Here is a 57,204-nt window from a genome sequence, read left to right on the forward strand (position 1 = left end):
GCCGCGGAGTCCGCGGGACTGCCCGACACGACGGCCGTCATACAGCCCGGTCGGATCGAGACTCCGGACTGCGAGTCGTGCAATTCGCTTGGTGTGACGGGCAATTCGCGCGTGCCACGGTCTGCGGAGTCCGGTTGCACCTCGAGCACGGCGATGACCTTGCGGGCCGCCACGAGCGCACGTGTGAACTTGTCGGTCATCTCGGTGGCGGTTCGCAAGGGCATGACCAGGAACGCGGCATACCCGTAGAACGCGACGAGTTCGCCGGCCGAGATCGAGCCGGCGAAGACCGCGCGAGCGCCCAGCCACGTCACGATCACCATGAAGATCCCTGGCAGCAGCACCTGTGCAGCGTCGAGGGTCGACTGCAGACCGGCCACGTCATAGCCGGACTGCCGCACCCGGCCGGACTGCGCGACATACCTGCGCAGGAAGGTCTGCTCGCCGCCGATGCCCCGCAGCACGCGAAGGCCGCCGACGGTGTCGGCTCCGAGTTCGGTGAGCTTGCCGCCTTCCTCGCGCTGCGCGGCCTGTCGACGTTGCAGCGGCCGCAGCACAAAACCGAGCACGGCGAGCAGCACCGGAACGCCGATGAGCACGACCAGACCCAGTTGCACCGAAGCAAGCAGCAGGATGACCGCGACCACGGCATACGAGACGATCGCAGCGGCGAACCGGCCGAAGGTGTCGTATGCCGCCCCGACCTGCATCGCGTCAGAGGCCACCGTCGCGACGACTTTGCCGGTCGGCATCGCGCGGGGGAGCGCGGCGCCGGTGTCGGCGGCTTTGTGACCGATCAACTGGATCACCCGGTATGCCGAGCGCAGCCAGTTCTCGACGGCGTAGCGATGGCGCATCATCCCGGCGAGGGCCGCGATCGCGGCGAGCGCGAGGATCACCCCCGACCACAGCACGAGACTCCCGGTGTCGTGCCGGCGGATGCCCTGGTCGATGGCGGCCGCGAGCGCAGCGGGGACCAGTGCCTGGGACAGCATCCAGATGACGCCGTAGACCACGCCGCCGCACTGCGAGCGCCACTGGCCACGGGCGATCCACAGCAGGAATCGCCACGGCCCTCGCAGGTCCGGCGTGCCGGGGTCGGCGTAGGGCAATGGTTGCATGACCTGACCACGGTAGGGGGAGCGTGTGCCGCGGCGGAAATGGTTTTCGGGACGGAGGGGAGGCCACCGGAACACTCCTGGATCAGCGGCCACCGAGGCGGCGTGCGGCTGCCCCGCAGGGCGCGCACAACCTTGCGACGTATCCTCGCCGGGTGCTCCGGACAGCCCTCAAACCCCGCATGCTGGGGTTGCTCGCACTTGCGATAGTGCTGGCGGCAGGGTGCGTCTACGCCGGCCTGTGGCAGTTGGACGTCGCGCAGCGTGACGGCTCGAAATCGATGTCAGATCAGGCTGCTCGCCCCGCGGTGCAACTGGAGAAGTTCATCACGCCGCAGCAGACGTTTCCTTCGGATGGGTCGCTGCGCAAGGTGAGTGTCACGGGCACGTATGACGCTTCCGGCCAGGTTTATGTGTCCGGTCGGGTGCTGCACGGCGTCAACGGATACTGGGTCGTGACACCGCTGTTGGTGCAGTCGACGGGCGCGCAGATCCCCGTCGTCCGGGGTTTCGTCCCGACACCGACGGCCCCAGCGCCGGCCAGTGGCCGTCAGGAGGTCACCGTCGAAGGCGCGCTCGCGCCTGGCGAGGCCCCGTCGGACGGAATCGCGCCCGGCGACGTACTGACGACGGTCGACCTGGCGACCTTGCTCGACCACTGGGGCGGCAATGTCTACAACGGCTTCATCTTCATGACCTCGGAGTCGCCGGTCGCGACGGTTGCGCCGATCCAGACCTTCCCGCCACCGACCCCGGCCGACAGTGGACTCAACCTGCTGAACGCCGGTTATGCCCTGCAATGGTGGGCGTTCGCAATCTTTGCGTTCTTCATGTGGGGACGCGTCGTGCGGGACGAGAGCCGCGCGGAGGTCGAGGCTGCCCAGCAAGCGTCAAGCGCGGAGCGCGACAATGGCACGGCCGACCGCGCGACGGTCGGCTCGAGCACGACCGACGAGACCCGTCATACCCCTACCAAGGATGTTCATGTCTGACACTGCCTCCACCCGCGACCTGGCGCCCATCGACCCGGAGCGGGTGCGTACGCCGCTGCGGGTGTTCCGCGTGCTGGCGATCGTCGTGGCGATCGGCCTGCTGCTGGTCGTCGTCGAGGTGATCATGCACTACGGCTACCACAACGAGTCGTTGTACTGGTGGCTCCCGGTGCATGGCTACCTTTACATCGCCTATTGCGTGGCGACCTTCTGGCTCGGCACCCGGATGAAGTGGGGCCTGGGCCGGATGGCGATCATCATGCTCGCCGGCTGGGTGCCCTTCCTGTCCTTCTACGCCGAATACCGCACGACGCAGCTGGTGCGCGCGGAGTTCGGTGGCCACCTGCCGACCGACCGCGTCGCGTATGACGATGCCCCGGGCCAGGAGATCGCGGACCGCGATGTGACCGGTCAGGGCGCCCCGGCGGAGCACGACGTCGCCGACCACGACGGCGCCGACGTGCAGGACAGCCCGGCCGTCGGCCTCGACAAGAACTGATCGCGGCAGGGCCGTTAGCCTTACCCGCGTGACCGCCCCTTTGCAGCAGCACCCGGTCGTGGTGCTGGATTTCGGTGCCCAGTATGCCCAGCTCATCGCCCGGCGGGTGCGTGAGGCGGCATTGTTCAGCGAGGTGATGCCGCACACCGCGTCGACCCAGGAGATCCTGAACCGGCAGCCGGCGGCAATAATCCTCTCCGGTGGCCCGTCTTCGGTGTATGACGAGGGCGCGCCTTCCCTCGACCCGGCCCTGCTGGATGCCGGGGTCCCGGTCTTCGGCATCTGCTACGGATTCCAGGCCATGGTGCGGGCGCTCGGCGGCACCGTCGAGCACACCGGGCTGCGCGAGTACGGCGCGACCCAGGCGCAGATCGACGACACCTCCTCGACACTGTTCAACGGCCAGCCTGGCGAGCAGTCGGTGTGGATGAGCCACGGCGACTCCGCCTCACTGGCCCCCGAGGGCATCCGGGTGACCGCGACGACGCCAGGGGCTGCCGTTGCGGCGATCGAGGACGACGAGCGCCAGCTGTATGGCGTGCAGTGGCACCCCGAAGTGTTGCACTCCACGTTCGGCCAGCGGGTGCTGGAGAACTTCCTGCTGCGCGGCGCACGTCTCGAACCCGACTGGACCCCGGCCGCAATGGCCGACGAACTCATCGACCAGGTGCGCGATCAGGTCGGTGACGGACGCGCTCTGTGCGCGTTGTCCGGTGGCGTCGACTCCTCCGTCGCGGCCGCTCTTGTGCAGCGCGCGATCGGCGACCAACTCACCTGCGTGTTCGTCGATCACGGCCTGCTGCGCGACGGTGAGGCCGAGCAGGTCAAGAAGGATTTCGTCGCCGCGACCGGCGTCGATCTGGTCGTCATCGACGCCACCGAGCAGTTCCTGACCGCGCTCGCCGGTGTCAGTGACCCGGAGCAGAAGCGCAAGATCATCGGTGCTCAGTTCATCCGCTGCTTCGAGCAGGCGGCGCGCGACATCGTGCACGACCGCGGCGACGACCAGCACCCGGTGAAATTCCTGGTGCAGGGCACGCTCTACCCCGACGTCGTCGAGTCCGGCGGTGGCACCGGCGCTGCCAACATCAAGTCGCACCACAACGTCGGCGGACTGCCCGACGATCTGCAGTTCGCGTTGATCGAGCCGCTGCGGCTGTTGTTCAAGGACGAAGTGCGCCAGGTCGGGCTCGAACTCGGTGTGCCCGAGGAGATCGTGCACCGGCAGCCCTTCCCTGGCCCGGGCCTCGGCATACGTATCGTCGGCGAGGTCACCGCCGAGCGGCTGGAGATCCTGCGCGCAGCCGACAAGATCGCGCGCGCCGAACTCACCGCTGCCGGTCTCGACCGTGACATCTGGCAGTGCCCCGTGGTGTTGCTGGCCGATGTGCGATCGGTGGGCGTGCAGGGCGACGGCCGCACCTACGGGCACCCCATCGTGCTGCGGCCGGTGTCCTCGGAGGACGCGATGACGGCCGACTGGACCCGGCTGCCGTATGACGTGCTGGCGCGTATCTCGAACCGCATCACCAACGAGGTGGCTGACGTCAACCGCGTCGTACTCGATGTGACGAGCAAGCCGCCAGGCACGATCGAATGGGAGTAGCGCCACCCGGTGCGCACGCTGCGGATACAGCGGGTGCATAGAGTGCGGCGTCATACTGAACCTGTGAGCGCTTCACCGATCTCGGAGTACCGGACCCAGACCCAGGTCCGCCCCGTCGTCGCGCCGCGACGCACAGTACCTGCCTGGCTGCACATCGTGGCGATGATCGCCGTCGCGGTCACTGTGATGTCGCTGCTCGTGCGTTTTGCGATCCACTCGATGCGCGGGTTCCGCTTCGACCAGCGACTGATGGACTCGGTGACCACGTCCGCGGGCGCTTGGAGCAGTTTCATGGATGTGCTGTCGCGGGTGACCGATTTCTCGGTCGCGGCGTGCCTCATCGGCTGCGTGGCGATCGCGGTGGTGCAGCGCAGGCTCGCCGTCGCCATGGGAGCGATCGTGCTGGTCGCGGGGGCGAATGTCACCACGCAGGTGCTGAAGTATCGCGTCTTCGAGGCGGTGGTCGGCAACAACAGCCTGCCCAGCGGGCACACAACGGTAGGGCTGTCGCTGGCGCTCGCATTCGTGCTCGTGGCGCCCCCGTCGTGGCGCCAGGTCGTCGTGCCGTTTGCGGCGCTGTCGGCAACCTTCGTTGGGGCCGGCACAGTCGCCGGGCATTGGCACCGTCCGGCGGACGTCGCTGCGGGCGGAATGGTGTGTCTCGGCTGGGCAGCCGTTGCCCTCGCCGTGGTGGCGCTGTTCCAGAGCCGGGTCGTGGTGACGCAGGCGCGGCGCGGGCTGCTTCTCGGGGCGCTGCTCGGTGTCGTTGTGGCTGGTGTTGCGTTCGTGGCGATGGGCGTCCGCCCGTCACTGGGCATCTCGGACGTGCCGGTCGCGACGTTCACGCTGACGGCGCTCGGGGTGATGTTCGCGATCGTGGTCGGCTGGGTCTCGATCGCGATGGACCGCATCGTCGCCTGACCGGGCTGACCGGCCTGACCGGCCTGACCGGCGAAGGTTGATCAGCGCCCGACTGGCGTGAACTGGGCTGGCCAAGGTTCACCTGGCGGCTCGGAGTCTGCGCCTGCACGCGTGTGGCACTCGTGACGCCGCACGAGATATCAGGATGTGCCGGTTTGTTGGTCGAGTTCCGACAAGAAGTGACATCTCGTGGCTGGCGGTTCAGCGGGTTCCGGCAAGAAGTGCCATCTCGTGGCTGGCGGGCCGGAGTCGTCTCACGAGATATCAGGATGTGCCGGCATTCGTGCGGCGCTTGGGCAAATGGCGACATCTCGTGGCTGGCCGGTCAGCGCGATCCGACGAAGAGCGACATCTCGTGGCTGGCGAGGTGGCGGGATCCGGCAATTGGCGACATCTGGTGGCTGATGTACCAGGTTCTTCGGCGGAGACGATGCTGCTCGGAGACCGTCGCCGGACGATTCGCCGGATCGGCGAGTTGTTTGTGACGGGTGGGGCTACATGGGCTGGTGTGGCGGGTGATGCAGCCGGAAGTGCCGAATCGGCGACTTGTGGTGGGGGAGGGGTGCGTGATGCGCCAGAAGTCGCCGGATCGGCGAGTTGTGTGTGACGCCTGGGGCTATATAGGCCGGTGTGGCGGGTGATGCAGCCGGAAGTGCCGAATCGGCGACTTATGGTGGGGGAGGTGATGCGGCTGCAAGTGCCGAATCGGCGACTATGACGGCAGTCGCGCGCTGGTGACGTGGTTCTACGAAGGTAGAGGCTTGCTGGTCAGACTGACCTTGGGCGACGTCAGCCAGGCGAGCCACCCGACGGCTCCGAGCGGAATCTCGGCCACATGCGTGAACAGCGCGAAGATGAGCGCTCCTGCGAGTGCGGCGGCGGAATTCGCACCCCACGCGACCAGCACGCCGACGACTGCGAGTTCGGTGAAGCCGAGACCGCCGGGCGTGATCGGGATCGCCGTCATCAAACGTCCGATGGCGTATGCCGCAAACAGTTCCGCGATCGGCAGGTCGACGTGCACCGCCGCCATCGCTCGCCAAAACAGGATGAACCAGATGCCCAGCTGGCCGGCGACACCGAACGTCATACCGAACCAGCCGTGCTTGGTGACGGTCGAGATACGAGCACGCTGGTCGAGCATGAGGTGCTTGATGCCGATCGGTTGGCCCTTGGCCTCGCCACGGCGTAGCCGCGCGAGCAGATGACCGAAGCGTGAGTCGACCTGATCGCCGAGCCAGGCAGTCCACCGCGGACTGGTGAGAATGAACGCGAACGCGATGAGCAGCAGCAGACCGGTCACCCCGCCCCACCAGACGGCGCGCCGGACGATGGTCGGCATCGCCTCGGTCTGTGACGAAACTGCCGCAATCCCTATCAGTGGCAAGGCGATTCGGGCCAGGACGTTCCAGAGACCACTCACGATCAGGCCGGTCGAGATGTTGCGCCGCTTGAACCCCCACGAGCGCAGCATGAGATAGGTCGACGCCATACCGACGGCTCCACCACCGGGCAGGATGTTGCTCACGGCGGACCCGGACACGTTGATGATCGATGCCTTGACGTGGCTCAGGCCGGGGATCGCCGCGGTCAACGTGAACGTGTATGCCGCGAGCCCGAGCAGCATGATGCCGAACATCTCGAACGACGCGCGCGGGCCGACCAGGTTGAGGTGGTGGCCGATGGCCTTCCAGGTGGTGTTGGTCATGAACGGAAGGCCGACGGCGATCAGCAGGATCGCGAGGGCGAAGCCGAAGAACGCCTGAAGCCCCATCCGCCAGGTCAGCATCGGCATCGACGGCGTGGTCATCTCGTCGTCGTCATCGCCGATGTCGGCGCCCTCGCCGTCCTCGGCCACGCCGGTGGGTCGTTCTGTCATGCCAACCCCGCGAAGATGTCATCGCTGACCGGGCCGGAGTGTGCCGGGTCGCGGAACCACTCGCGGCCGAACACCCAGTCATAGACCGGCCGCGGGATTCGCACGAAGACCCCGAGCGTGCGGTCGGCGCCGTCGGCTGCCGCCTGTGAGGCGTGCGCGCGCATCGCGGCCTTCTTGGCGCTGATCTGGTGCCGTACGTCGATGCGGTGCGTGATCTGCGCCCGCGGCGTGAACGACCGCTCGTAGACGCCCATGTCGAAGTCGCTGGGGAAGGTGTAGAAGCGCGCCACGAAGCGGATCGCTCGCACCAGCAGCTCACGGGGAACCGTCGCCTCGATCACCCGCGGCGTCCCGGCAATGCGCGCTGCCTCGGCGCCCACCTCGTGAACCTTCACATGATCGCGGTGGCCGTAGCCGCCGGCTACGTCATACGACATGAGCACGTCGGCATTCTCCTCGCGCAGAATCTGCGCCAGCCGCTGGGCTGCCTCCCCGGTACCGGCGCGCACGAAGCGCACGCTGCCCGGTGGATCCGCCGCGATCTCGCCGACCATGCCGGAGTCGGCATACCCGAGATGTATGACGCGCGCGACACCCAGCGCTGCGGCACTGCGCTGCAATTCCGCGAGCCGGCGCTCGCCCAGATCGCTGCGGTATTCCTCGGATGTCAGGCCAAGAGCGCCGTCGGTCGCCACCACGATGACGACACGGTGGCCTGCTGCCGCGGCCTTCGCCAGGGTGCCGGCCGTCAGCAGCGCTTCGTCGTCGGGATGAGCGTGAAAGCTCACCAGTGTGTGGGACATCGGCCCCATCCTCGCGCATGGCACCCTGAAACCTGTGAAGGTGGCCCTGCTTTCGGATTGTTACCTGCCGCGCCTGGGCGGGATCGAGGTGCAGGTGCACGATCTCGCACGCCGGCTGACCACCGCTGGGCATGAGGTGGAGGTGTGCACGATCACCCCGGGGCCGGCCGATCCGGTCGATGGGGTGCGGGTGCATCGGCTGGGGCTGCGGCGCGAGTTGCCCGGTGATCTGCTGGTAGATCCGCTGGCGGTGCGACCGTTGCGAAAACTGTTGCGGGACAGCGGTTTCGATGTCGCGCACGCGCACATGGGTGTGCTGAGCCCGTTCGCGATGGATGCCGTCCGGGTCAGTCTCGGGCTGGGTGTGCCGACGGCCGTGACGTGGCACTGCGTGACTGCTCGCGCAGAACCGGTGGTGGGGCTGGCGGGGTACGTCCGGCGGTGGGCGCGTCGCGGTGCGGCCCTGTCGGCCGTGTCTGCCGTCGCCGCCGAGCCGATCCGGCGACTGTCGGCTGCACCAGTGGCGATTCTGCCGAACGGTATCGACGTGGACTACTGGTCGCCGCGCTCGGTGCGGAACGGTGGAGCCGCCCAGGGCGAGAACGCGCAGCCTGGGAATGGCGTGCGAGTGGCGTCGGCGATGCGCCTGGCCGCGCGCAAGAGGCCGCTTGAGTTGGTGCAGGCGGTACGCGAGGCGCGCGAGATCGTGGCGGGAGCGGTCGACATACAGCTCGAGATCTTGGGGGAGGGGCCGTTGCGGGGGCGGTTGGAGGCGACGGGTGCGGGCGACTGGTGCTCGTTGCCGGGCCGGTTGAGCCGGGAGCAGTTGCGCGAGCGCTATCGAAGCGCCGATGTCTATGTGGCGCCGGCACGATTGGAGGCCTTCGGGATTGCGGCCCTGGAGGCTCGCTCGGTCGGGCTGCCGGTGGTCGCTCCGCGCCGCAGCGGCGTCGCGTCGTTCGTCGTCGACGGTCAGAACGGCCTCCTCGCGGATGACGATGCGGGTCTGGCCGCCGCGATCGCCCGAGTGGCGCTGGACCAGGACCTACGAGCACGTATGGCGGATCTCAATCGCACCGAACGCCCCGTCCAGTCGTGGCCGGCGGTGGTCGAACTCGCAGAGGCGGAGTATCGCCGCGCGATCACCCTACGTCGCGCGGGAGGGGTGGGGGCTGACGGTCACGAGGGCTGAAGTGGCGCGGTTCGGTGCCACGAGATGTCGTCATTTGTCAGCGCTCGGCACTGGTTCCGACCGCTCTTGACATCTCGCGGAACGGGTGGCGACGCGAGCGGCGGCGCAGAACGGCAGTGGCACCGGCTACCGCGACAAGGGTGAGGCCGAGCCCGGCGGCCAGCACCGGCGCCAGAATGGCCCAGTCGGGGTGGGGCGCGAGGAATCCGACGAGGATCGCGACCGCGATGACCAGCAGGATCAGGCCGTGGACCACAGTCGCGACGCTCGGGCCGGCAGGTGCTGCGGGAGCGGTGACCGGTTGCGGTCGCCCGTCCGTGCCCGAGGTCGGAGACTGGTCCCAGCCGGTGGAGTGGCTCATCGCGGGTCTCCGATGCTGATCTGGCCGATGCCCACCCGCGCATCGACGGTGATGGTGTCGGTGCCGCTGCCGATCGTCGTGGTCTGATTCAGCCGGAGGCCGGACTGGTCGTTGTCGACGCTGTTGCGGTTGCCGTTGACCCCGCGGGAATCGGTGGCACCGGTGGGGTCGATCGAGCCGGCGTCGACCGTGCTGTGCACGACCAGGCGAGCTCCGATCGGCGGGATGATCACCAGCTGACCGATGTTGACCCGGGCGGTGATCGTCGAATCAGATTCAAGTGCAGCGGTTTTCAGATCACGCAGGTCAAGTGTCCCCTGGCCGACACGCATGGCGAACAGTCGCTGCTGTCCGGCTGCCACGGACGTCGGTTGCCAGTGCTGGTCACCGATCGGGCCGGTCCAGGGCAAGTTCGTCGGCAGCGCGAGGCTCGCGACCGCGAGCACTGCCGCGACTCTCGTCGCCGACGCCAGCCCACCCCCGCGGCGGCCGGCCAATCCCCCGAGGATCAGCCCGACCGCCGCGACGGCGATTCCCGCTCCCAGCCCCACCTGCAAAGCACTGCCGCTGCGTCCGGCTGTGGTGAGAATCAAGGCGCTGCAGGCGCCGGTCACCATCGCCACGCCGGCGATCGCCAGTGACAGCAACGGGTTCAGCGTCGCGCGACGCGGGCGCGGTGGCAGCCACACGCGTTCGACGGGAGGTGCGGACGCATCGGGGGAGCCGGGGACGGGAGCGCCTGCGGCATACCTGCCCGTGTGCTGAGGGCCGGCGTGCAGTGTGTCCGGTGCGGTGTTGTTCCGGTCGCTCTTGCGCAGGTCGACGGTGAGATCGACAGGGCCGTCACCGCCGGGCTCTGCGTGCATGGCGGTCGCGCTGCCTGCACCGAAGGCGTGCTGGACCTGGCGAGTCAGGCGTGACAGCCATTGCTCCGGGGACTCCCCGGAGTGGCGCGCACCGGGGCCGCTTCCGCTCCACGCCACGATGATCCAGGCGAGGAGAACGATGCCGATCACCGGTCCGCCGAAGCTCCAGCCCCAGCCGCCGCTCCAGAAGAATCCGAAGCCGCTGAAGACCACGATCGCACTGATCACCGTCAACAGGACGGCGCCGGCATCGCCGCGACGGACGGCGCGTTCGGCGACGATGCTGCCGCTCTCGTCCGGCAACAGGCACCAGGCGAGCAGATAGACCGGAATTCCCAACCCGAACATGAATGTCGCCAGCACGAAGCCTGCCCGCACAATGAGCGGATCGACGTCCCACCGTCTGGCGGCACCGGCACAGACACCGGCGCACCAGCGGCCATCATGCTGCCGGACGACCGGTGCGTTGCGGCAGGCGGCGAACAACCGTCCCAGCGCGTCGCGGGCCTGCGGCCCGGCCGCGGGTGCTCCCTGATGAGTCTGCTGCGTCATACAACTCAGCCTGCGGCAGGCGGGCCACGTCTGCCATGCGGGTCGACCCTGAACCGGCCCTGAGCGGCCCCGGGTCGTCGGCCGGATGTGGTGTCGAAGGGCCTGCGGTGGGTCAGACTGACATCGTGAACCAGCCGTATGACGCAGCACAGTCGCCGCGATCCCCGTCGCCGTCGTCGGTGCAGTCGCGCGCGCCACACACGACACCTGGCACGCAGTCAGCGCAGCGACTGCGGCCTCCGCTGGTGCGGCCCGCGGAGGGGCGGGTCGTCGCGGGGGTCTGTGCCGGGGTCAGTGCGCATCTGGGGATACCGCTCGGGGCCTTGCGGGTACTCAGCGCGGTGAGTGCGTTGCTCGGTTTCGGGCTGCCGGTCTATGCCTTCTTGTGGTTGACGATGCCGAAAGCGGCGGACGGGTGCACCGATCCCGCGCAGCGACCGCCGATGCCGGCACGCCGCTTTGTGCCGATCGGGTTGGTGGTGCTCGTGATCGGCGGGGTGTCTGCCGGCAAAGTGTTGACCGCCACCGGCCATTTGTCGATCGCGTTGCCGTTGCTGGTGATTGCGGCCGGTGTGCTGCTGGTCTGGTCGCGACTGGATCGTGCCGAGCGCAGACAGTGGATCGGCGCGGAGGCGGAAGGCCGGCAGAGCCTGTTGCGGATCGGTTTCGGAGTGCTGCTCGCGGTGGTGGGGCTGGTGCTGCTGATCACGCAGGGACGCAGCCTGTCGAGCCTGCGCGACACCGCGATCTCGGTCGTGGTCGTGCTCGTCGGCGCGGGATTCGTCGCAGCGCCGTTCATCACCAGGTTGTTCGACTCGCTCCGGCAGGAGCAGACCGAGCGCATCCGCGCGACCGAAAAGGCCGACATCGCAGCGCATCTGCACGATTCGGTGCTGCAGACGCTGGCCTTGATCCAGCGGCGCGCGAGCGACCCGCACGCCGTGCAACTGCTCGCCCGGGCGCAGGAGCGAGAGCTGCGCACCTGGCTCTACACCGACAGCACACCTGCGGCGGCGACCCTCGCCACAGCGGTCGCCGAGGTGACGCACGAGATCGAGGACCTGCACGGCATACCGGTCGATCTGGTGGTCAGTGGTGACCGGCCGATCGACGACGCCGGAATGGCGTTGGTGCGGGCGTTGCGCGAGGCGCTCGCGAATGCGGTGCGGCACGGCGCACCGCCGGTGTCGGTCTATCTGGAGGTCGGGTCGCGAACGGTCGAGGCGTTCGTACGTGATCATGGCGAAGGTTTCGATCTGGACGCCGTTGCCGAGGACCGACTCGGGGTCAGAGAGTCGATCGTCGGACGAATGCGACGGCATGGGGGCGCGGCGCAGGTGCGCCGCCGTGAGGACGGCACAGAGGTCTGCCTACGGTTGGACGATGAGATCGTGACACCGACATCTCCCGATGAGCCGGGCACGGCTAAACACATTGACGAAGACCCGGATGCTCCTGCAAACACGAAGGATTCAGTATGACGGCGCGTGTGGTGCTGGTCGACGACCACCGGATGTTCCGATCGGGTGTGAAGGCAGAACTCGACGACAGCGTCTGCGTGGTGGGCGAGGCTGCTGACGTCGACACGGCGATTGCGGTGATCCGCGCCGAACGACCTGACGTGGTGCTGCTGGATGTGCATCTGCCTGGCGGGAACGGCAACGGTGGTTCGGATGTCGTGACCGGTTGTGCCGGTGTGACCAACCAGGGCGACGCACCGGTGCGTTTCCTGGCGTTGTCGGTCTCGGACGCGGCCGACGACGTGATCTCGGTGATCCGGGCAGGCGCTCGCGGCTATGTCACCAAGACCATCTCTCCGACCGACCTGGTGACCGCGATCCACCGGGTGGCCGAGGGGGACGCCGTCTTCAGCCCGCGGCTCGCCGGCTTTGTTCTTGATGCGTTCGGCGCGACGGCCGGCGAGATCGCCGAGATCGATGAGGAACTCGACCGGCTCTCCGCGCGAGAGCGTGAGGTCATGCGGTTGATCGCGCGCGGGTATCAGTACAAGGAAGTCGCCAAGGAGCTGTTCATCTCGATCAAAACTGTTGAGACACATGTGTCTTCGGTGTTGCGGAAGCTGCAGTTGTCCTCCCGTCACGAGCTGACCTCATGGGCGATGCAGCGCCGGCTCTTGTGAGTCGGTGATGTCGATGCGGATGCTGTTGCCGACGTCGTTCGCGGTCTGTGAGACCTCCGGCGACATCCCGGCTGCTCTGCCGGAGTTCGAGTCCGTGGTGACGACGAGTGCGCAGGCGGCGCGGCGAGCGGAGTTTGCGACGGGGCGATGGTGCGCACGTCGTGCACTTGGCGATCTCGATCCAGCGGCGGCGCATCAGGCCGTGCCGGTCGGGGATGACCGCGCTCCCGTGTGGCCGCCAGACGTCGTTGGTTCGATCACTCACTGCACCGGTCTGCGCAGTGCGGTCGTCGCGCGAAGACGCGACGTCGTGGCGGTGGGTGTCGATGCCGAGCCGGCCCGCCCGTTGCCGTTGGATGCGGTCGAGGTGATCCTGCGGACAAACGAGCGGCAGTATGCCGAAAGTGCTCTCAGCACAGTGGTTTTCACCGTGAAAGAAGCGTTGTTCAAGGCGTGGTGGCCGCTGACACGCACGTGGCTGGACTTCCAGCAGGCTCGCGTGACTCTCGGTGACGGCACCGCGGACGTCGACGTTCTGACGGCACACCCGGACTGGCCGACCGGTCGGGCGCAGGTGCGGTGGTCGATGCACGACGGCCTGATCCGGACCGCAGTGTGGATCCCTGCTGAGCCGTGAGAGGCACCCGAACCGCGCCGGTGTTCGTGCACGGGGGTCGCGCCGGCGGTCGGGCACGGGGGTGACGCCGACGGATCGGCATCTGGATCGCACATGTGCGGCATAGCGCTTGAGATGCCGCGGTCAGTCCTGCGGTTCGGATGCCTCGTAGGCGCGTCGTTGATCGGCGTAGCGCTGCACGTTCTGCTCCATGCGGCGGCGCAGCATCGTGGAGGCCACCAACCCCGCTACGACGGCCACTGCGAGGGCGACATACGAGAACCGGCTCAGGTAGGTCTCGGCAGCGCGGCCGAGGTAATACACGAGGTAGGTCGTGCCGCCGGCCCAGCAGATGGCGCCCGCGAGATTGGCGGCCAGAAATCGCGGGTAGTGCATCTTCAACGATCCCGACAAGGGTCCGGCGAAGATGCGCAGCAGCGCCACGAAGCGACCGAAGAAGACCGCGAAGATGCCGTAGCGCGCGAACACGTGCTCGGCATACGCGATGACATCGTCGTTGACATGTTTGGGGAAGCGCCGCCCGAGGAACTCGAAAAGCTTTTCGCCATAACGGCGTCCGACGGTGTAGCCGATCGTGTCGCCGATGACGGCTCCGAGGACAGCGGCGATCGCGATGCCGTGCGGGCTGATCGACAGCTCGTGCTTGGCGGACATCACAGCCGCAGCGACCAGCACGATCTCGCCGGGCACCGGTATACCGAGGCTCTCGACTCCGACCACGAGCCCGGCCAGCAGATAGACCGCGAACGGTGGGATCGTCGTCAGCCAGTGGTCCACGGGTGGTGCCTCATCCTCGGGTTCGCGCGTCGGCCGACGGAGTCCAACCGCGCCCGACCCCGCCTGGTATGTCTGCCTCCGGATCGTACGGCGTGCGTGTCAGTCGGAAACTCGCCAGGTCCAGGTATGGAGCGCCGTCTGCAGCGCGTCGAACGGCCAGGATCTCGCCGGCGAAGTAGTCGTCCAGGCCACGCCACTCCTCAGGACCGGTTGGCTCGAACCGAGATCCTCGCCCGTCGTGCACCGGCTCGAGGCGCAGGGTGTCGCCCGGACCGACCGTGAGCAGATGGGCGCGCGTGCCCCAGTACCACGTGCCGGTCAGGGGTAGCAGGTCGTGCGCGTGCGAGCCGCTGTCGAGCTCTGAGGAAACCTGCCACGGCTGGGCAACCTTCGGCTCCAGCGCGAGGGATGCCTCCAGTAAGCCGATCGCATCGAGGTCGATCCCGGCTGTGTCGTTGACGAGCAGTATGACGCCGTCACCGGTCGACGGGTCGATCCGGAGGACGGACTGGAAACCCGGCATCGAACCACCGTGGCCGACATACCTGGTGCCACCGCGGTTGACGACGTCGAGGCCGAGTCCGTAGGCGCGCGACCAGGATTCACCTGGCACGTCGCAGATCAGCGACGGTATGTGCATCGCGGTGCGCAGGTCGTCGGGCAGCACAGCCGGATCGCCATACGTGAGGAATCGCGCGAAGACCGACAGGTCGCCGATCGTCGACCACAGCTGGCCGGCGGGTGCCATGGCGCCGGTGTCGGTCGCGGGCTCGTCGTGCAGCAGATCGGCGTGCGGGTGGATCGCGAGCCCGGGCGCTGCGTTCGCCGTCGGGCTGTATGTCGTGGCACGCATTCCGAGCGGCGTCAGGATCCTGTCCTGTATGACGCCCCACCAGCCGCGGCTGCGCCCGGTGCCGAGCACCTCGGTGACAAGGCGGCCGGCCACCGCGAATCCCACGTTGCTGTAATGAAATCGCGCTCCCGGGCGGTGCGCACGGCGGATGCTCGGCAGAAGTTCCTCCCAGGACCGTCCGGCGCTGCGTTCCCACCAGTCGCCGAGGGTTTCGGCATACAGGCCCGAGCCGTGGTTGAGCAGTTCACCCACCCGCGCCGGCGCCAGTGCCGGGCCGAGCTCGGGCAGATGCCGGTCAACCGGGTCGTCGAGGTCGACCAGGCCATCGGCGACCAGTTGCATGACCAGCACTGCGGTGAACGACTTGGAGATCGACCCGATGCGGTACTGCGTTGCGGTTGTTGCCTTTTCGCCGTCCGGATGGCCGTCGATGTGCCCAGCTGCTGCGGACCAGACGAGTTCGCCACCGCGCAACACCCCTGCCGTCGTCGACGCGACCCGGCTCGTGCGCTGAGCCTCGGTCAGATGAGCGGTCAGGTGCGCGGCGGTCGTTTCGGTGAGCTTCACCCTGGGATCATCCCAGGGACATCCGGCGTTCTCGATGAGTCGGTGAACTGTGCGCGCGAAGTTGGCGGCTCAGCAGACGGACGTGAGCGGATGGGCACTCAGGAGATCAACACGCGCATGCCGGGTGATCACGCGATGGGCGCGAAGCGCGGGCGCCGCGGCGGCCGCGGCTTCTTCGGGTCCGGCGTGAGCGTCCCGTCGACGGCGATGTGACTGAAGATGCGTCGCAGGATCGACTGCACGTGCGGGTCGTCGACTTGGTACAGCTGCCGTCGCCCATGGCGTCGAGAGCTGACCACGCCTGCGGCGCGCAGTTTCGACAAGTGTTGGCTCGTCGCCGGAACAGAGGCATCGGTGAGTTCCGCGAGAGTGCTGACGTCATACTCGCCGCCAGCGAGAATCCACACCAGATGCAGTCGACTCGGCACCGACAGAAGGTCGAATGTCGCTGCAGCAGCTTGTAATTGGGCATCAGTGACGGATGCTGGGCGCGGGTTGCGAGCGAGTGGCATGATCAATCCAGTGTGCACAGCGCTATCTCATTTGCGCAAGTGCTTAAACGTCCGCTACGGTGTGTTGCGGCACCGATCAGGTGCTGGTCAGCCGATCCGAAAGGGGGCGTCGCCATGAGTAGCGACGGTCATAGTCCCCGCTTCCGGTTCATCTTCCCCATCGGCTGACCTCCGCACCGACCTCCTCGTCACGCGGCAGGGCAGAACCGTCCCACGCGTGCCTTGAAGGAGGCCCCCGCGATGTCCATGCTCCTGCGCCCGTTCGCGGGCAACTCCACTGCGCCGACCCGCTCGCGCACCACCATGATCGCCGACGTGATCGTGCTCGCCGCGGTGGCCGTCATCTTCTGGTTGCTGATCAAGATCTCGCAGGGTGTGACCGAGCCGATCCACGGCCACCAGATCACCTCGACGATCTCGACTGCTCCCTCCGAACTGCCGTATTACGCACTGCGGTCGTTGTTCCGGATGTTCGTGGCGTTGTTCTTCTCGGTGGTCTTCACCTTCGGTTTCGCCACCCTGGCGGCCCGCAACCGGCGTGCCGAGAAGGTCATGCTGCCGTTGCTGGACATCCTGCAGTCGGTGCCGGTCCTGAGCTTCCTGTCGGTCACGATCACCATCTGGCTGACACTGTTTCCGCACAGCATGCTGGGCGTGGAGTGCGCCGCGATCTTCGCGGTCTTCACCTCCCAGGCCTGGAACATGACCTTCGCGTTCTACCAGTCGCTGGTGACGCAGCCACGCGAACTCGATGAGGCCGCAAGGCTTTTGCGGCTCACCAAGTGGCAGCGCTTCTGGCAGCTGGATGTTCCCAGCGGCATGATCCCGCTCGTCTGGAACGGCATGATGAGCTTCGGCGGCGGCTGGTTCTTCCTCACCGCGTCCGAGGCGATCAGCGTCAACAACAAGACGTATGTCGTGCCCGGCATCGGCAGTTACGTGGGCGTCGCGGCCGAGCGTCAGCAGCTCGGGCGGGTCTTCCTCGCGATCGGTGTGATGATCGTGATGATCATCGGGGTCAACGTCGTGTTCTGGCGTCCGCTGACGGCCTGGGCCGAGCGCTTCCGCATCGAGGACTCCGAGTCGGCGCAGGCGCCGCGCAGTCTGACGCTGGATCTGCTGCGCCGGTCGCGGGTGCCCCAGTTGGCGCTGTCGGCGGTGCGTCCGGTGACGCGGGCGCTGGAGGCGGGCACCCGGGTCTTCGGGCTGGCCGAGCACCCGCTGCAGGTGAAGGCGGGTCGTCGCCGGGCGATCGACGTCGTGTATGCCGTCGTCGTGATCGGGCTGATCTGCTGGGGCCTGACCGAGATGCTGCTCTACATCAACCGCACCGCCGGTCTTGGTCAGTTCCCACACACCTTCGTGCTCGGACTGGTGACCTTCGCGCGGGTGCTGGTGCTGCTGGTCTTCGCGACGGTCGTGTGGGTGCCGATCGGTGTCTGGATCGGGATGAACCCCAAGGTCAACAGGCTCGCGCAGCCGGTGGTGCAGGTGCTGGCCAGCTTTCCGGCGAACTTCCTGTTCCCGATCTTCACGCTGGTGCTGATCAACACCGGCATCAGCATCAACATCGGCGGCATCGTGTTGATGGCGCTGGGTGCGCAGTGGTACATCCTGTTCAACGTGATCGCGGGCGCCTCCGCCATACCGAACGATCTGCGGGAGGCCGCGACGAACCTACGGCTGAGCCGGGCGCAGCGGTGGCGGTCGGTGATCCTGCCGTCGATCTTTGCGGCGTGGGTGACCGGTGCGATCACGGCTGCCGGTGGTGCGTGGAATGCGTCGATCGTCGCCGAGGTCGTGACCTACGGCAAGACGACGCTGACCGCCACCGGCCTCGGTGCCTACATCGCTCAGTCGACGCAGCACGGCAACTTCGGACGCATGCTGGTCGGCAACATGGTGATGTGCATCTTTGTCGTGGGCCTCAACCGATCCTTCTGGCGCCGGCTGTACCGCTTGGCCGAAACGCGTTACTCGCTCAGCTGATGCGTCGATGTTCTCAGCGTTCGAGCGACAATTCGGTGGTGGATGTACGCCGGTCCACCAGCCGTGACCAGACCAGGTTGGCCCGGTTCTCGAGAACCGTGCCGACCTCGTCCGAACCACAACTCTCATCAGGAAACGGAGGTGCGTCATGAGCACCACGATCAACAACCGAGCCGCCATCGTCGAGGTCGACCACATCAGCAAGTCCTTCCCGGGCAAGGGAAATGTCGAGCTGACGGTGCTGGACGATGTCACGTTCACCCTGCACGAGGGCGAGGTTGTCGCGCTGCTCGGCAAGTCCGGCTCCGGCAAGTCGACGCTGCTGCGCACCATCGCCGGGCTCATCGCGCCGACCACCGGTGAGGTGCGCTATCGCGGCAAGCAACTGCGTGGGGCGAACCCCGGTGTCGGGATGGTCTTCCAGTCGTTCGCGCTGATGCCGTGGCTGACGGTCCAGGCGAACGTCGAGCTGGGTCTGCGGGCGCAGGGCGTCGGTGAGGACGAGCGGCGTCGGCGCGCGCTGGAGGCCATCGACCTCATCGGTCTCGACGGCTTCGAGTCGGCGTACCCCAAGGAACTCTCCGGCGGGATGCGCCAGCGCGTCGGCTTCGCCCGTGCACTCGTGCTACAGCCGGACGCGTTGCTGATGGACGAACCGTTCAGCGCGCTCGACGTGCTGACGGCGGAGAACCTGCGCAACGAGTTGATGTCGCTGTGGGCGCAGCCGGACTTCCCGACGAAGGCGATCTGCGTGGTCACCCACAACATCGAGGAGGCGGTGCTGCTGGCCGACCGTGTCGTGGTGCTCGGCGCCAACCCGGGACACATCAAGGCAGAGGTGCCGGTGCACCTGCCGCGACCGCGCGACCGTCGCAGCCCGAGCTTCGACCAGATCGTGCAGCAGCTGTACTCACTGCTGACCGGTCAGGACGGTGTCGCCGCGACCACGACCGCCCAGACCGGGCCGCTCACGCACCCGCTGCCGTCGGTGTCGGTCGGTGGGCTGGCGGGTCTCGTCGAGATCGTCTACGCGCACAACGGGCAGACCGACCTGCCCGATCTCGCAGACGAGCTGTCCTTCGAAGTCGACGATCTGCTGCCGCTGGTCGACGCCGCGGTGATGCTCGGCTTCCTGGATGTCGAGGGAGCCCAGGCGTTCCTCACCGACACCGGCCGCGAGTGGTTCACCGCGGACATCCTGCGCAGCAAGGAGATTTTCGCCGTGCAGGCGCGGGAGCGCGCGCCGCTGGTGCGCACGATCGTCCATGCACTCGAGAACAGTGACAACGGTGCGCTGCGGGACGACTTCTTCCGCGATCTGCTGCGCCGCGGCTTCTCGGCCGAGGACACCGAGCGCCAGCTGGACTCGGCGATCGACTGGGGCCGGTACGGCGAGCTGTTCGACTACGACGCCGACAGTCGCGAACTCGTCCTCGGTGACGTGGCCGCGGCTGCGGCAGCGTTGCTCAACTGAGCCAGGGCTGGCTGCGTTCATCGAGGTGTCCGCGTTCGGCTCGGCATTCCGGGGTCTGGCGGCGAGATTGCCCGGTTCGGCGCGTTGGCGTGTACCGGCTGGATCGAGCGTGGGTTTCACCGGGTTCGCGCCGGGGGCCAACTTACGTGAGTTCGATCCAGTAGCGACGAGAGGTGCCGCGGATGTCCTCGAGGCGTCCGCCGCATCTCTCGATCGTCTTGGCGCTCGCCACGTTGTCTGTGTCGCAGGTGACCAGAACGCGTTGCAGACCAATCGATGTCGCCTCGACAAGGCCGAGTCGCAAGGCGGCCGTCGCAATGCCGCGGCGTCGTGCGGAGGGCCGAACGCCATACCCGATGTGTCCGCCCTCACGCAGCAGGAAGTCGTTGAGCGTATGCCGCAGGCTGAGCGAGCCGAGGATCGTCCTCGGGGCGGCGTCGTCCACGACCCAGAAGAGCGAGTCGTGCACGAGGCCTTCGGGCATGATGGTGGCGGGATCGGCATACGACAGTTTGGTGGTCACGAAGTCGGCGAAACCTGTTGAACTGCTAAGTTTTTCGACGCTCCAACGCAGGTCGCCGTAGCCGTGCGCGACGTCGTCACCGAATTCGAGATAGCTGGCAAGCCATTGCTGGTGCAGGTCGACCGTCGGCTGGATGAGAGTGATCACCCGTGGACCGTATGCCGCGCGACCGGCCCGGCGCACGTCAGTTTTCTTGCGTCGGTTTCGCGCTCAGGTGACGGTGGACGTGGAGGGCTCCTGTTGACAGTTTGTCGGTGACAGTGGCTGTCGAGGCCGTCGCAAACCTTGATGTATGCGGGCGGACCACGGCGCTCATCACGAACGTGCGGCGTGCGCATCGAGATCAGCACGGGTGAAGAGCGCAGTCGTCGTGATCTGCAGGTCGGCGAGTGGGTCCTCATCGGGACGGCTGCGATCGATGGTGCAGACGACGTCAGTCACCACGGCGCCTCGCTCGCGCAGCGCGACAGTGGCGGCCCGAACTGCGCCGCCAGTGGTCACGATGTCTTCGACGAGTGTGACCGTACGGCCGTCGACGTTCCCGCCCTCGGCAAGGCGACACGTCCCGTAGGTCTTGGCTTCCTTACACACGAACAGCGCCGGCAGGCTGGTGATGGAGCTGAGCATGGTCGCGATCGGCACGCCGCCCAGCTCAAGGCCGCCGAGGATCTGCGTTCCCGCAGGGATCAGCAGCGCCATCGATCTGACCCGAGCGGAGCGTGAACTTCCCGTGCAAACGGCATGTCCGGTCGATGTCGGCGGCGAGCTGCGGGAGGTCGATGTTCTGCGGCACGGCTCCGAGTGTTGCATCCGACGGTCTTGCCGGAAGGTGGTCCATCGATCACCGGGTACAGCTGCTGTCGTTCCGAGGCTCGGCTGACCGGATCGGGTGACGCTGAGCGGTTCGCTTGCGGCTGGGGATTCCAGGCACGTCGGGAGCAGGGTGCGGACTGACGCGGACTGGTTCGCTTATGGCCGGATCCCCGCTGAGATGTCGGGACCGGCGCGTGTCACCGGACAGCGGTCCTGTTGGTCACGAGCGCCTGGGAGACTTCACTCGTGGCTGGCTTTCATCATGTCGAGATTTGGGTGGCCGACTTCTCGGCGGTGCGAACCGAGTGGGACTGGTTGCTCACGGAGGTCGGATTCGCCGTACAGGACGAATGGGAAAACGGCGCATCCTGGATTGCGGGTGGCGCATATCTCGTGGTGACGGCCTCGCCGAGCCTCTCACAGCCCGACCACGATCGTCGCCGACCTGGCGTCAATCACGTTGCGTTCAAGGCTGATTCGGCCGCCCAGCTGGATCAGCTCATGCACGATGCGCCGCTGCATGGCTGGGAGCCGCTGTATCAGGAGCGCTATCCCCATGCTGGTGGCGTTGAGCACTATGCCGGGTGGTTGGAGAACTCGACCGGTTTCAAGGTCGAGATGGTTGCCGACGGTCCGTAGCGGCGCGAAGGTGACGATTGCGACGCGGACCGCGCGAAGGTGACGACTGCGACCTGGACCGCGCGAAGGTTGCAGCGCCCAGCGCCGGCTGATCGGTTCCAGCTGAGAGCGTCTCTCTCACATAGCTGAAAGGATCGTGCTCAGGTCGCGTCGACGGCCTGGGCGTCGCGGGGCCGTGATCAAGGGCACGATGTGCGGGGCAGGCCGCGGCACCCACCGTGGTCGGTGGGTTGCGGAGCGGGGCGGTCAACTCGCGGCGAGAAGTCGCGGAATCCGCCAGGTCACGCCCACGTCGGTGACGTCAGCGCTCAGGTCATCACTGTGGACGAGGGTGTGATGACGGCGACACAGCAACGCCGCATTTCCCAGGTCAGTCGAGCCGCCGCGCGACCAGTGCACGACATGATGGGCGTCGCACCACGTGGCCGGCACCGTGCACCCTGGGAAGGTGCAGCCATGGTCGCGGCGCCACAACGCCAGCCGTTGCGCGCCGGTGAACAGACGTCTGGATCGCCCGACATCCAGCGGCCGACCGGCACCACCCAGCATCATCGGCATGATCTCGGCGTCACACGCGAGTCGCCGGACGGTTTCGGGGGACAGGACCTCGCCCGTCATCGTGATTCCAACGCCGCGCAGTCTGTCGAGCAACGACTCAAGGGTCGTGGTGACGATGATCTGAGCTTTGTTGGCTCGCGGCAGGTTTCCGCCCGCGGCGATGCCACGCGACACGAGATCCATCAAGGCGTCATACCGGCGGCGCGCTGGTGAACGCAGATCGGCTTCGCCGGTCGGACCAGGCACGGGCACGCAGAGTGCGGCGACCGCCGAATCGAGGATCGCGCAGCCTTCGGCATCGGCGAGGATGCGGTACTCGGAGAGATTCCCCGGACCTGCGCCCTTGAACATCGCGCAGCCACGGCGGGACTCGCGCTCTTCGTCTTCCAGTTGTCGCTCCGGCTTCAGCAGACGCGATGCGTGTCGTATGGCGGCAGCGAGTTCTCGTGGCAACAGGCCCCATTCGGCTGGACCGCCGCCTGTGGCACGTCGTTCGCGATCAGTCGGCTCAGCGCTGAGGCCATGTGCAGCCGAGTTGTCTGCATCGGACAACTCGCGTTGGTCGTGCTCTTGTTGGTCCTCGTGTGGTTGATCCTCGCTCGGTCCGCTGTCGGCATCGCCATCCGAATCGTCACCTAGGTCGGCGGCGTTCGTGTCGGTTTCTTTCAGTGGTTCGGTTGCGTTGGGGACGGCGTGTACTCCTGGGACGGCGCCGTCGCTTGCTCCGTCGATGAGTGCTCGCACGATGCCGGTGAGTTCGTCCGGGTCGGCCACTGCGGCGACTTCGTCGATGAACTTCAGCACCTGGTCGGTCTTGCGAGCGGACAACTCACCGGCAGCGAACGCGGCCAGCACCGGGTCGCAGACGCTGCCGCGGCGGGCGGGGATCTGGGCCTGGCGCACGACTCGCGCGGCCTCGGCCGGGTCAGGCGGCACGGCTGCCGCGCCCTCGTGTGTGCGAACCCAGTCGACAGGGGACAGGCCCTCGTCGCCGGGCAGGCCACGGCTCAATCCCTCGCCCACCAGGGCGGCCTCGAGAATCGCCAAAGCCGAACGGGCGCGCCCGATCTGGGTCAGCAGCGCGCGCAACTGCGCTTCGCCCATCCAGGTCGCAGCGACCGTCGCTGATGCCAGCGGTGCAGGGCAGGAGACACCGAGCAACTCCACGCCCGCACTGGCTGCGTCCAGTGCGATCTGACCGACGGCTGTTCCCATGACAAGAACCTAGCCGCGACCACCGACAACCCTCGGCATCAGACTCCGCGCCCCCCAGATCCTGTCGCCCGTGCGTGGCGTGCGGATTCGACGCTGTCTGTCACCAAAGAGAGGAGGTGAGAGAGTCATGCCCGTTGCCGAATGCCACGTGCATGACGGCACGGCGATCAGGATGCTGGACGACGTGCCGTGATGAGGTGCCTGGTGGAGTGAGCCACGAACGACTCGCCCGATCGCATCATCTCGTCGAGTTCACGCAACTGCGTGTCGTACCGACCGATTGAGAATCCGGGCACCCACCACACGCACTTGCGCAGGATCCAGACGACAGCTCCGACATCGAAGAACTCCATCCGGCAGCGAGCCGTCAGGAGGCGTTCGACGGTCAGACCGGCGGAACGGGCGTCGTCGGCTTCGCGCTGGGGGTCACGCCCGGCCCGGATCTCCTCCGGCAGTGGGCCGAGGAAGTACTCGATCAGTTCGAATGCCGAGGCCGGTCCGACGTGTTGCGCGAAATAGGTCCCACCGCGCCGTAATACCCGATGAACCTCCGACCAATTCGGCCTGACCGGGTGCCGTGCAGTCACCAGATCGAACATTGCGTCACCGAACGGCAGCCTGCTGACACCGGCGTCCACATCAACCACGCTCACGCCGCGAGCGCCGAGCGTCTGCCGGGCACGCACGGCGTTCGGCGGCCACGCCTCCGTGACGATCATCGTTCGGGGCAACACCGTGGCCTCGTTGACGACCTCGCCGCCTCCGGTGTCGAGGTCGAGCGCGCGCTCGGCGCCGGCAAGGCGCCGAGCGAGCAGCTCGGCGTACCCCCACGACGGACGCGCCTCGATCGCGCGGCCGTCCAACCAGGAGAATCCCCACCCGGAGACGTCCGCGGACTGGGCCTCGGCGACGAGATCCTCGAAAGAGCGCATGCCTGCGACGTTTTCACGGTCGGGCACTTCGAGCAATCTGTTTTGGCCCCGACGAAATCGCCGTCGATTCTTTCGATGCGCTCAACCGACGAAGACGCAGAACGGATGCCCGGCCGGATCGGCGAAGACATATAACGGCTCGTCCGGATCGGCGGTGCGATCGAGCAGCACGTCGGCCCCGAGCGCGATCGCACGCTCACGCTGCCGCTCCAACTCCCGCGCGCTCGGCACCGTCATGTCCAAGTGCAACTGCATGGGAACGGGTGTGGGCCTCGGCCACGACGCCCGCGGCAGCGTCTCGACCTGTTGGAAGGCCAGCGCCCGATGACCCTCGTCGTCGACCAGCACCAGCCAGTCCGCCTCATCGTCGCTGCCGTCGTCCGGAATCTCGTCACCCGGCCGATAGCGCAGCCCCAGCAGTTCACGGTAGAACTCGGCGAGCTCTCGCGGCCGCTCGGCATCCAGCACGGTGTGCAGCAATCGCGGATGGCTCATCTCGCCGCCTCCTCCTTGGTGCGCAGTACGCATCGGACTCCATGAGACCACGCACCGGTGACTGCCCGAAGCTCGGCGAGCACGTATGACGCAGCATCCCGGACCGGGCGCGCCACCCCCGAGCGCGCACCCCGTTCACGTATGACGCGGCCGCCGGGCGCGGATCCTATGTGACCGCGCATCCTGCTCACGTATGACGCAGCACGCCGGGCCGGGTGCGCAATCCGATGTGGCCACCGTGTGACGTGGGTCTGACGTGAGGACATCTCCCGGCATACTCGTCGGTAACCCTCGTGGTTCGGCCGACGACTTCAGGACGATGGGCCAAAGCCCTGCACTTGCGGCGGCGGGCGAGGTTTACTGGAAGCATGCCGTCCGCCGATGTACGACTGCTGGTCACCGAGTCCTGGATGCGCTCGGCGGCCGCTGGAGTGTCGGCGGACCAGGCCGAACCGCCGCTCGCATTGAGCGACGATGTGCTGCGCGACTATCGCGAGTCCCATCCGCTCGCCCGGGTACTGCCGCTCCTGGAGGACGTTCTCGGCGAGGCAGCACGCGCCAGCGATGCCCTCATGGCGCTCAGCGACGAGCACGGCCAACTGCTGTGGGTGTGCGGTTCGATGCCCACCTTGCGACGTGCCGAAAGCATCGGTTTCGTCGAAGGCGCCTCCTGGGACGAGCGAGTCGCCGGCACCAACGCTCCCGGCACCGCTCTCACGCTCGGCCGCCCCGTGCAGGTCACGCGCGCCGAGCACTACCTGCAGTCGGTGCGCCGCTGGTCCTGCGTCGCCGCGCCGATCCAGGACCCCCAGACCGGTGCCGTGCTCGGCGTGCTCGACGTCACCGGTGGCGACCAGATCGCCGTGCCCCAGACGATGGGCATGGTGCGCGCGGCGGCACGTATGGCGGAGCTCGAGCTGGGCCGTGCCGATGCGACGTTCACGCCTGGTGCCGGCCGGCGTGACATCGGTGGGGGAGTCGGGCAGATCCACCTCAACGTCCTCGGACACGACGAAGCCCCGCTGGTCATCGATCGGCGCGCGGTCACCCTCAGTCGTCGCCACAGCGAGATGATGGTGCTGATGGTCGAGGCTCCGCAAGGCTTCTCCGGCGACGAAATCGCCTGTCAGCTCTACGAGTCCGGCAACGGGGACTCCACGGTCCGCGCGGAGTTGATCCGGCTGCGGCGCGTGCTCGGCGAGGACGTGCTGCGCTCGCGGCCGTATCGGCTGGCTGCGGACGCCCGTGCCGACTGGGTCTCGGTCGAGGCCGCCCTCGCCGCGGACGATGTGGCCGGAGCCCTGCGGATGTACCGCGGTCCGGTGCTGCCGCACTCCGTCGCGCCGGGTGTGGTTGCCGTGCGCGAGCGCGTCCACTCCAACCTGGCTCGTGCGGTTGTCGCGAGCGGACGGCCGGACCTGCTCACGACCTGGACCCGTCAGTGGTGGGGCGCCGAAGACATGACCGCCTGGCGAGCGCTGGCGCGATCGGTGTCGTCGGCATCCCCCGTGCGACGTATGGCGATGGCCCAACTCGCCCGCCTGGAGGGCGAACTCGCCTGACGCATCGCCGGATCCGGCATGCGTTCGTTGCGCTTCCGAGTGCGGTGACCAGCGATGGTCGAAGCACTGGATCCGCTGCAGCACCGCGCGATTCTGCGGCCGACGGCTGCTGCGTCATACCTGTCGGTCCGGCTTGGCCACCACTGAAACGGGCAGTCACAGGTGGCACATATCGCTCGCAACCTCAATGCAACGTCGGCGTGATTAGCGTCACTGACAACCGATCACACCGAACACGAACGGGAGCACGACAATGACGGTTTTCGACCGCCCCGGGACCTCCGGGAGCAGCATCAAGGTCGCTGAGAAGTACGGCCACTACATCGGTGGCGAGTTCGTCGACCCGGTCAAGGGCGAGTATTTCGACAACTATGCCCCGCAGACCGGTGAGGTCTTCACCCGCATCGCCCGCGGCACCGCCGAGGACATCGACGCGGCCCTCGACGCCGCCCACAACGCCGCCGACAAGTGGGGTGCCACCTCGCCGACCGAGCGCTCGAACATCCTGCTCAAGATGGCCGACCGCATCGAGGCGAACCTGCAGGACATCGCGGTCATCGAGTCGTGGGACAACGGCAAGGCCGTCCGCGAGACCCTGGCCGCCGACATCCCGCTCGCGATCGACCACTTCCGTTATTTCGCGGGTGTGCTGCGCTCGCAGGAGGGCACGATCTCCGAGATCGACGGCGACACCATCGCCTACCACTTCCACGAGCCGCTGGGCGTCGTCGGTCAGATCATCCCCTGGAACTTCCCGATCCTGATGGCCGTGTGGAAGCTCGCCCCGGCCCTCGCCGCCGGCAATGCGGTCGTGCTGAAGCCCGCCGAGCAGACGCCGTGGTCGATCCTGAAGCTCATCGAGCTCGTCGGCGACCTGCTTCCGGCCGGTGTGCTCAACGTGGTCAACGGTTTCGGCACCGAGGCCGGCAAGCCGCTCGCGTCCTCGCCGCGCATCGCCAAGGTCGCCTTCACCGGTGAGACCACGACCGGCCGGCTGATCATGCAGTACGCCAGTCAGAACATCATTCCGGTCACGCTTGAGCTGGGCGGCAAGTCGCCGAACATCTTCTTCGACAGCGTCGCGACCGCGAACGACGCGTTCTACGACAAGGCGCAGGAGGGCTTCGCGATGTTCGCCCTCAACCAGGGCGAGGTCTGCACCTGCCCGTCGCGTGCTCTCGTGCAGTCCAGCATCTACAGCGACTTCATGCGTGACGCGGTCAAGCGCGTCGAGCGGATCAAGATGGGCAACCCGCTCGACACCGACACCACGATGGGTGCACAGGCCAGCAACGACCAGCTCGAGAAGATCAAGTCCTACCTCGAGATCGGCAAGCAAGAGGGCGCCAAGGTGCTCACCGGTGGCGAGCAGGCACACCTCGACGGTGACCTGGCCGGCGGATACTACGTCCAGCCAACGGTTTTCGAGGGCGACAACTCGATGCGGATCTTCCAGGAGGAGATCTTCGGACCGGTCGTCTCGGTGGCCCAGTTCAACGACGAGGCCGACGCACTCAAGACCGCCAACGACACGCTCTACGGCCTCGGTGCCGGTGTCTGGTCGCGTGACGGGGCGCAGGCCTACCGCATGGGCCGTGGCATCAAGGCCGGTCGTGTCTGGACCAACTGCTACCACGCCTACCCGGCGCACGCCGCCTTCGGCGGGTACAAGCAGTCCGGCATCGGTCGCGAGACGCACAAGATGATGCTCGACCACTACCAGCAGACGAAGAACCTCCTCGTGTCGTACTCGCAAGACGCGCAGGGCTTCTTCTAAACCGTTATGACGCAATCGGATTCGCCCGGGTCGGTGTCGCAGGACGCCGGCCCGGGCCCCGCCGTCGAGCGGGTCGGTTACACGCAGCTTGCGGCCGACATGGTGCGCAAGCTCGTCGACCGGAACGGCCCGGTGATGTTCCACCAGTCCGGCGGTTGCTGTGACGGCAGCGCGCCCATGTGTTACCCGGTCGGTGACTTCATGATCGGCGACGTCGACGTCCTGTTGCAGTGCCTGGACATCGAGGGGGTCGCCGACCCGGTGCCGTTCTACATGTCGCAGTCACAGTTCGAATACTGGAAGCACACGCACCTCACCCTCGACCTGGTGCCAGGGCGCGGCAGCGGATTCTCGCTGGAGGCTCCCGAAGGTTTTCGGTTCCTGATCCGCTCGCGCGTGTTCAGCGCCGACGAGCTGCGCGCGCTCAACTTGCTGTGAGTGACACCAATCTCATTCATTGACAACGGGATCCGGAGTCCTAGGGGGATGTCCGGGCCTGGAAGGAGCACCACATGCCTCGGTACGTCATCGAGCGGACCCTGCCCGGAGCGGGTCAGTTGGACGACCAGCAACTGCACGACATCAGCGCCAAGTCCAACGAGGTGCTAGACAGCATGCCCGACGTCACCTGGGTCGAGTCCTACGTGAGCGACGACAAGTTGTTCTGTGTGTACGACTCGCCGGACGCAGACTCGATCCGCGAGCACGCCGAGCAGGGCGGCTTCCCCTGCGACGCGGTCAACGAGGTTCGGCACACCATCTCACCGGCGACTGGTCGCTGATCCGCTGCGCATGTCCGCCTTCGTCCACGAACCACGCGGCCTGGCGAAGTTTCACGCACCAGAGGTCGTCTTCGGCCCCGGCTCCCTCGCGGAGACCGGGTTCGCCGCGTTGCGTCTGGGCGCGCGTCGGCCCCTGGTGGTGACCGACCCGGGGATCACCGGGGCCGGGTGGGTGGACCGGTTGTTGGGCGTCCTGCGTGGGAGTGGGCTCGTGCCGGTCGTATGGTCGGACATCACGCCGAATCCCAAGGACCACGAGGTGCGTTCGGCATACGTCGCATATGAGGAGCATGGCTGCGACGTGATCATCGGCATCGGCGGAGGGTCGTGTCTCGACGCCGCGAAGGGTGTCGCGGTGCTCGCCGGCAATGGTGGCGACATCCTCGACTATCGCGGTGTCGACCAGTTGCACCACCCGATTCCGCCGACGCTGATGATCCCGACCACCTCGGGCACCGGCGCCGATGTGTCGCAATTTTGCATCGTCACCGACACCAGCCGCTCGGTGAAGGTCACCATCATGGGGCGCGCCCTGGTGCCGGACATCTCGATCACTGATCCGACCCTGCTGCGCACCATGCCCGAATGGCTCAGTGCCGCAACGGGTCTCGACGCTCTCACCCACGGCATCGAGGCCTATGTGTCCCTGGCGCACAACCCGATCGCCGACCTGCACGCGCTGTCGGCGGTCGGTGGCGTGCTCGATCATCTGCCGGCGATGTTCGAGCACCCCGACGACATCGATGCCGGCGCGGGTATGGCGCAGGCCAGTCTCAACGCCGGCCTCGCCTTCAGCAACGCGATCCTGGGTGCCACCCACGCCATGAGTCATCAGGTCGGTGGCTTGCTGGATGCCCCGCACGGCGTGATCAACGGGATTCTGCTGCCGCACGTGATCCGTTACAACGCCCGCTCCGAGCCGCGCCGTTTCGGCGAAATCGCTCGTGCTGCAGGCATGTACGTCGATGGAATGCCCGGCGAGGAGGCGGCCGAACTACTCGCCGAGCGGGTCGAGAAGCTCGCCGCCACCCTCGGAGTGCCTGCTGGGCTCGGCGCGTTGGGCGTCACCCTCGAGGACTGCCGGACCTTGTCGCGCACCACGCTCGAGGATGCCTGTTTGACGACCAATCCGCGTGCGGCGACGGCCGAGCAGATCCAGGAACTCTTCGAGGCTGCGTTGTGAGCGTAGATCTGGAGTCGTTGACCGGCATACGGTCCGGAAAACGTTCGTACTACAAGGAGTTCGTACGCTCCGACGAACGCCTGCACAGCACGCTGCGGTCGATGGAGTCCATCTCGCAGGCAGTGGTCCGCACTGTCGAAGGGCCGCGCGGGCTGCTCGACGAGGTCACCCGCGCAGCGCAGCAGCACCTCGACGCCGACTGGGCGATGCTGGTCATCGCCGACCACGAGTTCCCCGGCGCGCGGCCCCGCTGCATAGTGGTGACCCGCCAGCAGGAGGCCACCATCGACGAGGAGGAATTCCCGCCGGGTGCTGCCCGAGAGTTGATGGCGATTCGGGGTGGAGCGGTGCCGGGCAATCGTGCCCGCTGCGTCCGCGCACCGATGCGCCTGGAGGATCGCGTCGTCGGCATGCTCTCGGTGCGCCATCGGCTGGCGAGCGACCCTGAGGGTGCCGACCTCGCCGTGCTGCAGATTCTGGCGAACCAGGCGGCGGTCTCGCTGCACACCTCCGAGCAGTTCCAGAGCGGTCTGGCCCTGCACCGGCAGGCACAGCGGCTCAACGCCGAGACCGAGGTGCAGCGCCGCGACCTGTCCGAGCGGACCGCTGCCCTGCGCGCCGCAGAGCGCCAGTTGTTGGTCGCGGAGCAACGAGAGCTGGTCGAGGCAGAACGGCACCGGATCGCCCGCGAGCTGCACGACACCGTGACCCAGCAGGTGCTCTCGGTCGGTATGTCGCTGGAGATCGCCCGTGGCGAGGCAGCCGACCTGGGCGCTGACGGAGACGACCTGCAGCAGCAACTGGTGTCTGCCCGCGATCTCGCCGGTCGCGCTGTCGAGCAGTTGCGCCAGGCGATCTACTCCCTCTATCAACCGAACAGCGACCGGGTCCGGTCACTGGAGGAGCTGCTGGACTCGCTGGTGACGCAATACCGCAGCGGCCTCGCGGTCCGGTTGCGGGTGAGCGGCGCGCAGGTCGAACTACCCGAGCCGGCGCGCCACGAACTGACGCGCGCCGCCGGAGAGGCGTTGTTCAACGCGGCCATGCACTCCCATGGCACCCGCGCCACGGTCCACCTGCGCCGCAGACCTGATGAGTTGATCCTGACCATCGACGACGACGGCGACGGCGATCCAGCCGACCTGCGCCGGCGGCTCAAGGTCACCGCCACCGCCCCCTGCGACGGTCGCCACCGGGGCTTGATCAACATGGCCGAGCGGATCACCCGGCTCGGCGGCACCATGAGCGTGCGTCGTGCGCGCATCGGGGGAGTGAGCGTGCGATTTCACCTGCCGTTGCCGGCCATGACGGTCAACGACCTGACCGATCCGGACCCGACTGACGTCGCCCTGGCCCACACCACCCTGACCGACACCATCGACGTACCAAAGGACAGCTGATGATCGATCTGGCACCTGATGCCCGACAGGACACCGTCACCGTCGTGCTCGTCGATGATCACGCGGTGGTGCGGCAGGGCCTGCGCGTGATCCTCGAACGCGAGAGCGACCTGCGTGTCGTGGGTGAGGCGACCACTGCAGAGGAGGCACTCGCGGTGGTGCGGCACACCGACCCGTCGGTTGTCGTGCTCGACCTCAAACTGTCCGCGCAGAATGACGCCGAAGGCCTCTCCGTCTGTGCCGAGCTCACCCGCGCGCACCCACAGCTGGGTGTTCTCGTGTTCAGCACGTTCGCCGACGACCACCTCGTGCTCGACGCCGTGCGCGCGGGCGCGCGGGGATACGTCGTCAAGGATGTCGACACTTCTGCGCTGATCCACGCGATCCGCGATGTGCACAACGGCGACAGCGCCTTCGATTCGCGCAGCGCAGCGGCGATGGTGCGTGGGCTGAAGACACGTGACGACCCAGAGGACGGCCACCTCACCGAACGCGAGCGAGAGGTGTTGTCGCTGCTCGCGCACGGCAACTCCAACAAGGACATCGGCAAGCAGTTGTTCATCTCCGAGGCGACCGCGAAGTTCCACGTGGGCAACATCCTGCGCAAGCTCGGCGTCTCCCGCAGAGCCGAAGCCGTGTATGCCGCAAGCAAACTCGGCGTCATCTGATCTGTCACGCCGACGCTGGTCGTGACGGGACGCACGCCATGATCTTGTCCCCGGTGATCCGCCGCGCGTCACCGCTCAATGACCCACCTGGCGTCACCGCTCAATGACCCACTTCGCGCCACCGCTCAATGACGCACCTGGCGCCACCGCTCAATGGTCGAGAACCAGCCAGCCACCGTGAAACGAGTGCACGTCGAAGGCGCAGCCGCTGCGCCTACCCCAGTCGCGCAGGTCGTCCTCGTCGATGGTGCGCACGTGCCCGAAAGCTTCATCCGCCTCGGTCTCATAAGGCACCGCCACGACCACTCGACGCGCCGCGAGCCGCAGCGACTCGCGCAGCACGCGCTCGCCGTGCGCCGCGTCGAGGTGTTCCAGCAGGTGCACTGCCAGCACTGTGTCGACGCACCGGTCAGTCAGCGGCACGTGGCCGGCGTCGGCGACCAACGTTGTCAGAGGCGCTCCCAACCGTGGCGCGACCTGCTCGAGCAGCCGGACTGTGCCCTCACTGAAGTCGGATGCCGTCACGTCATGACCGCGTTCGGCCAGTCGCAGTGACAGAAATCCGAAGCAACAGCCCAGCTCAAGCACGCGGTGCCCGGCGACCAGATCGGCGGCGTGCTGGTGCACGGGTGTGAAGTCGTCGACCCCGCCGGGCGGTGCGTCAGTCTGTGGTCCCTCCTTCTCACGGCGAATCGTGTTGCGGTAGTAGAGCTCCCACGCATCCAACGGTTCGTCGGCCGAGGTCAGGACGACCCCGGTGAAGATGCGCTCGAACAGCTCCACGCCGCGCACCCAGCCCGGCTCGAACAATTGCGTGTTCAGGAGGCCGGTGAGATCGTCGTCCAGTTGATCGGGCCGCAACGTGTGCGTGACCAGCAGCCCGTCGTCGGCATACACCCCGAAGATCGGCGTGGTGGCGACGAGGCGAGCTTGCGCCGGAGCAGCGCCGCGCACGACGGTCACATAGCCGTCGTGATAGCGCCCACCCGGCGCGGCGGCCATCGGATCGATGGGCTGCTCGTCGATGGTGGTCACGATGCCGACTCGTGCAGGTCGTAGGACAGCGTCTCCAGACCCTGAGTGCCGCGCACGACGTTGACGCGTTCGCAGTGCTCGGCATACAGCGGAAGATCGCACCGGCCCAGCGCCCAGGAATACCGCGGCTCGGGTGTCAACCACAACGTATGCCGCGCCCTGCGGGCGATCTCCTCGAACGCCCGCAGACCCGGGTCGTTGTTGTTGCCGCGGCCGTCGCCGAGCACCAGCACGGTGGTGCGTCGGTTGAGTGCGGACCCGTATTCCTCGAGGAAGTTCTCCATGACCGTGCCGTAGTCGGATTCTGCGTCTACATCCAGCGGGCCACCGCCGTCCGGGCCGGCCATGATCAGCGACAGCGCGCGGTCGAGGCGGTGCTCGGCGAACAGGTCGGTCACCTCGACCACGTCATCGACGAAACAGAAGGTTCGCACCGACGAAGCGATCGACTGCAAGCTGTGCACCAGTTGCAGGGTGAAGCGGGCCGTCGACCGCACAGACAGCGAAACATCAGCAAGAACAAGCAGTTTCGGCCGGTCGTGCGTCTTTGCGACGGTGACGGGTCGGAAGGGCACGCCGTCGTACTTCATGTTGGTGCGCATGGTGCGCCGTGCGTCCACAGTGCCGGCGGCGGCGACCCGTCGGCGGGGACGCGGTGCCCCCTCCAGGTTCGCCAGGATGCGGCGCACGCTGGCCTCGATCGCGTATCGGTCGTGCTGGTCGACCAACTCCGCCGCGGCGGCATCGTGTGCACGCTGCTCGATCTCAGGGGACCCGGCGAGCAGCTTCTGCAGGTGATCGCGCAGTTTCTCCGGAAGGCCGGCAAGCAATGGTGCCAACGCTTTTCGCAGAGCATCGAGGTCGGGCGAGTCATCGTCGCGCAGTGCGTCGGGATCCTCTGTCTCGGCCAGCCAGCCGAGCAGTGCCATCTCCTGGGCCACGCTCAGTTCGGCATCGACCTCGAGGCCGGCCTGCGGCGCCAGTGTGCCGGGGACGCCCGGGTTGTGCAGACGCTTCGTGCTCAGCTGCACGCGCGCGGCCTGCGTCATGCTGTCCGATTGGTCGTTGGACAGCACGATTTCGTCGGTCGAGCTGGCCATGTCGAGCTTGTTGGCCTCCTGGTGCAGGTTGTACGACTGCGACAGATCCTCCGGTCGGAAGTAGTCGCGGATGTCGTCCGGCGCGCCGTGGGAGTGACCCTGCTCCGGGCTGTCGCCCGGGTCGTCGCCGAGGGTGAAACGCTCGAGTTCGCCTGTGTCACTGAGGTCGTCGTGCGCGTGGCCGTGCTCCTCCGGTTGCTCGACGACGGCACGCAGCCCGAAGAACGCATCGAAGACCTCGTCGAAGATCTCGACGTCGCGGCGGTCCTTGACCAGCGTCACGGCCAGCGTCGCGCGCAGCAGCTCCCGGTCACCGAGCAGTCCCGGCTGGGCCGCGGCACGCAGGGCGTCCAGCGACTCCGACACACTCACGCGCACTCCGAACAGCCGCAACAGCCGGACGAATCGGAGGATGGCGGCCTCCATGACTCCTCCTAGAACGCCCGTTTGCGGGCGGCCTGCTTGGCGCCCGACGGGCCGGTGACGCCGCCGTAGTAGCCCTTGGCGTGGCGGCCGGGACGATCCTTGGACTGGCGCACCTGCCTGCCATCGGGCTCGTCATCCGAGGCTGCGCCCGCGCGGTCGACATGGTCGCCAGCGTCGGTGTGGACATGGTCGGCCGCATCGCCGTGCCCGTGCCCGTGGCCATGACCGTGGCCATGCCCATGGCCCGGAAGGTGTTCTGGCACGTGCGCATTCGGGTCGATCAACCGTGGCAGCGCAGCCCGCGCCATACCGAGGTCTCGCTCGTATTTCACGACGACGTTGAGGGTGTCCGACAGCACCTGCGCGGTGAGCTCCCCGGCGCCGAGCACGGCCAGCGTGCGCGCCCAGTCGATGGTCTCGGAGATGCTGGGTGCCTTGCGCAGATCGAGTTCGCGCAGCCCGCGCACCACGTCGACGAGTTGCCGGGCGAGCGCGTCGTCAAGCCCAGTGTCCTTGGACCGGATGATCTCGAGCTCGCGCTCGGCATCGGGGTAGTCCAGAAACAGGTGCAGGCAGCGGCGTTTGAGGGCGGCCGACAGGTCGCGGGTGTTGTTGGACGTGAGGATCACATACGGCTGGTGGACGGCGCGCACGGTGCCGATCTCGGGAATGGAGATCTGGAACTCCGCGAGCAGTTCGAGCAGCACCGCCTCCAGCGCCTCGTCGGCGCGGTCGACCTCGTCGATCAGCAGCACGACCGGCTCCGGCGACATGATCGCCTCGAGCAGCGGTCGGTGGGCCAGAAAGCGGTCGGAAAAGAACACGCTGTCCTGGGCGGAGATCCGCTCGACGGCCTCGTCGAGGGTGTTGGTGTCGGCGATGACCGCGCCGATCTTCTCGCGCAGGATCTGCGTGTAGAGAAGCTGCTTGCCGTAGTCCCACTCGTACAGCGCCTTCGACTCGTCCTGGCCCTCGTAGCACTGCAGCCGCAGCATCCGTCGCCCGGTGACCTCGGCGAGCGTGCTGGCGAGCTGGGTCTTGCCGACACCGGCCGGCCCTTCGACCAGCAGTGGCTTGTCCAGCCGGCTCTGCAGGAAGACCGTGGTCGCCAGCGGGATGTCGGCCAGGTAGCCGGCGTCGCGAAGTTGCTCGCGGGCGTCTGCCACATCGTCGAAATCGGTTGTCTCAGAGATGTTCTCGGGCTGTGCTGCCATTGTTGTTCCTCTCGCGTGTGATGTGGCTCCGTGCCTGGTCGCGGATGCGGATCGGACCGGGCCTGCGACGGGTGTCGCCGCGGACCCGGTCCGATTGCCAGGGAGGGGACCACTCAGCTGAGCAGATCGTCCAGATCGCCGTTCATGCAGTGGTCGACGACCGGCGAGACGGTCTCGAAGGTGCACTCACGCAGGTTGCCCGGAGTGCACGCGTCGCCGAGGACGTGGTTGGTGATGCGAGCCACGTCGGCCTTGTCACCCTTGATCGTCTTGGCTTTGGTGTAGTACTCCGTCGGGCCCTGTCCGAGGCGGTTCTTGGAGTAGCTGTCGGCCGTGACGTCGACGAAGCGCTCGGGGATGCCCACGTCGCGCAGCAGCCGGATCGATGCGGCCAGAGCTGCGTCAGCCGCCTGCACGTCGGTCATGCCGTGCGTGTCGATGCCCATCACATCGGCGATGTCGGCGAAGCGCTTGTAGTTCGCCGCCATGTTGAACGCCCACACGCGCGGCAACGCGATCGCGTTGTTGAGCCCGTGGTGGGTGTCGTAGAACGCGCTCACCGCGTGGCTGATGGAGTGGATGATGCCGAGACCACCGGAGTTGAAGGCCTGGGCGGCGATGTACTGCGCGTACATCATCCCCTCGCGACCGGCGAGATCCTGACCGTTCCACACGGCGGCGCGCAGGTTCTCCGCGGTCAGCCGGATGGCGTGCAGGGCATTGCCGAGGGAGGGCTGGAAGTTCAGCCGCGAGACATAGGGCTCACTGGCGTGCGCCAGCACGTCGAAGCCGCACTGTGCGGTGTAGTCGACAGGGCAGTCGAAATACAGCACCGGGTCGTCGATGGCCAGCGAGGTGACCGACGCATCGTCGAATGCCACGTATTTGTGCGGCTGTTCGGGGTCGGTCGTGGTGTCGGTGATGACATACGCCCACGACGTCTCCGAGCCGGTGCCGGCCGTGGTCGACACCGCGATGTGCGGAGGGTTGTTCGGGTTCTCGGACATGTTGAAGCCCTCGAACTCGTTGACGCTGCGGCCGTCGTGAGCGACCGACACCCGGGCGCCCTTGCAGGCGTCGTGGCTCGAGCCGCCGCCGATGGACACGAAGGAGTCGCACTTGTTGTCCTGGTACAGGGCCACGGCATCCATGACGTTGTAGTCCTTGGGGTTGGACTCGACCTTGTCGTAGACCACGACCTCCAAGCCGTGGTACTTCATCGACTCGACGATCTTGTGCACGATGTCGGTGCCACGCAGGCCCGACGTCATCACCAGTGTCTTCTTGAAGCCCATCTTCAGGGCCTCGGGACCGATCATCTCGTGGGCGCCGGGTCCCATGAGCGCCCGCGGGAACGGGTGGAATTCCTTGATCGGGAACGGCTTGAGCAGCTCGTCTACCTGCATGTCCGACCTCCTTGAGGGTCTGGGAGTGCTCGGACCGTACGACCGCCTCAGCCTCCTTCGTAAGGGTGGGACGCCAAGACTCGCCGACCTCGCGGTGCTCGCCCTCACCGATCGCGTCCGGCCACCCTGGCCGTTCGGCCAGGTAGCCGCGCAGGCCCTCTCCGAACGGCTAGTTCGGACTGGCCTTGCTACCCGGTTTCGTTGCGCCGCAACGGCATTAGCGTCGAAGTGCATCGCAGAACCGATGCTCTCCCGACCACGGGCGAAACCCTGAAGAAGGTGGCCAGCATGACTGAGAAGGATCCGCAGGCACAGGACGCGGTGCAGCCGCAGGACGTCACGTCGGAACAGGTCGTCGAGGACACCCTCGTCGAGGACGTGTCGATCGACGGAATGTGCGGCGTGTACTGATGCTGCACGAGCGATGGGCGCTGAGCGGTTCGGTCGCTCTGCGGCCCGAACCGTTCGGCGCCCTCGCCTACGACTTCACCACCCGCCACCTCAGCTTCCTGAAGTCACCGGAGCTGGTGGAGGTGGTGCGGTCGTTGGGCAGCAGCGCCGATGTCGCCGCGGCACTGATCAGCAGCGGCGTCCCCGAGTCCGAATGGTCCAGCTACGAGAAGGCCCTGCGCTCGCTGGCCGACTCGGGAATGTTGACGACAGAAGGAGTTTCATCGTGACCGTCATCGCAGCACGTCCCGTCGGTCGGCTGGTCGACCAGTTCGAGCACGGCCTGGACGCTCCCATCTGCCTGACCTGGGAACTGACCTACGCCTGCAATCTGTCCTGCGTCCACTGTCTGTCCTCCTCCGGTCGACGGGATCCGAACGAGCTGAGCACCGCCGAGTGCAAGGAGCTCATCGACACCTTCCAGCGAATGCAGATCTTCTACGTCAACATCGGGGGCGGGGAGCCGACGGTGCGTTCGGACTTCTGGGAGCTCGTCGAGTATGCCGTCGACCACCAGGTCGGAGTGAAGTTCTCCACCAACGGTTTCCGCATCACGCCGGAACGCGCGCGCTGGCTCGCCGGGACCGATTACGTCGACGTGCAGTTGTCGCTCGACGGCGCGACGGCCGAGGTCAACGACCCGATCCGCGGCGCGGGCACGTATGACGCCGTCATCCGTGCGCTGCAGAACCTGCACGACGCAGGCATGTCCGGAATGAAGATCTCGGTCGTCTGCACCCGCACCAACATCGATCAGCTCGACGAATTCAAGGCGATTGCAGACAGATTCGACGCACAACTGCGGCTGACCCGGTTGCGCCCCTCTGGTCGCGGTGCCGACATCTGGGACGAACTGCACCCGCTGCCGCAGCAGCAGCGTCAGCTCTACGACTGGCTCGTCGCCAACGGCTCCGATGTGCTCACCGGCGACTCCTTCTTTCACCTGTCCGCGTATGGCGATGCTCTCCCCGGTCTCAACCTGTGCGGCGCGGGTCGTGTCGTGTGCCTGGTGGACCCGGTGGGGGATGTCTATGCCTGCCCGTTCGCGATCCACGACCGTTTCAAGGCCGGCAACGTGCGCGTCTGCGGCTTCGATTCGGTATGGCGCGAGTCCGAGCTCTTCCTGCAACTGCGTGAACCCTCCGGTGGCGGTGCCTGCGCGAAGTGCTCGGCATACGACTCGTGTCGCGGTGGTTGCATGGCGGCGAAATTCTTCACCGGACTGCCGCTGGACGGCCCCGACCCCGAGTGCGTCAAGGGCAATGCGCCCAGCGCCGGAGACGAGCGGCCCTCGCCGTCGCAGGACCACTCGCACAAAGGTCCGGTGCGCAATGCGCCAGTACCGGTCACGATCAACCGCCGCCCGCCGCGGTCCGCCTGCGACGAGAACCCCGTCTCGGAGCTGCTGACGCGATGATGCCGGCCCCACGCCTCGACGTGTTGCGCCTTCCGCAGGCGCAACACATCGAGCAGCCATGGCTGTTGGTGCCCGTGGGGTCCACCGAGCAGCATGGCCCGCACCTGCCGTTCGGCACCGACACGGTGATCGCCCGCTGCGTCACCGCCCGGGTCGGCGCGCGGCTGCGTGATATGGGGGGAGCGGGTGATTGTGGCTCCCGCGATCGAGTTCGGAGCCTCCGGAGAGCACGAAGACTTCTGCGGCACGGTGTCGATCGGAACCGAAGCACTGCAGACGATGCTGCTCGAACTCGGCCGCTCGGCCACCCGGTGGGCGCGAGGTGTGGTCTTCGTCAACGGCCACGGCGGCAATGTCACCGCTCTCACCGCAGCCGTCGAGCGGCTGCGCTACGAAGGTCGTGCGGTCGCGTGGGTTCCGGCCGCACCGACGCGTGGCGATGCACACGCCGGCCGCACCGAGACCTCCCTGATGCTGGCGTTGCATCCGGAGCAGGTCAGTCTGGCCCACTCAGTGGCCGGCCCGACGACGTCGCTGCAAGAGCTGCTGCCGCGGCTGCGCGCCGGCGGTGTGGCCGCGGTGTCGCCGAGTGGCGTGCTCGGTGATCCGCGCGGAGCGTCGGCGTCCGAGGGTGCCCACCTGCTCGGTCAGGTGGTCGCCGATGTCGTCAACCGACTGCGGCACGTCAACGTCAATGAGCGCGGAATGCTCTGTGCCACAGAGGTTTCGGTATGACGCTCGCAGTGGTCACCGGCGCGGCAAGCGGCCTTGGAGCCGCAGTCACGCACCGGTTCGCGGCGCGCGGCTGGCACGTCCTCGCCGTCGATGCCTGCCTCGGTGACAGCGGGTCGCAGGGGGCGACGACGACCGACCTCGATCAGGTCGTCGCCAGAGACTCCGGACACGTCACTCCGGCCGTTGTCGACGTGCGCGATCTGGCGCAGTTGCGCGCAGCTGTCGACGCGGCGGTTGCTCAGCACGGTCCGCTCGTAGCGGTGGTCGCGGCGGCGGCGATCATCGACGGTGGCGCCGACCAGTGGGACACCGATCCCGAGCAACTGCGACGGTTGTGGGAGACCGACGTGCTCGGCGTGTGGCACGCAGCGACGGCCTCCGTGCCGCACCTGCTCGACGGCGCCGCGGGTGGTGGCTCGGCTGCGTTCTGCGCCATCGCGTCGGCCGCAGCGCACCGAGGGTTGTGGCACCTGAGCGCCTATTGCACCGTCAAGCACGCCGTCGCGGGCTTGGTCCAGGGTCTGGCGGCCGATCTCAACGGCCGGGGCGTCACTGTCACCGGGGTGTCACCGGGGTCGATGGACACCCCGATGCTCGCTGCCACCGCGCGCTTGTACGGCCTCGATGACGTCGCCGACCTCGCGCGGTCGCACACGACGGGCCAACCGTTGCCGGCAGATGAGGTGGCGGCAGTGGTCGAGGCGGCCTGCACCCTGGGGCCGGCCGTCCACGGCACGGTGCTGCAGGCGACAGCGGGGTTCTCCGAATGATCAAAGCTGCTCTGCCGCAAGGCTTCCGGGTCGGTCTGGTGCCGAGCGTCGTGCGCTGTCACGGCGGTGACGTGCTGCTGGACACCCACAGCGGCGCGATGACCCGGCTACGCCCACCCGCCTTCGATCTGCTGGCCGACACAGACCAGGTCATCGTCACCGACGCGACCAGCGGCGCACTCGCCCGCGCGCTGATGCACCGCGGCATGGCGGATCCGTTGTGGTCTGGCACCCCGCAGGAGAACCTGAGTTCGCTGACAGTCGTGATCCCGGTGCGCGACGGGGCCGAAGCGGTAGCCCGGTTGCTGGATTCCCTGCCGACTGGTCTGGGCGGGGTAATCGTGGTCGATGACGGATCGGTGGATTCGCAACGATTGCAGGCAGTTTCAGACGGGTATGCCGCACGTGTCATCCGGCATACGTCATCTCGCGGTCCGGCCGCCGCACGCAACACAGGTGCCGGCGCTGCGGACACCGAGTTCATCGCCTTCCTCGACTCCGACGTGGTGCCGGATCCTGCCGCCCTAAACACCCTGTTGCGCGAGATGCGTGACCCGCTCGTGGCCATCGCGGCGCCACGGATCCTCGACCTACCGGTCACGCGACCGTCATGGCTGACCCGCTACGAGCACGCCCGGTCATCGCTCGACCTCGGAACGCAGGGTGGGCGCGTCGCACCCGCGACTCGGCTGTCGTATGTCCCCAGCGCGGCATTAGTCATCCGGAGATGTTCTCTCGCGGCGGGATTCGACGAGTCCATGCATGTCGCCGAAGACGTCGACCTCGTCTGGCGACTGGTCGCCGGTGGCTGGACCGTGCGATACCAGCCGGCCGCGATCGTGCGCCACGAACACCGGGCGACCTTCGGCCCATGGCTGCGTCGGAAGGCGTTCTACGGCACCGGCGCCGCACCACTTGCCCGACGACACGGCGACCTCGTCGCGCCGATGCGGGTGCCGCCACTGCCGGCACTTGCCGTCGTCGCGACGGCGACCCTGACCCCCGTGGGAGCCGGCGTCGGATTCGTAGCAGCGGTAAGCCAACTCGGCATCACGGCATACCGACTCAAGCGCGACGGCAACGGGATCGCTGCGGCACCCGTGCTCACCGCGATGAGCCTGGTGAGCACAGCGGCGCAAGGCGCGGCCATGCTCAACCGGCACCACTGGCCGCTTGCATTGGTGCTGGCGACCCGATCGCGCCGGGTGCGCGCGATCTGGGCAGTCGCAGCGGTCGCCGAAGGGGTCGCCGACCACCGCAGAGTGCGCGCCGACCTCGACCTGCCGCGTTATCTGCTGGCCCACCGCCTCGACGACCTGGCCTACGGCGCGGGGGTGTGGTGGGGCGCCATACGTGCCCGGAGTGTTCGGCCGTTGCTCCCCGCGCTGCCGATCCGACGCAAACGCTCGGCCAACGGCTGCGGCATGCCGAATCCGTCGAACTGCCAACTGAATTCACCCAACCAAGCCGTCCGCGCTGACGCCTTCGCCGTAGACCCGAGAGAAAAGGACACCCCGAGATGAGCCAGCACAAGTGGTTCGAAACCGTCGCGATAGCTCAGGAGCGAGCCAGGCGTCGGCTGCCCAAGTCGGTCTACAAGGCGCTGATCGCCGGCAGTGAGAAGGGTGTGACGCTCGCCGACAACCAGGCGGCCTTCGCCGAGCTCGGCTTCGCACCACACGTGATCGGCGCACCGCCCGAGCGCACCCTGGACACCCACGTGCTGGGGCAGCCGATGTCGATGCCGGTGATGATTTCGCCGACCGGGGTCCAGGCCGTCCACCCCGAGGGCGAGGTCGCCGTCGCCCGTGCCGCCGCCGCGCGAGGCATCGCGATGGGGCTGTCGTCGTTCGCGAGCAAGCCGATCGAGGAGGTCGTCGCCGCCAACTCGCAGACGTTCTTCCAGATGTACTGGATGGGCGACCGCGAGTCGATGGCCCGCCGGATGCAGCGCGCCCGTGATGCCGGCGCGGTCGGGCTCATCGCGACGACGGACTGGTCGTTCTCGAACGGCCGCGACTGGGGCAGCCCGATCATCCCGCAGGCGATGGACCTCAAGACGATCATCACGCGCTCGCCGGAAGCGCTCGTCCGCCCGCGGTGGTCCGCCCAGTTCGCCCGCACCGGGCGGCCACCGGAGTTGTCGACGCCGAACCTCACCGAGGCGGGAAAGCCGGCGCCGGGATTCTTCGAGGCGTATTACGAGTGGATGCAGACGCCGCCACCCACGTGGGACGACATCGCCTGGATGGCCCAGGAGTGGGGTGGCACCTTCCTGCTCAAGGGCGTGTGCCGCGTCGACGACGCCCTGCGGGCGGTCGATGCCGGGGTGTCAGGCATCTCGGTGTCGAACCACGGCGGCAACAACCTCGACAGCACACCCGCGTCGATCCGCTGCGTGTCCGCGGTCGCCGACCGGGTGGGAGACCAGATCGACGTCGTGCTCGATGGCGGTGTCCGGCGCGGCAGCGATGTCGTCAAGGCGCTCGCTCTCGGCGCCCGTGCGACCCTCATCGGCCGCGCGTACCTGTGGGGTCTCGGTGCGGGTGGGCAGGCCGGTGTCGAGAACGTCCTGGACGTGCTGCGCGGCGGCATCGACTCCGCGCTGCGCGGGCTCGGTCGCGCCGACATCCATGACGTGCAGCGCTCCGACGTGCTGGTGCCGGACGGCTTCACCCGCGAACTCGGAGTCGTGCCCGCGCCGGCGAGCGTGCCCGAGCCTGTGGCCGTCGGCTGAGAGTGGCCGCAACCTCGTCACGCGCCGGTCGTTCGTCGGGCGTCGGTGCGCGCGCGGATCGAGCCGACCTGGGCCGGTGCTCGTGGGTGTCGTGTCCTGTGACGGAGACAAGTGTGGGTATGTCGCAGGTCACCCGTACCCTGGGTGACCGAGATGAGCAGCCTTTTCGACGACCTTCCCCTGCCCGGCTTCCCCGCTGATGCGGCCTCGGCCACTGTGCCCGCTGATGTCGACGAGCGTGGCGTGCCGACCTGGGCCAGTCTCGCGCGACCTGCCACCAGCGCGGGCGCGGCAACCGGCGGCGGCGCGCGGCATACCGGTCCGTCGATGTCCGACCCGGACAGCCTCGTCGAAGGGCTCAACCCGCAGCAGCGCGAGGCCGTGCTGCACGAGGGCAGTCCGCTGCTGATCGTGGCCGGCGCCGGCTCGGGCAAGACCCGTGTGCTGACGCATCGGATCGCCTACCTGATGGCGGCTCGGCATACTCAACCCGGGCAGATCCTGGCGATCACCTTCACCAACAAGGCTGCGGCCGAGATGCGCGAGCGGGTCGAAGCTCTGGTCGGTCCGGTGGCGCGCTCGATGTGGGTGTCGACCTTCCATTCCGCGTGCGTGCGCATCTTGCGACGCGAGGCGCCGAAGGTCGGTCTGAAATCGACATTCTCGATCTACGACGCCGCCGACAGCCAGCGGATGATGGCGCTGGTCATGCGCGACCTCGATCTCGACCCGAAGCGCTACCCGCCGCGCTCGTTCAGCCACCAGGTCAGCAATCTCAAGAACGAGCTCATCGACGAGGAGACCTACGCCCGCCAGGTGGGTGAGGGCACGCACCAGGAGCGCATGCTCGCCGAGGCGTATGCCGCATACCAGCGGCGCCTCCGCCAGGCGAACGCGCTGGATTTCGACGACATCATCATGATGACCGTCAACATCCTGCAGGCCTTTCCGGATGTGTCCGAGCACTACCGGCGGCGATTCCGGCAGATCCTGGTCGACGAATACCAGGACACCAATCACGCGCAATACGTGCTGATTCGCGAGCTGACCGGGCACCAGGTCGACGATCCCGCGATCGGGCAGGTGCCGCCGGCGGAACTGTGCGTCGTGGGTGATGCCGATCAGTCGATCTACGCCTTCCGCGGCGCCACAATCCGAAACATCGTGGAGTTCGAGAAGGATTACCCCGACGCGCGCACGATCCTGCTCGAACAGAACTACCGCTCCACGCAGAACATCCTCGAGGCGGCCAACGCTGTCATCGCCAAGAACCCCGACCGCCGCCCCAAGAATCTGTGGTCCGACGCCGGTCGTGGCGAACTGATCACCGGGTATGTCGGAGACTCCGAGCACGACGAGGCCGCCTTTGTCGCGCGCACGATCGACCAGCTCGGTGACCAGCACGGCGTCAAGCCCGGCGACGTCGCCGTCTTCTATCGCACGAACGCCCAATCCCGTGCATTGGAAGAGGTTTTCGTGCGCGTGGGGCTGCCGTACAAGGTGGTCGGCGGCACTCGGTTCTACGAGCGTCGTGAGGTCAAGGACGCCCTGGCATATCTGCGTGTGGTCTCCAATCCGGCCGACACCGTCAATCTGCGGCGCATCCTCAACGTGCCCAAGCGGGGGATCGGCGACCGGGCAGAGGCGTGTGTCGCGGCCCTCGCCGATCGCGAGCGGATCCCGTTCGTCGCGGCGCTGGGCCGGGCCGGGGACGCACCGGGCATCGCGACTCGTTCGGTGACAGCGATCGGCGCTTTCACTGGTCTGCTCGAATCGTTGCGTGAGGTGCGAGAGGCCGATGGCTCGGGAGTCGGCGACCTGCTGGAGGCAATCCTTGACCAGTCCGGCTACCTGGCCGAACTCCGTGCGAGCGCTGATCCGCAGGACGAGACGCGCGTCGAGAACCTCGCCGAACTCGTTGCAGTGGCAAAGGAATTCGACGAAAACTACCCTGGCGGTTCGCTGGAGGACTTCCTGGAGCAGGTGTCTCTGGTGGCTGACACAGACCAGATTCCCGATGACGATGGCGAGGGCCAGGGCGTCGTCACGCTGATGACGCTGCACACCGCCAAGGGGCTGGAGTTCCCGGTCGTCTTCCTGACCGGTATGGAGGACGCCGTCTTTCCGCACATGCGCGCGCTCGCCGATCCGGCCGAGCTGGAGGAGGAGCGCAGGCTGGCGTATGTCGGCATCACTCGCGCAAGGGAACGCCTGCACCTGTCACGCGCCGAGGTGCGTTCGGCGTGGGGCGCGCCGCAGTACAACCCGCCGTCGCGATTCCTCGACGAGATCCCGTCCACGCTCATCGACTGGCAGCGCGTCACGACGACTGCGACGCGTCCCTCGTCGACACCTGCGGTGGCGCGTCTCGCTGCGCGCCCGGGAGTGCGCAGTCCCGGCAACCGTCCGGTGATCTCGCTCGATGCGGGGGACCGGGTCACACACGACTCGTTCGGACTGGGCACGGTCGTGCGCGTCGAAGGCCAGGGTGAACGGTCGATGGCGCACATCGACTTCGGCGGTGACACGGGGGTCAAGCGTTTGCTGCTGCGGTACGCGCCGGTCGAGAAGCTCTGAACGCACCTGCGAGATGTCGGCATTGGCCGGGACCTGGACGCGGCACGCGCGCGAGATGTCGGCATTGGTGGGCACCGGGACGCGGCACACGCGCGAGATGTCGGCATTGGTCGGGACCTGGATGCGGCACGCGCGCGAGATGTCGGCATTGGTCGGGACCTGGATGCGGCACGCGCGCGAGATGTCGGCATTGGCCGGAACCGGCCGTCTTGCCTGCCGCGAGATGTCAGCATTTGCCGCGATTTAGCGACCCCGCCGCCGCGAGATGTCGGCATTGGTCGCTTCCGCTGAGTGGTTCCGACCAGGACGGACATCTGGTGGCGGGTGTTGCGACGAGGATCGACACCTCGTGGAGCCGGACGACGGTGATTTGTTCCTGGGGCGAGGCAACTTTCCGGTGAGTGAAACGTCCTTTCTTGGTGGAGGTGGTCACCATGTGGCAGCACGGATCACGGGATGCACGTCGCGGGGCAGATCGGGAAGCCGGATCATCCGGCTCGGTGCGCCGTCCGCGCAGAGGCATGTGGGGCGCGCTCGTGTGCACTGCGATCACTGCGGTCGCCGTGACCACCCTCAGCAGCTGTGCCGCTCCGCCGAAGGGGTCGCAATCGAAACACAGTGGGCGAGCGGTGTACGTCGTGCGGACGATCCCGCCGCAGCCGACGGAACGCACGTCTCATGGCGCCTGCGCCGAACCTCTCGATGTCTGGGATTTTTCCGGAGGCGGATCGCCCAATGAACCGGTGATCGCCGTGTCGAAGAATCCAACATCGGCGCTCGTCTACTGGCTCCCCGGTGGCAACGCCAAACCATGCCAGGTCGCCGCGTCAACGCTGACCGAGCAGCAGGCTCGCAGGTTTGCAAGGGCGATCGACAAAGACCCGCCGATGGGCAACGGACCGATTGACTGCCCAGCATCAGACGGATCCGCTGCCGAGGTCTACTTCCGATTTGCTGACGGCACAATCGAACTCGCGGATGTGGACCTGAACGGCTGCGAGCAGGTGGAAGCGCCCGATCGCGATCCAGTCGGCATCGCCACCTTTCATCCAGCCGCATCGATTCTGCTGGGCTTCGCACCCAAGACATGGCTCGCAGACAACCCCGAACTGGCTGAACGACAACCCAGATCTGGTGCAACAGCGCTGTGAGGACGCGTCACCGCAGGCCGTGTGAGCGCAGCCACGGCGCTGGATTGACCGGTCTGCCGTTCACATGCACTTCCAGGTGCAGGTGCGCGCCGGTCGAATGTCCCGTGTTGCCAGACAATCCCACGACTTGCCCGCCGTTGACGCGCTGCCCGACTCGCACATCGATGCGTGACATGTGCCCGTAGATCGTCTCGATCCCGCCGCCGTAGTCCACCTGCACGCGCATGCCGAAGCCGCCGTACCAACCAGCGGCCACCACTCGACCGGTGTGCATCGCATGCAACGGCGTGCCCACGGGCACGGCGTAGTCCTGTCCGAGGTGGTTGGACGAGCCAACGCCTCCGGGCGACGTACGCAGCCCGAACGGTGAGGTCATCACGCCGGCGCAGTCGCTGACCGCGCACTGCCATCCGGTGGAAATGTTCGAATTGCGTTCAGCGGCAGAGGAACTCTGGGCTTTCGGGGTACCCGATGCGCGTGCTGCACTTTGCGCAGAGGCACGCGGCGCAGGCTGAGTCGGCGGCATGGCGGTGGTCGGCGGTGACGCCGCCGCGCGCCGGGCTCGATCTGCAGCTGTGGCCGCGGACGCGGAATCAACAGGCTGCGGGGCGCGAAGTTTCACCGTGAGGGCTGCAGCGCGAGCAGTCGCGGCTGCTGCGGCGGTGCTCGACCCGTACAGGCCGCCGGCGGCGACTGGTGTGTTCGACATGGCTAGCAGTTGAGTCGAATGGTGCTCTCCCGCAGAGTGATTCGTGTAGACGCACACCGCGGCAGCGCCGGATGCAATCGTCGCCGCGACGGCGGTCGCCGGCAGGCCGATGCGCCATACCCGTCGTTGTCCGGTCACGGCCGGGCGATGGCGCCCGCAGTATCGATCCATGCTGCTGCCTCCCTGTCAGTCGTCGAGTCCACCGAACGTATGGCGATCGCCCGGCGACGTGCGGGCGCTCTATGGCGCGCTGTGGACAACCTGCTCAGGGGGCGTCCGCTGCGCGTTGCCGCCGTCCGGATCGGAGGGACAGGCGACGTGGTTGCGCGCGGCAGGAATACTCGGTATATATACCTTCGGCAGTGGTAATACTCAGTATCAACGGCATTCGGGGATCATTCATGTCGATCAAATTCAGCCTGCTAGCCCTGCTCGACGCGGGCCCGATGTACGGCGCTCAGCTGCGCCACGAGTTCGAGCAACGCACCGGCGGCACGTGGCCGCTGAACGTCGGGCAGGTCTACACGACTCTCTCGAGGCTCGAGCGCGACGGCCTCGTCGAAACCACCGGCGATGCCGATGATGAGGGCCGGATCGCCTACCGCCTCACCGATTCCGGACGGGCGGAGGTCTCTCGATGGTGGGATGTGCCGGTCGGTCGCGATCAGGCGCAACGCAATGAGCTGGCGATCAAACTGGCGCTCGCAGTCACGCTGCCGGGCGTCGACGTGCAACGCATTGTGCAGGCGCAACGCACGGCGACGATGACACACCTGCGAGATCTCACCCGGCTCAAGAGGAGCGCGGACGACGCCGACCTCGCTTGGGCCCTGGTCCTCGAATCCCTTGTATTCGCAGACGAAGCCGAGGTCCGATGGTTGGATCACGTCGAATCGAAGCTTGCGCAGGTTCGCCCGAGTCACGCTCGATCAGACGCCGGCCGGATGGCATACAGCGGAACGAAACCGACGTCGCGCGAGACGAGCCGCACATGACTGACAGTTGCACGCTGATGCTCGATGCTGTGGAGCGAACGCACGGCTCGGGAGAGACGGTAGTGCACGCCCTGCGCGGCGTGAGTATGCAGATTCGGCCGGGTGAACTCGTTGCAGTCATGGGGCCGAGCGGCTCGGGCAAGTCGACGCTGCTCAATGTGGCCGGCGGCCTGGACGCGCCGACGAGCGGACGAGTCGTCATACTCGGCAACGACCTGGCACGTATGTCGCGGGCCGCTCTCGACCAACTGCGGCGACGCAGCATGGGGTTCGTCTTTCAGGACCTCAACCTGATCCCGTCGCTGACAGCGATCGAAAATGTCTCTCTCCCATTGGAATTGGATGGCATCGGCCAGCGCAAGGCCCGAGCGGCGGCGCGCGATGCCCTCGAAAAGGTCGGGATCTCCGATCTCGCTGACCGATTCCCGGAGCACCTGTCCGGCGGGCAGCAGCAGCGAGCGGCGATCGCCCGCGCGCTCGTGGGTGAGCGCAGTCTGGTGCTCGCCGACGAGCCCACCGGAGCGCTGGATTCGACGACCGGTGAGGCGGTGCTGCGCACCCTGCGAGAGCAGTGCGACAACGGTGCGTCCGGCCTGCTGGTGACGCACGAGTCGCGCCACGCGGCGTGGGCGGACCGGGTGATCTTCCTGCGTGACGGAGTGATCGTCGACTCGACCGGTGATGCGGCAACGCCCGAATCACTGCTGACCCGCGTGACGACATGAGCAGCTCGGGGGAGCGTATGTCGGCTCACGCAAGAACCGGATTGCCAGGCGCAGCAAGGTATTTCACCAGTTGGCGGATCTCGCTGCGCCTGGCCTTCCGCGACATCGCCATGAACAAAGGTCGGGCAGCCCTGGTGGTGCTTCTCGTCGGTCTGCCGGTCTTCGTGATCGCCGCGGCCGGCACCTTCGCCGTGACCAAGGACGTCAGCCCGAAGGAAGCATTGTCACGCACGATGGGCACCGGCCAGGCGCTGATCGAACCTGCTCGACAGAACACGAACTTCGTGCAACAACCCGACGGCTTCAACATCTGGAACACGCAGGTTCGCGGCATCGCACCGTTGCAGAAACTTCCTGGCGCCAAGGCTGTCGGCGACTTCAGCGCGTCCGGCGCACAACAGGTCACTGGTGGGCGGCTGTGGCCCACCAGCGAAGGACGAGTCCGCGTGCATATCGGAAACCGTCACGTCGATGCAGCGGTTCTCGGGATCGACGGCCGCCAGCACGTCTACGCAGGTATGGCGCAACTGGTCTCCGGACACTGGCCCACCTCGTCGAATCAGGTGCTGGTCTCAACGGCAGGCGAAGCCTCCGGAATACCCACGCGCGGAACGCTGTCGATCGACGACGGTGCCGGCTCGGTGCGGCGGGTGGTGATCGTCGGCACGGCGGTCACGCCGAATGCGGAGGATCTGGTGACCATGCCGGACTCGGCGGTCGACTGGGCGACGCCGACCGGGTGGATTCTGCAGCGATCGACGCCGGTGACCTGGCCGGAGGTCAAACAGCTCAACAGCTTCGATCTACTGGTCGAGAGTCGCGCGGTTGTCGACTCTCCTGCTGAGGCGGACTCCGACCCGCTTGTCGACGTGCCGGTCGGCAGCCAGGTGCCGCTGACCGTATGGGTGTTGTTCGGCACGAGCCTGGTGCTCGTGATCGCACTGCTCTCCGGGCCGGCATTCGCAGCCAGCGGCAATCGCAACCGCAGGGCACTCGGGCTTCTTGCGAGCAATGGCGCCACCAGGTCGCAACTGCGGCGCTACCTGTTGGCCCAAGCTCTCGTGCTTGGTGCCCTCTCGGCATTCGTGTCGCTCGTGCTCGGTGCGGCGGCCGGCGTCGCAGCAGCGGAGATCTGGCAACGCGTCGACCCGCGAACAGTCTTCGGACCGGTCGACATCCGCTGGTTTTGGGGAGCGTTGTTGTTCTTCGTCGCAGTGGTGGCGTCGCTCGTCGCCGCATTCATCCCGGCGATGATCGCCAGCAGACTCAACCTGATCCAGGTCTTGCGCGGGCAGGTCTCCACGCCTCGTGTCCATCCCGGTTGGCCCCTGATCGGGCTCGTGCTCGTGATCCTCGGCGGCGTCAGCATCACCTACGGTCTGCGAACGGAGGTGCGGTCCAGGACGGTCACCTCCGAGTTCTCCGTTGTCGGCGGCGCGGCCGGGTTGTTCTCCGGTGCGCTGATGACAGCTCCCTGGGTCCTCTTGCAGCTGGGTCGCATCGCCGGGTATCTGCCATTGGCAACACGACTCGCTGTTCGCGATCTTGCCCGCCAGCGCGGTCGCGGAGTCGCCACCATCGGCGCGATCATGGCGACGGTCGGGGTGATGACCACGCTCATGATCGGCTTCGCCAGCTACGAATCCGTCGGGCGCCACAACTACCACGCGCTCGTTCCAATGGGCACGGCCGTGGTGACAGCCGATGGGGCTTCGGTCGCGAGTGCGCTGCCGGCCATTCGCGAGGTCTTGCCGAAAGCAGATGTCGTCACATTCCGGGTCCAGGGTCAACCGATTGCGAACACGATCGTTCGTGCCGGTGCACCTGAGCAGGTGCGACTCTTCGCGGCATACACCTCGGGCTGCTCAGACACTCAGGCGCTGGCTACCAACGTGAGCGGTCCGACCAGCAGATGCTCACCGACCCTGAGTAGTCAGGCGCCGCTCGTGTCGGCGAGCCTCGCCGATCTGAAGGCCCAATTCGATCTCACGGCGACCGACGTTGCCGCCCTGCGCCGCGGGGACGTCTTGATGGCCGCGCCATCGCGGGTCCGGACGCTCCGCGTGGTCGCAGGCACGGGCCTTCTCAACCGCGGAACGGGCGCGTTGACGCACGTCCAACCCACGTCAGTCAGCACCGTGCCGGTCGTCGCGACTCACGTCGTCGGTGTATGGGGTCTGCCGTCCGCAGGTGGCGAGGACGGCTCGGGTCCGGTCGTTCCGATTGGACTGGTCGCCGACACCACCGCCGCACGACTGCCGGGCGGGGTCTCACCAGTCAGCTATCTGATCCATAACTCCGGTGGTGTCTCCCGCCACGACCAGCGCGTGATCGACCAGAAACTGAACGACGGCCTCACGCTGTATGTCGAGCGTGGTTATCACAGTGACGCCACGTGGATCTTTCTGCTGATCGGTGCGACATTCGGGCTTTTGGTGTTGGTAGCGACGCTGACCGCGACGGCACTGTCACAAGCCGAATCACGTTCCGACAGCGCGACATTGGCGTCCATCGGTGCCTCGGCATTCACTCGTCGCCGGATCGCCGCGGCGAACGCCGCCGTCGTCGGTCTCACCGGCGCTGTCTTCGGTCTCGTGATCGGTGCGGTGCCCGGCATTGCCGTTGCGCACCCGCTTGCCCAGATCTATGGCGCTGTGCCGTCACAGTCCGTCGTGACGATCCCGTGGTCGACGCTCGGGACGGTGGTGGTCGGCGTGCCGTTGCTCGCCGGTCTGCTGGCGGCGCTCGTGACTCGGGGTCGACCGCCGATGACCCGGCGGCTGACCTGACACCGGGGTTTCGGTCTCGAAGCTGTCGTCATACGTGCCCGTGGACGTGAGATCGGTCACGCCTGGATAAGGTGCACGTATGACGACAGCCCCCCTTCGCATCGTGGTCGCCAAGCCCGGACTCGACGGTCACGACCGCGGAGCCAAGGTCGTCGCGCGGGCGTTGCGCGACGGTGGCATGGAAGTCATCTACACCGGACTGCACCAGACGCCCGAGCAGATCGTCGAAGCCGCGATCCAGGAAGACGCGGATGCCGTTGGCCTGTCGGTGCTTTCGGGCGCTCACATGACGTTGTTCGCCAAGGTGATCGATCTGCTCAAGGCAAAGGACGCCGACGACATCGTCGTCTTCGGCGGCGGCATCATCCCTGAAGAAGACATGCCGCAACTGCGCGAGATGGGCGTGGCGACCGTGTTCACCCCGGGCGCCACCACCACCGAGATCGTCGACTGGGTCCGAACCCACGTCGGCGGCGACCACGCTGAGGGATAGGCTCCGAAACGGACAGATGAAGCTCGGGCACGTCTGGTCTGCGCTGACTCGCGTGGCGTTCGTGGCCGGGCCGCGCGAGCTTCCTCTCCACCAGGAGAGACCCTTCATTCCTTCAATGACGAGGATGGATTCCGCGTGGATCTTTTTGAATACCAGGCGCGCGACATGTTCGAGGCGCACGGGGTCCCCGTGCTCGCGGGCAAGACCGCCACGACTCCCGAGCAGGCCAGGGCCGCCGCCGAAGAGATCGGCGCATCGTCCGGCGGCGTGACCGTCGTCAAGGCGCAGGTCAAGACCGGTGGTCGCGGGAAGGCGGGCGGCGTCAAGGTGGCCAAGTCCGCCGACGAGGCGCAGCAGAATGCCGAGGCGATCCTCGGCATGGACATCAAGGGCCACACTGTGGGCACCGTGATGATCGCCCAGGGCGCCAAGATCGCCCACGAGTATTACTTCTCAGTGCTGCTGGACCGTGCCAACCGCACCTACCTGGCGATGTGCTCGGTCGAGGGTGGCATGGAGATCGAGCAGCTCGCTGTCGAGCGCCCGGATGCTCTCGCCCGCGTCGCGGTCGACCCCAACGTGGGCATCGACGCCGCCAAGGCCAAGGAGATCGTCGAGGCAGCGAAGTTCGACGCCGAGACCGGTGCCAAGGTCGCCCCCGTGCTCGAGAAGCTGTGGGGGGTCTACCGCGACGAGGACGCCACCCTGGTCGAGGTCAACCCGCTGGTGCAGACCGAGGACGGCGACATCGTCGCTCTCGACGGCAAGGTCTCGCTCGACGCGAACGCCGACTTCCGCCACCCCGACCACGCCACCCTCGAGGACAAGGCCGCGGCCGACCCGCTCGAGGCCGCGGCCAAGGAGAAGGGCCTGAACTACGTCAAGCTCGACGGCGATGTCGGCATCATCGGCAACGGTGCAGGCCTGGTCATGTCGACGCTGGACGTCGTCGCCTACGCCGGTGAGAAGGTCACGAACGGCCAGGGTGCGAATCCCAAGCCCGCGAACTTCCTCGACATCGGTGGTGGCGCGAGCGCCGAGGTGATGGCGAACGGGCTGTCGATCATCCTCGGTGACGCGCAGGTGAAGTCCGTTTTCGTCAACGTCTTCGGCGGCATCACTGCATGCGACGAGGTCGCCAAGGGCATCGTCGGTGCACTTGACTCCCTCGGTGACAGCGCCACCAAGCCATTGGTCGTGCGCCTCGACGGCAACAACGTCGAAGAGGGTCGTCGGATCCTTGCCGAGCGCAATCACCCGCTGGTCACGATCGAAGCCACCATGGACGGCGCTGCCGCCAAAGCCGCCGAGCTTGCGGCGAAGTAAGGGGAATCGTTAGTAATGGCAATCTTTTTGAACGCTGACTCCAAGGTCGTCGTCCAGGGCATGACCGGTGCTGTCGGCATGAAGCACACCAAGTTGATGCTGGGCGACGGCACCGCCGTCGTCGGTGGCGTCAACCCGAGGAAGGCCGGGCAGCAGGTCGACATCGACGGCACGCAGATTCCGGTCTTCGGCACCGTCAAGGAGGCCATGGAGGCCACCGGTGCCAACGTCTCGGTCGTCTTCGTGCCGCCGGCCTTCACCAAGGCCGCCGTCATCGAGGCCATCGATGCGCAGATGCCGCTGGTCGTCGTGATCACCGAGGGTGTCCCGGTCAAGGACTCCGCGGAGTTCTTCAACTACTCCCTCGGCAAGGCCACCCGCATCATCGGCCCCAACTGCCCCGGCCTGATGAGCCCCGGCAAGTCCAACGTCGGCATCATCCCCGGCGACATCGCCGGGCCCGGCCGCATCGGCCTGGTCAGCAAGTCGGGCACGCTCACCTACCAGATGATGTACGAGCTCAAGCAGTTCGGCTTCTCCACCGCAATCGGCATCGGTGGTGACCCGATCATCGGCACCACCCACATCGACGCGCTCGAGGCCTTCCAGGCCGACGACGAGACCGACGCGATCGTGATGATCGGCGAGATCGGCGGCGACGCCGAGGAGCGCGCTGCGGCATACATCAAGGAGCACGTGACCAAGCCGGTCGTCGGCTACGTTGCGGGTTTCACCGCGCCCGAGGGCAAGACGATGGGCCACGCCGGCGCCATCGTGTCCGGCTCCTCGGGCACCGCGCAGGCCAAGAAGGAGGCCCTCGAGGCCGCCGGTGTCAAGGTCGGCAAGACCCCTTCCGAGACTGCGGCACTGATGACCGAAATCATGAACGGCCTTCAGCGCTGACGCTTTTCGCCACACGGCACGCGGCCGGCCACCTTCGAGAGGGTGGCCGGCCGCGTCTGTGTTCAGGCTCGGTATCCTGCGCGCTCACGCGTCACACGCGATCCGAGCTGTATGCCGCGGGCTCGCGCCTCACACGCGCTCCGAGCTGTATGCCGCGGGCTCGCGCCTCACACGCGCTCCGAGCTGTATGCCGCGCGCCCACGCCTCACGCGCCGAGCCAGGCCAGGATCGCTCCGGCGATGAGGAACGGGCCGAAGGCGATGTGGGTGTGCCTGGTGGCGCGGCGCGTCAGCAACAGCGCAACGGCCCAGCCGCCACCCAGCAGGAAGGCCAGCATCGTGGCGCCGAGCACGGCCTCCCAGGAGAACCATCCCGTCAGCACACCGAGGCTCGCCGCGAGCTTCACGTCGCCGAAGCCCAGCCCTGCGCCGCCGGGTGAGGCGAGCATCAGCACGGCATACGTGACGAATGCGATGAGCCCGGCCGCCGCCGCGCGTGACAGTGCCGACCAGTCGCCCGAGGTGGCCGACGCGATGATGGCGACGAGCACAGCGGCAGCGATGAGCGGATAGGTGATCCTGTCCGGCAGGCGGTGGACATCGGCGTCAACGGCCACGAGTGCGGTGAGCGGCAGGCACATCGCGGCATACAGCACTGCGATCGTGAACCCGTGCCGACCGCCGAGACCGAAGGCGGTGACCGCCGCGGCCACCGGCAGCACGACGACCACCCAGCTGTATGAGCGACCCCGCAGCTGAACGTCTGTCGGTTGACGGTGGTGGCCACGGCGCAGCCTCTGCTGCAGTGGTATCGAGGCGGCGAGCGCGCAGCCTGCCACGAGCGCAGGGAGCAGCCAGCCGGTCATGCGGTCAGAGCCTAACCGGCTGGCGCCGGGGTGTACGGCTGTCGTCCACAAGGGTGGCGGTTCGCCCGGACGAGCCGGTCGCGGTGCGCCTTCGTGAGGTCGTCGCATGGTCAGTTGGCCGCTGGTCGGCGTGCCTGCGCGACGAAGCGATGCTCCGCAGGGACGATGGACGGCGATGAGTCTTCTGGATCGCACCCGTAACCTCGCCACCCTCCCCAAGGCGGAGGGCCGTGACTGGCGGCAGCTGGCGATCGCGGCGGGCTACGGGCTGGTCGGCGCCATCTGTCTGTGGCTGGTGCTGCTCGTGCCGGTGCTGGTGGCCTGGGTTGCCGATCCTCGCACCAGCACCTCCTGGACCGACACCCTGTCGATCTCCGGCGACGCGTGGGTGCTCGCCCACCGTGGCCACATCGGCGTGACCAGTGCGGGCGCACATTCGGTGGTCTTCGCGCCGCTGCTGCTGACCGCGCTCGCGGTGCTCCTGGCACGGTATGCCGCGACCGCCATGCTGGCCTATCTGCCGGACCGCAGGGGCAGCTGGTGGGAGGGGCCGACGTCATACGTTGTCGGGTATCTGTTCGGTGGGGCGGCGATCAGTCTGCTCGCTGGCTTCGGACCCGCTACGCCGAGCGTCCTGTCGGTCGTGCCGGGCGCAGTCATCGTCGCGGTGGCGGGTGCCGGATGGGCGTTGTGGCACAGCGAGCAACCAATCGCCGAGACGGCCAAAGACTATGTAGGACAACGGCTTTCGCTGACGACACGGCGCGCGGTGCGTCCTGCGTTGGAGGGTGTTCTGGGCTTCCTCGCCCTCGGCCTGGTGGTCGTGGTGGCGCTGCTGGCACTCCATCTCGGTGACGTGCGCGACCTCAACAGCCAACTGCGGCCCGGTCTCGCCGGAGGCGTCGTACTGTGGCTGGGGCAGCTGTCGGCGCTGCCGAACGTCGTGCTGTGGGCAGGCAGTTGGCTGTCCGGTGCATCGGTCGACCTGGGTGTGGTGAGCGTCGGTACCTCGCACGTGCACGGGGGAGTGCTGCCGATGGTGCCGGTGCTGGGCGCGGTGCCGAGTGCCGGAAACCTGCCTGTCTGGACGGCGGTC

The 57,204-nt window shown here is 67.2% G+C and carries 54 protein-coding genes and 1 pseudogene (2 of these 55 only partly in view); 36 read left to right on the plus strand and 19 right to left on the minus strand.

Annotated features, from left to right (window positions below):
• Positions 1–1,121 carry the 5' portion of an ABC transporter transmembrane domain-containing protein gene (locus BKA23_RS03430; protein ID WP_145225494.1) on the minus strand. 604 nt of this gene lie to the left of the window's left edge, so only the first 1,121 of its 1,725 coding nucleotides appear in the window; the start codon lies at positions 1,119–1,121; the stop codon falls past the left edge of the window.
• 152 nt (positions 1,122–1,273) lie between these two features.
• Between BKA23_RS03430 and BKA23_RS03435 the strand changes: the two genes are divergently transcribed.
• The 4 genes from BKA23_RS03435 to BKA23_RS03450 all read left to right on the plus strand — a co-directional run bounded on the left by BKA23_RS03435 (position 1,274) and on the right by BKA23_RS03450 (position 5,136).
• Entirely contained in the window at positions 1,274–2,110 is an 837-nt protein-coding gene (locus BKA23_RS03435; RefSeq protein WP_145225496.1) for an SURF1 family protein, read from the plus strand.
• On the plus strand, positions 2,103–2,609 hold the full coding sequence (locus tag BKA23_RS03440; protein ID WP_170226352.1) for a DUF3817 domain-containing protein: 507 nt from the start codon (positions 2,103–2,105) through the stop codon (positions 2,607–2,609). The genes BKA23_RS03435 and BKA23_RS03440 overlap by 8 nt, the downstream gene beginning before the upstream one ends.
• 28 nt (positions 2,610–2,637) lie before the next feature.
• The gene (gene guaA / locus BKA23_RS03445; RefSeq protein ID WP_145225500.1) at positions 2,638–4,215 is read left to right on the plus strand and encodes a glutamine-hydrolyzing GMP synthase; all 1,578 of its coding nucleotides are present in this window, start codon (positions 2,638–2,640) and stop codon (positions 4,213–4,215) included.
• Positions 4,216–4,278: 63 nt separating this feature from the next.
• The gene (locus tag BKA23_RS03450; RefSeq protein ID WP_145225501.1) at positions 4,279–5,136 is read left to right on the plus strand and encodes a phosphatase PAP2 family protein; all 858 of its coding nucleotides are present in this window, start codon (positions 4,279–4,281) and stop codon (positions 5,134–5,136) included.
• A gap of 745 nt (positions 5,137–5,881) precedes the next feature.
• On the opposite strand, the gene BKA23_RS03455 is transcribed toward BKA23_RS03450, so the two are convergent.
• Together BKA23_RS03455 and BKA23_RS03460 are read right to left on the minus strand one after the other, a co-directional pair.
• Positions 5,882–7,015 (minus strand): lysylphosphatidylglycerol synthase transmembrane domain-containing protein, encoded by a 1,134-nt coding sequence (locus BKA23_RS03455; RefSeq protein WP_246104429.1) that lies wholly within the window; start codon positions 7,013–7,015, stop codon positions 5,882–5,884.
• Entirely contained in the window at positions 7,012–7,818 is an 807-nt protein-coding gene (locus BKA23_RS03460) for a PIG-L deacetylase family protein (protein WP_246104430.1), read from the minus strand. The genes BKA23_RS03455 and BKA23_RS03460 overlap by 4 nt, the downstream gene beginning before the upstream one ends.
• A gap of 34 nt (positions 7,819–7,852) precedes the next feature.
• On the opposite strand from BKA23_RS03460, the gene BKA23_RS03465 reads away from it, so the two are divergent.
• Entirely contained in the window at positions 7,853–9,010 is a 1,158-nt protein-coding gene (locus BKA23_RS03465) for a glycosyltransferase family 4 protein (protein ID WP_145225505.1), read from the plus strand.
• A 37-nt stretch (positions 9,011–9,047) separates the two neighbouring features.
• Here the strand turns inward: BKA23_RS03465 and BKA23_RS03470 are convergent, their stop codons facing one another.
• A complete protein-coding gene (locus BKA23_RS03470) occupies positions 9,048–9,371 on the minus strand; it encodes a hypothetical protein (RefSeq protein WP_145225507.1) in 324 nt (107 codons plus the stop codon).
• On the minus strand, positions 9,368–10,789 hold the full coding sequence (locus BKA23_RS03475) for a PspC domain-containing protein (RefSeq protein WP_145225509.1): 1,422 nt from the start codon (positions 10,787–10,789) through the stop codon (positions 9,368–9,370). Before BKA23_RS03475 ends, BKA23_RS03470 begins: the two co-directional genes overlap by 4 nt.
• A gap of 107 nt (positions 10,790–10,896) precedes the next feature.
• On the opposite strand from BKA23_RS03475, the gene BKA23_RS03480 reads away from it, so the two are divergent.
• The 3 genes from BKA23_RS03480 to BKA23_RS03490 are packed head-to-tail and all read left to right on the plus strand — an operon-like array spanning position 10,897 to position 13,566.
• On the plus strand, positions 10,897–12,270 hold the full coding sequence (locus BKA23_RS03480; protein ID WP_246104431.1) for an ATP-binding protein: 1,374 nt from the start codon (positions 10,897–10,899) through the stop codon (positions 12,268–12,270).
• Complete coding sequence (locus tag BKA23_RS03485; protein WP_145225513.1) at positions 12,267–12,929, plus strand: LuxR C-terminal-related transcriptional regulator; 663 nt, start codon at positions 12,267–12,269, stop codon at positions 12,927–12,929. Before BKA23_RS03480 ends, BKA23_RS03485 begins: the two co-directional genes overlap by 4 nt.
• Before the next feature lie 13 nt (positions 12,930–12,942).
• Complete coding sequence (locus BKA23_RS03490) at positions 12,943–13,566, plus strand: 4'-phosphopantetheinyl transferase family protein (protein WP_170226353.1); 624 nt, start codon at positions 12,943–12,945, stop codon at positions 13,564–13,566.
• 123 nt (positions 13,567–13,689) lie between these two features.
• Here the strand turns inward: BKA23_RS03490 and BKA23_RS03495 are convergent, their stop codons facing one another.
• The 3 genes from BKA23_RS03495 to BKA23_RS03505 form a co-directional block, all read right to left on the minus strand.
• The gene (locus BKA23_RS03495) at positions 13,690–14,343 is read right to left on the minus strand and encodes a DedA family protein (protein ID WP_145225517.1); all 654 of its coding nucleotides are present in this window, start codon (positions 14,341–14,343) and stop codon (positions 13,690–13,692) included.
• A 10-nt stretch (positions 14,344–14,353) separates the two neighbouring features.
• Positions 14,354–15,763 carry a serine hydrolase domain-containing protein gene (locus BKA23_RS03500; protein ID WP_170226354.1) on the minus strand — a complete coding sequence of 470 codons (1,410 nt, stop codon included), beginning with the start codon at positions 15,761–15,763 and terminating at the stop codon, positions 14,354–14,356.
• Positions 15,764–15,891: 128 nt separating this feature from the next.
• Positions 15,892–16,275: an ArsR/SmtB family transcription factor gene (locus tag BKA23_RS03505; RefSeq protein ID WP_145225521.1), complete on the minus strand. Its 384-nt coding sequence runs from the start codon at positions 16,273–16,275 to the stop codon at positions 15,892–15,894.
• A 240-nt stretch (positions 16,276–16,515) separates the two neighbouring features.
• On the opposite strand from BKA23_RS03505, the gene BKA23_RS03510 reads away from it, so the two are divergent.
• Positions 16,516–18,264: an ABC transporter permease gene (locus BKA23_RS03510; RefSeq protein WP_246104432.1), complete on the plus strand. Its 1,749-nt coding sequence runs from the start codon at positions 16,516–16,518 to the stop codon at positions 18,262–18,264.
• Between the two features lie 148 nt (positions 18,265–18,412).
• Positions 18,413–19,738 carry an ABC transporter ATP-binding protein gene (locus BKA23_RS03515; protein ID WP_145225523.1) on the plus strand — a complete coding sequence of 442 codons (1,326 nt, stop codon included), beginning with the start codon at positions 18,413–18,415 and terminating at the stop codon, positions 19,736–19,738.
• A 142-nt stretch (positions 19,739–19,880) separates the two neighbouring features.
• Here BKA23_RS03515 and BKA23_RS17935 read toward each other — a convergent pair whose 3' ends face one another.
• Together BKA23_RS17935 and BKA23_RS03525 are read right to left on the minus strand one after the other, a co-directional pair.
• The gene (locus BKA23_RS17935; protein ID WP_246104433.1) at positions 19,881–20,408 is read right to left on the minus strand and encodes a GNAT family N-acetyltransferase; all 528 of its coding nucleotides are present in this window, start codon (positions 20,406–20,408) and stop codon (positions 19,881–19,883) included.
• Positions 20,409–20,576: 168 nt separating this feature from the next.
• Positions 20,577–20,960 carry an orotate phosphoribosyltransferase gene (locus BKA23_RS03525; RefSeq protein WP_211841581.1) on the minus strand — a complete coding sequence of 128 codons (384 nt, stop codon included), beginning with the start codon at positions 20,958–20,960 and terminating at the stop codon, positions 20,577–20,579.
• A 360-nt stretch (positions 20,961–21,320) separates the two neighbouring features.
• Here BKA23_RS03525 and BKA23_RS03530 point away from each other — a divergent pair, with 360 nt between their 5' ends.
• The gene (locus BKA23_RS03530; protein WP_145228150.1) at positions 21,321–21,713 is read left to right on the plus strand and encodes a VOC family protein; all 393 of its coding nucleotides are present in this window, start codon (positions 21,321–21,323) and stop codon (positions 21,711–21,713) included.
• A gap of 246 nt (positions 21,714–21,959) precedes the next feature.
• Here the strand turns inward: BKA23_RS03530 and BKA23_RS03535 are convergent, their stop codons facing one another.
• From BKA23_RS03535 to BKA23_RS03545, 3 genes are all read right to left on the minus strand, one after another.
• Positions 21,960–23,486 (minus strand): HNH endonuclease signature motif containing protein, encoded by a 1,527-nt coding sequence (locus BKA23_RS03535; RefSeq protein WP_145225525.1) that lies wholly within the window; start codon positions 23,484–23,486, stop codon positions 21,960–21,962.
• Positions 23,487–23,653: 167 nt separating this feature from the next.
• Positions 23,654–24,418, minus strand: a complete 765-nt coding sequence (locus BKA23_RS03540; RefSeq protein ID WP_145228152.1) for a class I SAM-dependent methyltransferase — start codon at positions 24,416–24,418, stop codon at positions 23,654–23,656.
• A gap of 81 nt (positions 24,419–24,499) precedes the next feature.
• Positions 24,500–24,913 carry a VOC family protein gene (locus BKA23_RS03545; RefSeq protein ID WP_145225527.1) on the minus strand — a complete coding sequence of 138 codons (414 nt, stop codon included), beginning with the start codon at positions 24,911–24,913 and terminating at the stop codon, positions 24,500–24,502.
• 368 nt (positions 24,914–25,281) lie between these two features.
• Here BKA23_RS03545 and BKA23_RS03550 point away from each other — a divergent pair, with 368 nt between their 5' ends.
• The 7 genes from BKA23_RS03550 (at position 25,282) to BKA23_RS03580 (ending at position 32,285) form a co-directional block, all read left to right on the plus strand.
• A complete protein-coding gene (locus BKA23_RS03550; protein ID WP_145225529.1) occupies positions 25,282–26,475 on the plus strand; it encodes a GAF domain-containing protein in 1,194 nt (397 codons plus the stop codon).
• A gap of 253 nt (positions 26,476–26,728) precedes the next feature.
• Positions 26,729–28,252 carry an acetaldehyde dehydrogenase ExaC gene (gene exaC, locus BKA23_RS03555; protein ID WP_145225531.1) on the plus strand — a complete coding sequence of 508 codons (1,524 nt, stop codon included), beginning with the start codon at positions 26,729–26,731 and terminating at the stop codon, positions 28,250–28,252.
• 6 nt (positions 28,253–28,258) lie between these two features.
• Positions 28,259–28,690: a DUF779 domain-containing protein gene (locus BKA23_RS03560; protein ID WP_145225533.1), complete on the plus strand. Its 432-nt coding sequence runs from the start codon at positions 28,259–28,261 to the stop codon at positions 28,688–28,690.
• 74 nt (positions 28,691–28,764) lie between these two features.
• A complete protein-coding gene (locus BKA23_RS03565; protein ID WP_145225535.1) occupies positions 28,765–29,034 on the plus strand; it encodes a DUF4242 domain-containing protein in 270 nt (89 codons plus the stop codon).
• 10 nt (positions 29,035–29,044) lie between these two features.
• Positions 29,045–30,217, plus strand: coding sequence for an iron-containing alcohol dehydrogenase (locus tag BKA23_RS03570; protein ID WP_145225537.1), 1,173 nt, complete (start codon positions 29,045–29,047; stop codon positions 30,215–30,217).
• Entirely contained in the window at positions 30,214–31,617 is a 1,404-nt protein-coding gene (locus BKA23_RS03575; protein ID WP_211841582.1) for a GAF domain-containing sensor histidine kinase, read from the plus strand. Before BKA23_RS03570 ends, BKA23_RS03575 begins: the two co-directional genes overlap by 4 nt.
• Entirely contained in the window at positions 31,617–32,285 is a 669-nt protein-coding gene (locus BKA23_RS03580; protein WP_145225539.1) for a MadR family response regulator transcription factor, read from the plus strand. Before BKA23_RS03575 ends, BKA23_RS03580 begins: the two co-directional genes overlap by 1 nt.
• Positions 32,286–32,435: 150 nt before the next feature.
• On the opposite strand, the gene mftM is transcribed toward BKA23_RS03580, so the two are convergent.
• From mftM to mdo, 4 genes are all read right to left on the minus strand, one after another.
• On the minus strand, positions 32,436–33,320 hold the full coding sequence (gene mftM / locus BKA23_RS03585; protein ID WP_145225541.1) for a mycofactocin oligosaccharide methyltransferase MftM: 885 nt from the start codon (positions 33,318–33,320) through the stop codon (positions 32,436–32,438).
• Positions 33,317–34,846 (minus strand): VWA domain-containing protein, encoded by a 1,530-nt coding sequence (locus tag BKA23_RS03590; protein ID WP_145225543.1) that lies wholly within the window; start codon positions 34,844–34,846, stop codon positions 33,317–33,319. Before BKA23_RS03590 ends, mftM begins: the two co-directional genes overlap by 4 nt.
• Before the next feature lie 8 nt (positions 34,847–34,854).
• Positions 34,855–36,060: an AAA family ATPase gene (locus tag BKA23_RS03595; RefSeq protein WP_145225545.1), complete on the minus strand. Its 1,206-nt coding sequence runs from the start codon at positions 36,058–36,060 to the stop codon at positions 34,855–34,857.
• Positions 36,061–36,173: 113 nt separating this feature from the next.
• Complete coding sequence (mdo, locus tag BKA23_RS03600) at positions 36,174–37,466, minus strand: NDMA-dependent methanol dehydrogenase (RefSeq protein ID WP_145225547.1); 1,293 nt, start codon at positions 37,464–37,466, stop codon at positions 36,174–36,176.
• 288 nt (positions 37,467–37,754) lie between these two features.
• On the opposite strand from mdo, the gene mftA reads away from it, so the two are divergent.
• From mftA to BKA23_RS03650, 11 genes and pseudogenes are all read left to right on the plus strand, one after another.
• Positions 37,755–37,877 carry a mycofactocin precursor MftA gene (mftA, locus tag BKA23_RS03605; RefSeq protein ID WP_145225549.1) on the plus strand — a complete coding sequence of 41 codons (123 nt, stop codon included), beginning with the start codon at positions 37,755–37,757 and terminating at the stop codon, positions 37,875–37,877.
• Positions 37,877–38,146 carry a mycofactocin biosynthesis chaperone MftB gene (gene mftB / locus BKA23_RS03610; RefSeq protein ID WP_145225552.1) on the plus strand — a complete coding sequence of 90 codons (270 nt, stop codon included), beginning with the start codon at positions 37,877–37,879 and terminating at the stop codon, positions 38,144–38,146. The genes mftA and mftB overlap by 1 nt, the downstream gene beginning before the upstream one ends.
• Entirely contained in the window at positions 38,143–39,333 is a 1,191-nt protein-coding gene (gene mftC / locus BKA23_RS03615; protein ID WP_246104434.1) for a mycofactocin radical SAM maturase, read from the plus strand. The genes mftB and mftC overlap by 4 nt, the downstream gene beginning before the upstream one ends.
• A pseudogene (locus BKA23_RS18210) lies at positions 39,333–39,488 on the plus strand (creatininase family protein); the annotation flags it as partial. The gene mftC and the pseudogene BKA23_RS18210, both read left to right, overlap by 1 nt.
• 37 nt (positions 39,489–39,525) lie before the next feature.
• Positions 39,526–40,068, plus strand: a complete 543-nt coding sequence (gene mftE, locus BKA23_RS03620; protein ID WP_211841583.1) for a mycofactocin biosynthesis peptidyl-dipeptidase MftE — start codon at positions 39,526–39,528, stop codon at positions 40,066–40,068.
• Positions 40,065–40,838, plus strand: a complete 774-nt coding sequence (locus BKA23_RS03625; protein ID WP_145225555.1) for a mycofactocin-coupled SDR family oxidoreductase — start codon at positions 40,065–40,067, stop codon at positions 40,836–40,838. The genes mftE and BKA23_RS03625 overlap by 4 nt, the downstream gene beginning before the upstream one ends.
• Positions 40,835–42,361: a mycofactocin biosynthesis glycosyltransferase MftF gene (mftF, locus tag BKA23_RS03630; RefSeq protein WP_145225557.1), complete on the plus strand. Its 1,527-nt coding sequence runs from the start codon at positions 40,835–40,837 to the stop codon at positions 42,359–42,361. The genes BKA23_RS03625 and mftF overlap by 4 nt, the downstream gene beginning before the upstream one ends.
• Positions 42,358–43,575 (plus strand): pre-mycofactocin synthase MftD, encoded by a 1,218-nt coding sequence (mftD, locus tag BKA23_RS03635; protein ID WP_145225558.1) that lies wholly within the window; start codon positions 42,358–42,360, stop codon positions 43,573–43,575. Before mftF ends, mftD begins: the two co-directional genes overlap by 4 nt.
• 153 nt (positions 43,576–43,728) lie before the next feature.
• Positions 43,729–46,152, plus strand: coding sequence for a DNA helicase PcrA (pcrA, locus tag BKA23_RS03640; RefSeq protein WP_145225560.1), 2,424 nt, complete (start codon positions 43,729–43,731; stop codon positions 46,150–46,152).
• A 13-nt stretch (positions 46,153–46,165) separates the two neighbouring features.
• Complete coding sequence (locus BKA23_RS03645; RefSeq protein WP_145225562.1) at positions 46,166–46,399, plus strand: hypothetical protein; 234 nt, start codon at positions 46,166–46,168, stop codon at positions 46,397–46,399.
• 496 nt (positions 46,400–46,895) lie between these two features.
• Positions 46,896–47,303: a hypothetical protein gene (locus BKA23_RS03650; protein WP_145225564.1), complete on the plus strand. Its 408-nt coding sequence runs from the start codon at positions 46,896–46,898 to the stop codon at positions 47,301–47,303.
• A gap of 7 nt (positions 47,304–47,310) precedes the next feature.
• Here the strand turns inward: BKA23_RS03650 and BKA23_RS03655 are convergent, their stop codons facing one another.
• A complete protein-coding gene (locus BKA23_RS03655; RefSeq protein WP_145225566.1) occupies positions 47,311–48,183 on the minus strand; it encodes a M23 family metallopeptidase in 873 nt (290 codons plus the stop codon).
• A gap of 230 nt (positions 48,184–48,413) precedes the next feature.
• On the opposite strand from BKA23_RS03655, the gene BKA23_RS03660 reads away from it, so the two are divergent.
• The 6 genes from BKA23_RS03660 to sucD all read left to right on the plus strand — a co-directional run bounded on the left by BKA23_RS03660 (position 48,414) and on the right by sucD (position 55,243).
• Positions 48,414–49,007, plus strand: a complete 594-nt coding sequence (locus BKA23_RS03660) for a PadR family transcriptional regulator (RefSeq protein WP_145225568.1) — start codon at positions 48,414–48,416, stop codon at positions 49,005–49,007.
• Positions 49,004–49,732 carry an ABC transporter ATP-binding protein gene (locus tag BKA23_RS03665; protein WP_145225570.1) on the plus strand — a complete coding sequence of 243 codons (729 nt, stop codon included), beginning with the start codon at positions 49,004–49,006 and terminating at the stop codon, positions 49,730–49,732. The genes BKA23_RS03660 and BKA23_RS03665 overlap by 4 nt, the downstream gene beginning before the upstream one ends.
• Positions 49,729–52,521 (plus strand): FtsX-like permease family protein, encoded by a 2,793-nt coding sequence (locus BKA23_RS03670; protein WP_170226355.1) that lies wholly within the window; start codon positions 49,729–49,731, stop codon positions 52,519–52,521. The genes BKA23_RS03665 and BKA23_RS03670 overlap by 4 nt, the downstream gene beginning before the upstream one ends.
• 79 nt (positions 52,522–52,600) lie before the next feature.
• Positions 52,601–53,014 (plus strand): coenzyme B12-dependent isobutyryl CoA mutase small subunit, encoded by a 414-nt coding sequence (gene icmB, locus BKA23_RS03675; RefSeq protein ID WP_145225574.1) that lies wholly within the window; start codon positions 52,601–52,603, stop codon positions 53,012–53,014.
• A 135-nt stretch (positions 53,015–53,149) separates the two neighbouring features.
• Entirely contained in the window at positions 53,150–54,340 is a 1,191-nt protein-coding gene (gene sucC, locus BKA23_RS03680; protein WP_145225576.1) for an ADP-forming succinate--CoA ligase subunit beta, read from the plus strand.
• Between the two features lie 15 nt (positions 54,341–54,355).
• The gene (gene sucD / locus BKA23_RS03685; RefSeq protein WP_145225578.1) at positions 54,356–55,243 is read left to right on the plus strand and encodes a succinate--CoA ligase subunit alpha; all 888 of its coding nucleotides are present in this window, start codon (positions 54,356–54,358) and stop codon (positions 55,241–55,243) included.
• 205 nt (positions 55,244–55,448) lie between these two features.
• Here sucD and BKA23_RS03690 read toward each other — a convergent pair whose 3' ends face one another.
• The gene (locus BKA23_RS03690) at positions 55,449–56,108 is read right to left on the minus strand and encodes a prepilin peptidase (protein ID WP_170226356.1); all 660 of its coding nucleotides are present in this window, start codon (positions 56,106–56,108) and stop codon (positions 55,449–55,451) included.
• Between the two features lie 175 nt (positions 56,109–56,283).
• On the opposite strand from BKA23_RS03690, the gene BKA23_RS03695 reads away from it, so the two are divergent.
• Positions 56,284–57,204: the 5' portion of a cell division protein PerM gene (locus tag BKA23_RS03695; protein ID WP_145225582.1), read on the plus strand. Its footprint extends 285 nt past the window's final position; only the first 921 of its 1,206 coding nucleotides appear in the window; the start codon lies at positions 56,284–56,286; its stop codon lies off the right edge, out of view.

The organism is Rudaeicoccus suwonensis (assembly GCF_007829035.1).
GTDB lineage: Bacteria > Actinomycetota > Actinomycetes > Actinomycetales > Dermatophilaceae > Rudaeicoccus > Rudaeicoccus suwonensis.

Bases quoted from the DNA above. Each gene is read 5' to 3' on its own strand.
- BKA23_RS03510 (WP_246104432.1), top strand. From the start codon at position 16,516: ATGTCCATGCTCCTGCGCCCGTTCGCGGGCAACTCCACTGCGCCGACC.
- mftF (WP_145225557.1), top strand. From the start codon at position 40,835: ATGATCAAAGCTGCTCTGCCGCAAGGCTTCCGGGTCGGTCTGGTGCCG.
- BKA23_RS03515 (WP_145225523.1), top strand. From the start codon at position 18,413: ATGAGCACCACGATCAACAACCGAGCCGCCATCGTCGAGGTCGACCAC.
- BKA23_RS03665 (WP_145225570.1), top strand. From the start codon at position 49,004: ATGACTGACAGTTGCACGCTGATGCTCGATGCTGTGGAGCGAACGCAC.
- mftB (WP_145225552.1), top strand. From the start codon at position 37,877: ATGCTGCACGAGCGATGGGCGCTGAGCGGTTCGGTCGCTCTGCGGCCC.
- mftD (WP_145225558.1), top strand. From the start codon at position 42,358: ATGAGCCAGCACAAGTGGTTCGAAACCGTCGCGATAGCTCAGGAGCGA.
- pcrA (WP_145225560.1), top strand. From the start codon at position 43,729: ATGAGCAGCCTTTTCGACGACCTTCCCCTGCCCGGCTTCCCCGCTGAT.
- BKA23_RS03565 (WP_145225535.1), top strand. From the start codon at position 28,765: ATGCCTCGGTACGTCATCGAGCGGACCCTGCCCGGAGCGGGTCAGTTG.
- BKA23_RS03690 (WP_170226356.1), bottom strand. From the start codon at position 56,108: ATGACCGGCTGGCTGCTCCCTGCGCTCGTGGCAGGCTGCGCGCTCGCC.
- BKA23_RS03535 (WP_145225525.1), bottom strand. From the start codon at position 23,486: ATGGGAACAGCCGTCGGTCAGATCGCACTGGACGCAGCCAGTGCGGGC.
- BKA23_RS03670 (WP_170226355.1), top strand. From the start codon at position 49,729: ATGAGCAGCTCGGGGGAGCGTATGTCGGCTCACGCAAGAACCGGATTG.
- BKA23_RS03595 (WP_145225545.1), bottom strand. From the start codon at position 36,060: ATGGCAGCACAGCCCGAGAACATCTCTGAGACAACCGATTTCGACGAT.
- BKA23_RS03475 (WP_145225509.1), bottom strand. From the start codon at position 10,789: ATGACGCAGCAGACTCATCAGGGAGCACCCGCGGCCGGGCCGCAGGCC.
- BKA23_RS03570 (WP_145225537.1), top strand. From the start codon at position 29,045: ATGTCCGCCTTCGTCCACGAACCACGCGGCCTGGCGAAGTTTCACGCA.
- BKA23_RS03655 (WP_145225566.1), bottom strand. From the start codon at position 48,183: ATGGATCGATACTGCGGGCGCCATCGCCCGGCCGTGACCGGACAACGA.
- BKA23_RS03470 (WP_145225507.1), bottom strand. From the start codon at position 9,371: ATGAGCCACTCCACCGGCTGGGACCAGTCTCCGACCTCGGGCACGGAC.
- BKA23_RS03580 (WP_145225539.1), top strand. From the start codon at position 31,617: ATGATCGATCTGGCACCTGATGCCCGACAGGACACCGTCACCGTCGTG.
- sucD (WP_145225578.1), top strand. From the start codon at position 54,356: ATGGCAATCTTTTTGAACGCTGACTCCAAGGTCGTCGTCCAGGGCATG.
- BKA23_RS03590 (WP_145225543.1), bottom strand. From the start codon at position 34,846: ATGGAGGCCGCCATCCTCCGATTCGTCCGGCTGTTGCGGCTGTTCGGA.
- BKA23_RS03645 (WP_145225562.1), top strand. From the start codon at position 46,166: ATGTCGGCATTGGCCGGGACCTGGACGCGGCACGCGCGCGAGATGTCG.
- mdo (WP_145225547.1), bottom strand. From the start codon at position 37,466: ATGCAGGTAGACGAGCTGCTCAAGCCGTTCCCGATCAAGGAATTCCAC.
- BKA23_RS03560 (WP_145225533.1), top strand. From the start codon at position 28,259: ATGACGCAATCGGATTCGCCCGGGTCGGTGTCGCAGGACGCCGGCCCG.
- icmB (WP_145225574.1), top strand. From the start codon at position 52,601: ATGACGACAGCCCCCCTTCGCATCGTGGTCGCCAAGCCCGGACTCGAC.
- BKA23_RS03540 (WP_145228152.1), bottom strand. From the start codon at position 24,418: ATGCGCTCTTTCGAGGATCTCGTCGCCGAGGCCCAGTCCGCGGACGTC.
- BKA23_RS03550 (WP_145225529.1), top strand. From the start codon at position 25,282: ATGCCGTCCGCCGATGTACGACTGCTGGTCACCGAGTCCTGGATGCGC.
- BKA23_RS03505 (WP_145225521.1), bottom strand. From the start codon at position 16,275: ATGCCACTCGCTCGCAACCCGCGCCCAGCATCCGTCACTGATGCCCAA.
- BKA23_RS03455 (WP_246104429.1), bottom strand. From the start codon at position 7,015: ATGACAGAACGACCCACCGGCGTGGCCGAGGACGGCGAGGGCGCCGAC.
- mftA (WP_145225549.1), top strand. From the start codon at position 37,755: ATGACTGAGAAGGATCCGCAGGCACAGGACGCGGTGCAGCCGCAGGAC.
- exaC (WP_145225531.1), top strand. From the start codon at position 26,729: ATGACGGTTTTCGACCGCCCCGGGACCTCCGGGAGCAGCATCAAGGTC.
- BKA23_RS03625 (WP_145225555.1), top strand. From the start codon at position 40,065: ATGACGCTCGCAGTGGTCACCGGCGCGGCAAGCGGCCTTGGAGCCGCA.
- BKA23_RS03490 (WP_170226353.1), top strand. From the start codon at position 12,943: ATGCGGATGCTGTTGCCGACGTCGTTCGCGGTCTGTGAGACCTCCGGC.
- BKA23_RS03545 (WP_145225527.1), bottom strand. From the start codon at position 24,913: ATGAGCCATCCGCGATTGCTGCACACCGTGCTGGATGCCGAGCGGCCG.
- BKA23_RS03660 (WP_145225568.1), top strand. From the start codon at position 48,414: ATGTCGATCAAATTCAGCCTGCTAGCCCTGCTCGACGCGGGCCCGATG.
- BKA23_RS03460 (WP_246104430.1), bottom strand. From the start codon at position 7,818: ATGTCCCACACACTGGTGAGCTTTCACGCTCATCCCGACGACGAAGCG.
- BKA23_RS03440 (WP_170226352.1), top strand. From the start codon at position 2,103: ATGTCTGACACTGCCTCCACCCGCGACCTGGCGCCCATCGACCCGGAG.
- BKA23_RS03485 (WP_145225513.1), top strand. From the start codon at position 12,267: ATGACGGCGCGTGTGGTGCTGGTCGACGACCACCGGATGTTCCGATCG.
- BKA23_RS03525 (WP_211841581.1), bottom strand. From the start codon at position 20,960: ATGGCGCTGCTGATCCCTGCGGGAACGCAGATCCTCGGCGGCCTTGAG.